Source organism: Aureimonas sp. D3, assembly GCF_001463805.1.
GTDB classification, from domain to species: Bacteria; Pseudomonadota; Alphaproteobacteria; order Rhizobiales; family Rhizobiaceae; genus Aureimonas; species Aureimonas ureilytica_A.
Genome location: NZ_BBWM01000067.1, coordinates 1 through 56179, shown reverse-complemented (window position 1 = coordinate 56179; position 56179 = coordinate 1). Strand labels below are relative to the sequence as shown.

The window sequence follows — 56179 nt, the reverse complement described above, 5'->3', positions numbered from 1 at the left end:
CCGACGCTCGGTGCGGTGAAGCAGGCCGACCTGCGCGCGCAAGCCGCCGCCGTGGCCGCGGCCGGGGCCAAGGCCTCGCTCCTGCGCTTCATCACCTGCGGCTCGGTGGACGACGGAAAGTCCACGCTGATCGGCCGACTTCTGTTCGACACCAATTCCGTCTTCGACGACCAGATGGAAGCGCTGCAGCGCGACTCCAAGAAGTTCGGCACCACGGGCAGCGATCTCGACTTCGCGCTTCTGGTGGACGGTCTCTCGGCCGAGCGCGAGCAGGGCATCACGATCGACGTCGCCTATCGTTACTTCAATACCAAGAACCGCGCCTTCATCATCGCCGACACGCCGGGGCACGAGCAGTACACGCGCAACATGGCGACCGGCGCGAGCCAGGCCGAACTCGCCATCATCCTCGTGGACGCGCGCAAGGGCATCCTGCCCCAGACGCGGCGGCACTCCTTCATCACCTCCATGGTCGGCATCAAGTCCGTCATCGTGGCGGTGAACAAGATGGATCTGGTGGAGTTCGACGAGAGCGTCTTCAACGAGATCGTGAAGGGCTATCAGGCGCTCCTGCCCCATCTCGGTTTCACGGATGTCCGCTACATCCCGCTCTCGGCCAAGAACGGCGACAATCTCGCCGAGCGCTCCGCCCATACGCCCTGGTACAAGGGGCCGACGCTGCTCGAAACGCTGGAAGTCGTGGAGCCGCAGACCTTCGCGGCCGGCTCGCCGCATTTCCGCCTGCCGGTACAATGGGTGAACCGCCCCAATCTCGACTTCCGCGGCTTTTGCGGGACGGTGGCGGGCGGGCGCATCTCGCAGGGTGACGCCGTCCTGTCGCTGCCAAGCCGCAAGCGCTCCACCGTCAAGGCCGTCTATGGGCCGAACGGGCAGGTCGAAAGCGCCGAGGACGGCGAGGCGATCACGCTGACGCTGGCCGACGAGATCGACGCCTCGCGCGGCGACGTACTGGTCAAGGTCGGCGACCCGATCGCCGCGCACCGCATTCTCCATGCCGAAATCCTCTGGATGGTGGATCGGCCGCTGATCGCGGGCGGGCGCTTCGTCGCCAAGCTTTCGACCGCGCAGACGCCGGTCAACGTGCGCTCGCTGGACGAGGCGGTCGATATCCATTCCTACCAGCCGCGCCATGCCAACGCCCTTCTCATGAACGAGATCGGCCGCGTCACGCTGCAGTTCGACAAGCCGCCGGTGGCGACGCTCTATTCGGAAAGCCGCGAGCTGGGCGCCTTCATCCTGATCGACCCGCTGACCAACGAGACGGTGGCGCTCGGCATCGTGACCGGCCTGCCGCGCGAAGGGGAGGCCCCGGCCGCGAGTGCGTCGCGTTCCGGCGCGGCCTCCGCACCGGCCGCAGCCGCACCGGCCGCGCCGCGCACGCGCTTCGAGCAGGTGAAGGCGGAATGGCTCGGCCCCGCGCTCAGCGCCGACCCGGAGCGGGCGCGCGGCGTCACGATCTTCCGCGCCATGGCGGCCATCCTGATCGGTCTCATCGCGCTGCTCTTGGGCTTGGCGCTGTGGAAGGCGATCATTCTCGGCGCGCTCGACTTCGCGCTGCGCCCGCTTCTGCGCCGGCTCATGGTGCCGGCCGAAACCGAAGTGGTGGTGGTGGACCCCAGCACCGTGCGCGACGGCGAGGGCATCTGATGCGCGCGGCCTGCCCGACCTGCGCGGACGCGCCCTGCGAGACGCCGGCCCTTCGCGCCCGCGCCGAGCGCGTCGCCGCCTGGCGCCGCCCGCGCCCGATCCTGGAGGCGGCGATGCTCGCCGCCTCGTTTATCCTCTGCGCCGCCGTCGTGCTCGGCGGCGTGATCTGACATCGGGAGCGGCATGGAGTTCGGTGCTGCCTCCGCCTTAAGGTGACGTTGAGGCCCGAAAACTCCTGGAAAGGCTTGGGTCTGCCTAAAGACCCAGCGCGCTGAGCCCGGGATGATCGTCCGGTCGTCGCCCGAGCGGCCAATGGAACTTGCGCTCCCCGGCTGCGATCCGCACATCATTGATCGAGGCATGGCGATGGGACATCAGCCCCGCCGCGTCGAACTGCCAGTTTTCGTTGCCATGCGAGCGGTACCACTGATCGCTGTCGTCGCGCCATTCATAGACGAAGCGCACGGCGATACGCGCATCCGCCTGAGCCCACACCTCTTTGATCAGCCGATAATCCAGTTCGCGATGCCATTTGCGGGTCAGGAAAGCGACGATCGCCTCGCGTCCGGTGATGAATTCGGCGCGGTTCCGCCAATGGCTGTCGATCGTATAGGCGAGGGACACCCGCTCGGGATCGCGGCTGTTCCAGGCATCCTCCGCCAGGCGAGCCTTCTGGACGGCGTCGTCGAAGCTGAACGGCGGCAGGGGCGGACGGGACATGCACGGACCTTTCCAAAACGATCGGCCTGTGGTCGGCCGATGGGAGCGCAGGAACGTCTCCTGAAACCTCCGGGAAAGGCTTGGCGGATCGCTCCGACCGCCCCACCCGATTGTGTCCGGCTCAATCGAGTTCGCGCGCTTCCGATGGCAGCATGATCGGAATGCCGTTGCGGATGGGATAGGCGAGGCGCGCGGCGCGCGAGACCAGCTCGTTGCGGTCCGCGTCGTAGCTCAGGACCGTCTTGGTCAGAGGGCAGACCAGGAGTTCTAGGAGCTTAGGATCGGGGCGGCCCTTGCGCTCGGTATCGTCGACCATGCGGATCTCTTTTCGGTTTGGCTGCGCGCCGCGTGTAAGTCAGGGCAGCCATAAGCCGGCCCGTCTCCCGCTGAATAGACCTCTGCGCACGCCCTGCCAAGAAAGGCCCCACCCTCCCGCCGTGTCCGGCGCGCGCTATTGGAGGATGGGCGTCCCGTTGCCGTCGTCGCTGTTCTCACGAGCCAGCGAGATTTCGGTGATGGCGACCAGCGTTTCGGCGCGGGTCTTGAGATCGGGCGCTTCCAGAAGCGCCTGCTTTTCCGCCGCACCATAGGGCGACATCATCGACAGCGCGTTCACTAGTGTCTCATTGGAGGCCTTGGAGACACTCTCCCAATCGGCTTCCAGCTGGTTGGCTTCGAGATAGGAGCGGAACGCCTTCAGAAGCGCGTCGCGGTCCACCACCTCCTCGCCCTCGCCCGGCGAGAGATCGGCGGTGAAGGCGCAGACGCGGCAAAGGCGATAGGGCTCGTCGCTTTCCAGTTCGTCCAGAACGCGGAAGCGCGCAATGCCCTGAAGGTTGAGGAGATAGCGCCCGTCGCCCGTTTCGGTCAGCGAGGTGATGCGCCCGAAGCAGCCCACGGCGCAAAGCTCGGGCTCGCCGGACTCTTGAACCGCGCCGTCGAGGCGCGGCTGAATCATGCCGATGACGCGCGCGCCGGACATGGCATCGTCGATCAGCGCGAGATAGCGCGGCTCGAAAATGTTGAGCGGCATCTGCCCGCCCGGCAGCAGAAGCGCGCCGGACAAGGGAAACACCGCCACCGTTTCCGGCAGATCGGCATCCGAGCTATAGGTCACGTTGCCGGCTTGCACCAAGGTTCTTCTCCGGTTCATCCCGCGCAATTGGCGCAGTGGGGCGCAAACTCAAGGTCCATGCGACGGCCTCACCCGTCGGACGGCCGCCTCGCCGTCCGCCTCAGCGGAAGAGAAGCGAGGACAAGCGCCGACGGCCTTCCTTCGTCGCCGGGTCCATCGGGCCCCAGGCGTCGAAGAATTCGAGGAGCTTGCGCCGCGCGCCATCGTCCGCGAAGGTCCGGTCGCGCTTGATGATCTCCAGAAGATGGCCGGCCGCGACATCCCGCTGGCCTTTGGCCTGTGCGATCAGCGCCAGATCGAAGCGCGCCTGATGGTCGTCCGGATTGCCTTCGAGCCGCGCCTGAAGCTCGGCCTGATCGCCGAGCCCCGCGAGTTCCTCGGCGAGCTTCAGCTTGGTCTTGACGGAAGCGAAGGCGGGGTCGTTCAGGATCTCCGGCGGCAGCTGATCGACCACGGCCTGCGCTCGGTCGGGATGGCCCGCCGCGATATAGCATTCGGCAAGGCCGGCCGCCGCCTTGGCGTTTTCGGGATCGTGCTGAAGCACGGCCGAGAAGATCTGAGCGGCATTGCCCGCATCGCCCGCCGCCAGAAGCTCGGTGCCCTGCGTGATCGCCTCTTCCAGCGGATCGCCCTCCGCGCCCGGCCCGCCCATCTTCACCAGCCGATCCACGAAGGCCTTCACCTCGCTCTCGGGCAGCGCGCCCATGAAGCCGTCCACCGGCTGGCCGTTGACGAAGGCAAAGACCGCCGGGATGGACTGCACGCCGAGCTGGCCCGCGATCGAAGGATGCTCGTCGATATTCATCTTCACGAGCTTCACCCGGCCCTTGGCCGCCTGAACCACCCGCTCGATGACGGGCGTCAGCTGCTTGCAGGGGCCGCACCAGGGCGCCCAGAAATCCACGAGAACCGGCTGGTTGCGCGACTCGCGAATGACGTCGGCGGAAAAATTCGCCGTGGTCGTGTCCTTCACGAGGTCGCCACCGGCCGAAGCGCCGCTAGGCGCCGGTGCGGCGCCGGCGGCGGAGCGCGGCGAAACGCTTTGACGGCCGAAGCCCATAAGTCCCGAAGCGTAGGGATTGTCGCTCATGAGGTCTGTCCGCTCGCAAGGTCGGCCGCGTCCGCTTCAAGGCGCACGATCAGAGGATCGTGCCGCACCGCCGCGAACAGGGCGAAGAGATGTTCCCGCGAGATAGAGGTCGTCCCGCGGTTCGTCAGGGGGTGGCAGTTCAGAATATCGTGCGCCATCAGGCGCTCATCAAGGACGAGCGTGACCACGCCTTCCCCGTCATTGGCAATGCCGAAGGCCGTCACCGAGCCGGGCTCGACGCCGAGCCGCTCGCGCATCTGCTCGGGCGAACCGAAGGACAGCCGCCCCTGCGCGCCGATGCGCGTGTGCAGCGTCTTGAGGTCCACATTCGTGTCCTCCTGCGCGACCACCAGAAACAGGCGGCTCTTCTTGTCTTTCAGGAACAGGTTCTTGGTGTGAGCGCCGGGGATCGTGCCGCGCAGCGCCTGCGATTCGTCCACCGTATAGACCGGCTCGTGCGCCACCGTGCGCGAGCGCAGGCCCAGCACCTCGAAACGCTCCGCCAGCTCGGGCGCAAGCTCCTGCAGGATATCGTCCCGCTCGGGAAAATCCGCGCTCGCCGCGCCCTGCCCCTCACCCGCCTGCCCGACCATGGATGCTCTCCGTGCCGTCTCGTCCTCTCCTTCGCTGGTGCCACCGCCGGTCGTGCCCCGTCAAGCCGGCGGGCCTCGCGAAGACGAGACATGTCCGACGCAAACCGGGCAGGCGATTCGACCCTTCCCAGCGCGGTCGAACAGCGAGCCGCGCCGAGCAGGGGGACCACCTCCCGTCGCAAGTCCCTGTCCACGAACGCGTTTTCAAGCATTGCGACGCTTCTGCAATTTTCTCCTTGCCAAACCGAGGGCCATCCTTCATAAGCCGCTCATCCGCAGCGGCCCACCGGGCAGCGACGGAACGACAGAGCGGGCGGGCGTAGCTCAGGGGTAGAGCACAACCTTGCCAAGGTTGGGGTCGTGGGTTCGAATCCCATCGCCCGCTCCAGTCTCTCTAAAATCAAATCAAATCCTTCAGACAAGACGCAAGCTCTATGGTTTGTATTGCGCGTGATGATGGCGCAGTCCGCCATGCCATTACGCCCGGCTCCACGCGTCTCTCGCGGGGCGTAGAGTTTTCGCGGATGGTAGTCGTGAATGGCGCGACGCCCGATCAGGGTGTTGACCTTTTAGGGCGCGGCTCGTCGCGAAGGCCGGCGTGCAGGTAGCCTTCCATTCCGCAGACGAGACCTCACGAACCACAGGCGGCTCAAGGCCGGGTCCCAAACGCCCGCCGCAGAACGCGCGCCCTCACCAAAAATCATTGCAATTGCCCGGCAATCCGGGGCTGATGGCCTCGCCTTTGAATCGCAAGCCGGAACATTGCCGATGGACGCCGCCGCCCTCGCCCCTCATGCCCATCAGGTTCTCTCCGAAGCCGAGATCGCCGGCCTGCCGAATCGCTACCGGGGCAAGGTACGCGACAATTACGACCTGCCGGGCAACAGGCGCATTCTCATCACCACCGACCGGATCAGCGCCTTCGACCGGCCGCTGGCCAGCATTCCCTTCAAGGGGCAGGTGCTGACGCAGATCGCCCGCTACTGGTTCGAGCAGACGGCGTCGATCTGCCCCAACCACGTTCTCGCCTATCCCGACCCCAATGTCGTGGTTGGCCGTCGCCTCGACATTCTGCCGGTGGAGATCGTGGTGCGCGGCTATCTGGCCGGGACGACATCGACCTCCATCCTGACGCGCTACCGCGCCGGCGAGCGCGAGATGTACGGGCACCGCCTGCCCGAGGGCCTGCGCCCCAACGAAAAGCTGCCCCAGCCCATCATCACCCCGACCACCAAAGCGATGGATGGCGGCCATGACGAGCCCTTGAGCGAGGCGGAGATCATCGAGGGCGGCATCCTGTCCGCCGAGGATTGGCGCACGGTTTCGCAAGCCGCGCTGGCGCTCTTCGCGAGGGGGCAGGCTGTGGCGGCCGAACGGGGCCTGATCCTGGCGGATACGAAATACGAGTTCGGCCGCGATGCGGACGGGCGCATCGTTCTGGCCGACGAGGTTCATACGCCCGATTCCAGCCGCTACTGGTTTGCCCAAAGCTATGCCGAGCGCTTTGCGGCAGGGGCAGCGCCCGAAAGCTTCGACAAGGACTTCATCCGCAATTGGGTGGTGGCGCGCTGCGACCCCTATCGCGATCCGATCCCGGAAATTCCGGCCGATGTCGTTCTGGAAGCGGCGGCCGTCTATATCCGGGCCTACGAGATCATCACCGGCCAGACGTTCGTTTTGCCCGATGCGACAGAAGTTCCGCTGGAGCGCATCCAGCGCAACCTCGCGGCCTATCTGGAGACGGGCACCAACTGAGGCTTTAGGATAAGACCTCCGGCGCGGCTCCGCGATCAGCGCGCCGACCCGGCTCGGGCGCATCGCCGCAAAGGCTTACGGGCGATGTCGCCTCGGGGAGTTCGGCGGCCAGCGCGTCGAGCGCCAAGCGAACGCGCAGCGGCAGATGTGCCGTCTGCGGCCAAAGGGCGTGCGTGTCGAAGACATGCGAGGGCAGGTCTTCCAGCACGGTGACGAGCCGACCCGCCAGAAGCTCCGGCCGGATCAGCCAGCAGGGCAGCCAGGCCAGCCCATGCCCGGCCACCGCCGCATCCCGGATCACGCCGAGATCGTCGAAGCGCAGGCGGCTCGGCGGGGTGGTCTCGGTCGCCGGCCTAGCTTCGCCTGGAAAACGCCAGCCGAGAACACGGCCCGCGCGCCCATAGAGAATGGCATGATGCCGCTCCAGATCGGCCAGAACCCTCGGCGCACCCATCGCTTCGAGATAGGAGGGCGCGGCGCAGACCCGCATATGCTGATGCGCCACCCGGCGCACCATGAGGCCGGGCCAGGGCTGAAGCGGCCCGTTGCGCAGCACGAGATCGAAACCGTCCTCCAGAAGATCGACCAGCCGGTCGCTGAAGTTCAGATCGAGCTCCAGCCGGGGATGCGCGCTGGCGAGGCGTATCAGCACCGGCGCCACGCATTGGCGCCCGAAAAGCACCGGCATCGACACGCGCAGGCGACCGGACACCTCCTGTCGCCCGGCATCCAGCATGGCGCGGCCGGCCTGCAACTCGCCCAGCCCTCGCCGGCAATGATCGAAAAAGACCTGGCCATCCTCGGTCAGAGCGATCGTGCGCGTCGTGCGATGCAGGAGCTTCGCCCCCAGCCGTGCTTCGAGGCGCGCCACCGCCTTACCGACCGCCGAGCGCGACAGGTTGAGCCGGGCCGCCGCCGGCGCGAAGCCACCGGCTTCCACGGCTGCGACAAAGAGCGGAATGTCCGCCAGCATCTCGCCTTGCTCGATCATTGTCGCCTCTCAAGCACCGATCCTGCGCCGATCTATCGCCACCGAAGACACGAGATCAACGCTAGCTTCGCGCGATCTCGAACCCTTTGGAGACGACGTCATGACGATGAAGCGCTGGGAGATGACGGGCTATGGCCGCGAGGCCCTTCGCCTAGTGGAGGTGGAGCGCCCGCAGCCGGGGCCGGGCGAGGTTCTGGTGAAGGTCGAGGCCGCGTCGCTGAACTATCGCGACACGCTGATCATCGAGAACGGCATGGGGATGCCGCTCGCCTTTCCGCTGGTGCCGGGCTCCGATCTCGCGGGCACGGTGGTGGGTCTGGGCGCGGGCGTCACGCGCTTTGGCGAGGGCGACCGCGTTCTGTCCACCTTCTTTCCGGGCTGGATCGACGGGCGCGCGCCGGGCAATGCGAAAGTGCTGGACGGGCGCGCGCTCGGCGGCTCCTATCCCGGCGTGCTGACGGAATATGTCGCCCTGCCGGCCGACTGGCTGGTGGCCGCGCCGGGCAGTCTCGATCTCGCGGAGGCCAGCACGCTCCCCTGCGCCGGCCTCACCGCCTGGTTCGCGCTGACGGAAGCCGGATCGCTGGAGGCCGGCGACACGGTTCTGGTGCAGGGCACGGGCGGCGTCGCCCTGTTCGCGCTCCAGATCGCCAAGGCGCGCGGCGCGCGCGTTGTCGTGACCTCCGGCAGCCCCGACAAGCTGGAACGAGCATTGGCGCTCGGCGCGGATGATGGCATCGACCGCACGCAGGAGGACTGGGTGGAGGCGGTTCACCGCCTCACAAACGATCGGGGGATCGACCATATTCTGGAACTCGTGGGCGGGCCACATCTCGGCCGCTCGCTGGAGGCCGTCGCGGTGGGCGGACGGATTTCCGTCATCGGCGTGTTCGAGGGGTTCGATCTCTCGGGAAGCGCAGGTCTGCTGCTGACGAAGAACGCCACGATCCAAGGCATCCGCGTCGGCCATCGCCGCGCCTTGGAGGATCTGGTGCGGTCGGTGGACGAGACCGGGCTGAAGCCCGTCATCGACAGACGCTACGGTTTGGCCGATCTTCCGGCGGCGCTCGACCATCTCCAGCGCGGCCCCTTCGGCAAGATCGTGGTGGAGATGAACTAGACCGGATCGCTCAAGCAGAGGGCGGTGGCCTTGGCCCTGCCCTCATTCTCGCCAGAGCCGGAGAGAGTCATCGTTGCACCGTTGTCTTCGACGCCGCGGCAGCTCCCGCCAGCCTTATGTCCAAAGGCGACAGGCCCCGCGTTCCACGTTCAAGCACTGTGCGATTGGCTGCGTCCACATAGACACCGCCGAAGTCCAAACGGCCGAAGGCAAATTCTACCTCTATTCGGCGGGGAAACTTTCTTGAAAGCCTCCATCTCGAACTTGTTCTGCGCATAAGGACGCGGGCGCGCCGACAACGAAATGGGGAACTCCTGGAAGATCCACCGCATGAGATCCGTGCGCCCGCCAGCGCCAGACGTTGGCGCGTCGGGTTGGCGTCCTCGGTCTCCCGCGCCAGACGGCGCAGGCCTGGGCCGTCAAAGGCGGCGCCACGCGGACTAGAAGTCGCCATGGCAAACCTCCGCTTGCCATCGGGATCCAGCTCGGAGCGATCTTGGGAAGCCCATACGAGTCACACTCGCCGCTCGTCCGTATCAGGTGAGACGCGCCTTCGCACCATCCGCCAAGCTGCCGAGAATCATGGCGCAGGAGGTGGCCCCGGCGTCGAGCACACCGCGCGAGCGCTCACCGAGCCGGCTGGCGCGGCCGATCTTTGCGACGAGGTCGATCGTCGAGTCGCGCCCCTTGTCCGCAGCCGTCGACAATGCGTTCAGCGCATCGGCAAACGATTGGCCTTTCGCGGTCGCCCCGTCGAAGGCTTGCACCGCAGGAACGAAACTGTCGAGGAGCGTTTTGTCGCCGACCTTCGCCGAACCGATCGACTGAACCCCCTCCAATCCTTTGTGCAGCATGATCGAAAAGAGTTTGGCGTCGATGCGCTCCTGACCCTCGATCGCCTCCGCGAACACCGTGAAGGTCATGCCATAGAGCGGCCCCATCGAGCCGCCGATTTCGCCCATCAGAACTCCGCCCAACAGCGCGAAGGCTTCGGAGAGCGAAACGTCCCGTCTCTTCAGGCGCTCGGCGGCCATGCCGAAGCCCTTTGCCATGTTCACACCGTGATCGCCGTCGCCGATCTTGCCGTCGATTTCGGAGAGATAGGCGCGGTTCTCGATGATCCTGGCCGCCATCGCCTCGACGATCACCCCACCGCGCGCGTTGGGAAAGCTCTGCATCGCATTGGTCTCCGTCATGCCTGGAAGCCGGGCGCGCGCGCCTTCGCGTCGAGAAGGCGTTTCAGTTCGTCGTCGAGCGCGAGGACGGTCAAGGTCGCGCCGACCATTTCCAGCGACGTGAAGTAATTGCCGATATAGGTGCGATAAACGGAGAGCCCGCGCGCGGCGATCTCCGTCTCGATCGTGTCGTTCAGAATATAGAGTTCGTTCAGCGGCGTCGCGCCGAGGCCCGAAACGAGAACCGCAACATCCGTGCCCGAGGGGAGCGCATGGTCGTCCAGCACGATCGCAGCCATGTCGCGGGCCACCTCGGCGGCGGTCTTCAGCGGCTCCACCCGAATGCCGGGCTCGCCGTGATGGCCGATGCCGACTTCCATCGTGCCGGCCTCGATCTGGAAATTCGGATGCCCGACAGCCGGCAGGGTGCAGGGGCCGAGGCCGACGCCGATCGAACGACAGTTGTCGATCGCCTTTTGTGCGGTGGCGCGCACCTCTTCGAGGCTTGCGCCTTCGGCCGCCTTCGCCCCGCCGATCTTCCACATGAAGATTTCGCCCGCCACGCCCCGACGCTTCTCGCGCTCGGTGGCCGAAGCCGAGCAGACGTCGTCGTTGGCCACAACGACGGCAACCTCGATACCATCCTTCGACGCCAGTTTCTGCGCCATCTTCACGTTCATGTTGTCGCCGGCATAGTTGCCGTAGAGGCAGACGACGCCAGCGCCGCCATTGGCTTCCTTGATCGCGTCATGGAAGCTCTTGGCGGTCGGCGAGGAGAAAAGCTCGCCCACCGCTACCGCATCGACCAGCCCGATGCCGGTATACCCCACGAAGGCCGGCTCGTGGCCCGAACCACCACCGGTGACGACGCCGACCCGCCCCGTCTGCGGTGCGTGCGTCGAGACCACGACGCGCGGGTTTGCCTCCGACAGACGCACGAGGTCGCAATGGGCCTTCACGAAGCCACGAACGGTGTCGTTCACGACGTTGTCGGGATCGTTGATGAATCTCTGCATGGGGTCTCTCTGGGCAACCGGAAGCGGCGGTCCCGAAGGATCGATGGAACCGTCGCGAAATCGGGGCGGCATATCCGCCGGGTTCTTTAATAGAGGGTGAGCGCCGGGATGTAGCTGACGGCAAAGAGCAGCAGCATGGCCATGGCGAAGAACGGCCAAAGCTCCCTTGTCGTCGCGCCCAGCGGTGCCTTGGCTATCGAAGACGAGATGAAGAGCGTCGTTCCGATCGGCGGGGTGTAGAGGCCGATGCCGAGATTGATCACCATCATCAGGCCGAGTTGTACCGGATCCAGCCCGATGGTCATGGCCAGTGGTACGAAGATCGGTCCTAGAAGCAGGATCGACGGAGGCAGATCGAGCGGCATGCCGACGATCAGCATCAGGACGTTCATCATCAAGATGATCAGAATCGGGTTGGAAACGTTGGCCGACACCCAGGCCGCGAAGGTCTGCGGCACCTGATCGAAGGTCAAGATCCAGCCGACGGCGGCCGAGCCCATGATGACCAGCATCACAACGCCGGTCGCCACCCCCGCTTCCACCATGTTGTCGCAGAAGCGCTTCAGGGTAAGGTCGCGGTAGAACAGGAGGCTGAGGACCAGCGAATAGACCACCGAAAGCACCGCGACTTCCGTCGGCGTCGCGAAGCCGAAGCGCAGGCCGAGAATGATGAGGATCGGCAGCAGAATGGCGGGAAAGCTCTTGAGGCCGAGCCGCGCCAGCTCGCGCTTTCGAATGCTGCTCTTCTCGACCGCGTAGTCGCGCCTCCAGGAGACATACCAGCAAACGCCGATGAAACCGGCCGCCATCAGGATGCCTGGAAGGATGCCGGCGACGAAGAGGTCGGCGACCGACACGCCGCTGACCAGGGCGTAGAGGATCATCGGGATCGAGGGCGGGATCAGGACGTCGATCACCGCGGAGGTCGCGTTGTTGGCGGCGCAAAGCGGCGCCGGGTAGCCCTGCCGCTTCTGCCAGGGAATCAGAACGGAGCCAAGCGCCGAGGCGTTGGCGACAGCCGAGCCCGATACACCGCCGAAGACGACGGAGGAGACGACCGTGGTCGAAAGCGCCCCGCCCCGCCAGCGCTGCATGACGTGACTGGCAAGTTCGAGAAGCTGGTTCCCGAGTTTGCCGCCGAGCATCAGCGTGCCTGCCAGCATGAAGAAAGGCAGGGCCAACATCGGGAAGGATTGGGTCTGATCGTAGACCTGTTGCGCGACGAGCGACAGCGGCAGATAGCCGTGCGAGAGAATGGCCGCGCCCGCCGCAATGATGAGGCCGTAACCGACCGGAATGGCGAGCAGCATGGTGACGAGGAACACTCCGATCATGACGAGTGTCATAGCGGCAGTTCCTCCGCGCTGGTCTGTGGACGGGCGTCCCAGCCGAGGCGGGCCACTCGAAACGTGGCGGTGGCCGTCACCACGGCGACGAGCAGTGCGCCGACCGAGACGACATAATAGCCGATGCTGTTGGGCAGGCCGAGGATGGGGCTATGCTCGACGCCCGCGATCGCAGCGACGACGCGCGCCTGCCAGGCGAGCGTCAGGAAGCTCGCGATGACGCAGACATGGCTGAAGACGAACAGCATCGCCTTACCGCGCGCTGCGAAGCGGTCGTAAAGCCACTCCACGGCCATGTGGAGCCCGCCTTGCGCGGCAAGTATGATCCCCGCGACGATGAAGAAGGGAAAGATGAGGGTGGGCAGTTCTTGCGCCCAGCGGAATCCGCCGGACGAGAGGACGTAGCGCGCCACGACATTCGCCGTCATGACGGCCGTCAGCAGCACACCCGACCCGATCACGACGGCTTTGGAGAACTGACCGACGAGCGCGTCGATTCCGTTGGCGAGCACAAAAGAGACCCCGAGCGGGCGCAAAGGCCCGCTCGGGTGGGCGGCCGGATCCGGGGGGGAGGTCATCCGCGCGCCGCTTCCTCTACCTGACTGACGAAAGCGCCGAAGTCTTTCTTCTTCCAGATGTCGACGACCGATTTCGTCGCCTCGACGAAGGCAGCTCGATCGACTTCGGTCACGACAAGCGCCTTGTCGGCCTTGAATTTGACAAGTGCTTCGCTCGCGGCCTTCTCCGACAGTTCGATCTGCATTTTCCCCGCTTCCGCAGCGGCGGCCTGCACCGCGTCGAGGTCGCCGCCGATGCGGGCCATCGCGATCTGCGACATCAGGAATGGTGTCGATTCCCACTTGTGCGCCGTCAGCGCGATGAACTTGTTGACCTCGTAGAGCTTGGAGCTGGCGATGTTGACGAGCGGGTTCTCCTGCCCGTCCACAACGCCCTGCTGGAGCGCGACATAGAGTTCTCCGAAGGCGATCTGCTCGGTCGAGGCGCCGAGAGCTTGGAAGATGTCGATCGTCATCGGATCGGCGGGCGTGCGGATTTTCAGGCCCGAGACGTCGCCAGGCTTCGTGACCTCGCGCTTGGAATTCGTCAGGTGCCGGATGCCGTTGTTCCAATAGCCGAGCGGCACGATGCCGACCGCCTTGAACTTGGCCGCGAGAGTCTCTCCGACGGGACCGTTCAGGATTGCGATCGCCTTGTCGGTGGTCTCGAACAGGAACGGCAGGCCGAGGACGGCGATCTCGGGAACGATCGCCGAGACGGGGCCCTGGCTGTTGGCCGTCATGTCGAGCGCCCCGGTGCGAAGGCTGGTGAGCATGGCAGCGTCGGACCCCAACGTCTCGGAGCCGGCGACATTGATGGTGATCCGCCCGTTCGTCTTTTCCTTCACAAGTTCGGCGAATCTTGCGGCGGCCAGCGTTCGCGGATTGCCGGGCGCAGCCCCGTGGCCGAGCGTCAGAACCGTCGCGGCACTGGCGCGCGTCGGAAGACTCAGAAGAGCTGGTGCGGAAAGCGTCGCGCCCAGTCCCGCCATGAGCGTACGGCGCGTGATGTGAATGGTCATGGAAATCCTCCCGTTAGCCTAAGTCGCAGTCTGGGCCGGACGGCTCCCATTCTGTCCGGGCCCTGCGATCTGATGGGTTGGGCCCCTGCGGGGCTCCGTTCTGATTAGTGGATTAGCATGCCGCCGTTGACGTCGATCGTCGCGCCCGTGACGTAGGACGAGAGATCGGAGGCGAGGAAGAGATAGATCTTTGCCACATCCGCCGCATCGCCGAGGCGGTTGAGCGGAATTCCCTTCAGGATGTCGGCGCGCATCTCGTCGGTGAGCTTGCCGCCGGTGATGTCGGTCTGGATGAGGCCGGGGGTGACGGAGTTGACACGAATGCCTGCCGGGCCGAACTCGCGCGCCATCGCCTTGGCGAGGCCGAGCACACCCGCCTTGGCTGCCGAATAGTGCGGACCGCCGAAGATGCCGCCGCCTCGCTGCGCCGAGACCGACGACATGCAGGCGATCGAGCCGCCGCCCTTCTCCTTCATGTGCGGCACGAAGGCCTGGCTGAGCAGCAGCACGCCCGTCAGATTGACGTCGATCACCTTGCCCCAGTTCTCGAGTGAGATGTCGAGCGTCTTCAGCGGCTGGGTGATGCCGGCATTGTTGACGAGGACATCGACCCGGCCGAACGCGTCGATCGCGGCCTTCGCCGCCGCATCGCAGGAAGACTTGTCCGTCACGTCGCAGGCGATGCCGACATGGCCGTCGCCTGGCAAAGCCTTTGCGGCATCGGCGCTCGCCCCGGCGTCGAGATCGAGGATCGCCACACGCGCGCCGTGCTCGGCGAAAAGCTGAGCCGTGGCCCGGCCGATGCCACGCTGGCTGGCCGCGCCCGAGATGACGGCGGTTTTACCGTTCAACAACATACGTCTTCCATCCTCACCGTAAGGCCCGGCCGGAAGGGCTCCATCCCCCTCCGCTATCAACCGTGCACTTCGTCTCCCCGCCCCTGGTTCCGGTTCTGCGGTTCGGGGCCTCCGGGGAGGAGTAGAAGATGCCTGCATTCGCGCCGCAAACGCGAAGTTTACACGCCTGAATGAATCTGGTTCAACATTGGCATGTTGAACGGTATCTCGCTTTCCGCCATCCGAACCTTCGAAGCCGCTGCGCGTCACGGCACGTTCCGGGCCGCCGCCAGCGAACTGAACCTGTCACCCAGCGCCGTCAGTCACGCGATCGTGAAACTCGAGCGAGAGCTCGGTAAGCCCCTGTTCGATCGCTCGGCGCGCACGATCCGCTTGACGAGCGACGGCGAGGTCTTGATGCGGCACGTATCGGCGGCCTTCGAGGAACTGCGAATTGGCGTCGAAAGCGTGTCGGCGCGGCGTTCCCGCCTTCTGAGGCTGCACAGCGCGCCAAGCTTCGCCGCCCAGTTCCTGTCGCCGCGCCTGCCGACCTTCCTTGCCGCCCATCCGAATCTGGAAGTGCGCATCGCCGCCTCCACCGAATATGTCCGCTTCGTCGATGGCGAGTTCGACGCCGACGTCGTCTACGGCAAGCCGCAGGGAGACCACCTCGTGATCGAGCCGCTCGGCGAGGAGATCGTCACGCCGCTCTGCACGCCCAAGGTCGCCGAAGGGATCAGGGTGCCGGCCGATCTCCTGACGCGTATCCTGATCCGCAGCGACAACAAGCGTGTGCGGTGGCCGGACTGGTTCGCCGCCAATGGGCTGACCGCGCCCGCCACCCAGGCCATGAGCTTCGACCGCTCGTTCCTCGCCATCGCGGCGGCGGCCGACGGGCTCGGCGTCGCGCTGGAATCGACCCGCCTTGCCCAGCGTGAAATCCTGTCGGGAAAGCTCGTCGCGCCCCTTGCCGGGCGCACGCGCGATCTCCGCTACATCGGCCATTATCTCTGCTACCCGAAGTCCGGCTCGCAACGTCGCCTCGTCGGTGTCTTCGCCGAATGGTTGCAGGCAGAACTCGGCACGCCCGCACCGCTGGCCGACGCGATCCATGAATGCCATTCAACGAACGTTTAGAACTTCGCGTTTGCTGAAGCGTGCTCCACCGTCCCATCCTGCGCGCTAGGGAGAGCGGGGCCGGACGCCGTCAAGGCGTCACCCCCGTTTGCGGCGATGGACGCCGCAATGCGTGCGGAGTTCGGGGATGGAGACCAAGGAGCCGGGGCAGAACAATACGGACGCGCGTGGACGAATCGTCTCCGTGTCCGCCGCGCCCTATGACGGCTACAGTCCGGCCGAGGCCTTCGAGAGCCTGGCGAGGATCGGCGCGACCCATGTCGAGCCCGCGTTCATCGTGGGCTACACGGAGCCGTTCGACGAAAGCGCCTTCGCGCCGGATCGGGCGAGCGTCTATCGCCGGCTGATCGAGGAACAGGGCCTGGGTTGCGTCGCAATGTCTTCGCATATCGACCTAGGCCTCTCCACGGCCGTCGAGGTCTTCACCGGGCGGATGCGCTTTGCCGCCGCGATCGGCGCACGCATCATCGCCACCAATGCTGCAGCCCGTGTTCGGCAAGACGCCTTCTTCGCCCATATGGATCTCTTGCTGCGTCGGGCAGAGGATTTGGGCGTGGTGATCGCGCTGGAGAATCCCGGCGACGGCAGCGACAATCTCTTGAACACCGCCGAAGACGGATTGGCGCTTGTGCGCCGGATCGGCTCCGATCACCTCGGCCTCAATTACGACGCGGCCAACACAGCCTCGCACCGCCCGGAGCTGCAGGACTTCGCCGACGACGCGATCGCCGCCATGCCGGCATGCGTCCACATCCACGTCAAGGATCTCGTGCGCCGCGAAACCGGCTGGCACTTCACCGCCATCGGCGAGGGCACGATCGGCTGCGAGCGCATCCTCAAGGCTGCCCGTGCCGCGATGCCGGTCAGTATCGAGTTGCCCTTGCGCCTTAACCGCGGCCCGGATGCACAGCCGGTGCGGCGCGCGGAACGCGTCCCCCTGCCCGAGATAGAGAAGGTGGTGGCCCGATCCCTCGCCACCGTGCGGACGGCTCTCGCCGTCTGACGATGAAGGTCGATTGAACTGCGGCGGTCGTTTCGACCAATGACACCGCTGCGCTGAGGCTGTGTCCGGCGCGGCCTTCATCCTGACAGGAGACCACATGCAGCATGACAACCGCCCCCCTTCCGCCCTTTCCAACGTCTCGCTGGCGCGTCGCGCCTGGAACATCCGGCGCAAGGCGCTTCTGATGGGAGAGGTGCAGGGCCAGGGCTATATCGGGCAGGCGCTCGGAATCGCCGATGTCCTCGCCGCCTCCTATTTCCACGCCCTGCGCTATGATCCGACGGACCCCGAATGGGAGGGGCGCGACCGCTTCCTCCTGTCGATCGGCCATTATGCGATAGCGCTCTATGCCGTTCTGATGGAAGCTGGCATCCTACCCGAGGATGAGCTCGAGACCTACGGCATGGACGACAGTCGCATGCCGATGTCCGGCATGGCCTCCTATACGCCCGGCATGGAGATCACCGGCGGCTCGCTCGGCCACGGACTCGGCATCGCCGTCGGCATGGCCATGGGGCTGAAGCGCAAGGCAAGCGACCGCTTCGTCTTCAATCTGATGTCGGATGGGGAACTCGGCGAGGGCTCGACCTGGGAAGCGGCGATGGCCGGCGCTCACCACAAGCTCGACAACCTCGTCTGCCTGATCGACTTTAACGACCAGCAGGCGGACGGCAAGTCGACGCAGATGCTCTCGGCCGAACCGCTCCTCGACAAGTGGACGGCCTTCGGGTGGCACGCCCAGCGTGTCGACGGCAACGACCTTGAGGCCGTCGTCGCCGCACTCAATGCCGCGCGGACGCATCAAGGCGATCAGCCTCGCGTGATCATCTTCGACACGTTGATGTGCAAGGGCGTGCCGTTTCTGGAAACGCGCGAGATCACGCATTTCGTCCGGGTCGAAAAGGAGGAATGGGCGAAGGCCCTGGCCGTTCTGGAAGAAGGAAAGCCCGCATGACCCATGCATCCATGGCCCGCAAGTACCAGCCGCGCCGTGCGGCTCCCGAAGGCGAGCGAGTGGCGACCTCCGCCATGATCGCCTCCCTCGCGGCCGAGGGCTACGAGACGGAGAACGCGCCCTTCGGCCACGCGCTGGTGGAACTGGCGAAGGCGGACGAACGGATCGTCGGCCTGTCGGCGGATCTTGCTAAATACACCGACCTTCACATCCTCGCCCAAGCGATGCCGGACCGCTTCTACCAGATGGGCATGGCCGAGCAGGTCATGGTCTCGGCGGCGGCAGGTCTGGCGCGCGAGGGCTTCCTGCCCTTCGCCACCACCTATGCCGTTTTCGCCTCCCGCCGCGCCTATGACTTCATCGCCATGGCGATCGCGGAGGAGAATCTTCCCGTCAAGATCGTCTGCGCCCTGCCGGGCCTAACCACCGGCTACGGCCCGAGCCATCAGGCGACCGAGGATCTGGCGATCTTTCGGGGCCTGCCGAACATGACGATCATCGACCCCTGCGACGCGGTGGACATCCGCCAGTCCGTGCCAGCCATGGCGGCCCATCCCGGACCGATCTATTCTCGCCTGCTGCGCGGCAAGGTGCCGGCCGTGCTGACCCGCTGGAAGCCGGACTATCAGTTCGCCATCGGCAAGGCGCAGGTGATCCGTGAAGGCAAGCAGGTTCTCGTAATCTCGTCGGGCTTCATGACGATGCGCGCTCTGGACGCCGCCGAGCAGCTTGCCAAGGATGGGATCGACGTCGCCGTCCTCCACTCACCCACCATCAAACCGCTCGACACGGAGACGATCTTGCGGGAGGCAGGCCGAGGCGGGCGGCTGGTTGTCACCGCCGAGAACCACTCGGTGGTCGGCGGACTCGGCGAGTCCGTCGCCGGCACGCTGCTACGCGCCGGCGTCACGCCGACCTTCCGCATGATCGGCCTACCGGACGAATTCCTGGAGGCTGGTGCCCTGCCGACGCTTCATGACCTATACGGAATCTCCGTCGGGAAGATCGCCGAGCAGATCAGGGGCTGGGTATAAGAGCACCCAACAATAACTCGCGGGGCCGGCTGGTCGGGTCTTCTCGCCATCCAAGAGCGGGCCACATGTCTCGCCTGTCCTTCGGACCGTCGCGAACGTTCGCTCAACGACCCGACGCCTCCGCGAAACCCAAAAAAGCGGCGTCGGTTCGGCGAGCGGTCTTTGAGGTAGGGGCGAGATCAGCGCCCGTTCCCGGTCGCGAAGATCACCTGAAGTACCACCCTCGACGCGCCGGATCGCGCCGGGCGGCTTCAGTCCAAGGCATGATCGGCGCCACGAAGCCTCGCAACCAGATGCAATCACAGCCCGCTGAAACCGCTCAACTCGTTTCGGGTTCGGCCTTCCACGTTACTGGGCCAGACGCACCTGGTTGATGGCCTTCGCGATGCCGGAAAACGCACTCAGCAAGCGGTTCCGATCCGATGCGTCGAAATAATGCTTCGCATCCGTCGCGCATCGCCGCAGCATGTCCTTGGCGGTGGCGTTGTCCACCATGAAAGCGATGGTGTAGACTTCGATCTTCTTGTTCTTCGCGTAGCTGCAGATCGACAACGTATCGTTGTTTGTCTGGTTCACCTCGATCGCGGCCTTGTCTGCCTTCGAACTCAACGAAACGTGACGACCGTCATTCGGGTCGAACCGCAGCGTATTGTCACCATCGGTCATCAGAACCAAGATCTTCTTCGGATCGATATTGTCCTTATCATAGTCCGCCGCTTCACTGAGAGGCTCGGTAGCGGAAAGGACGTTCTGGCCCCAAATCATCCCTGCCGGGATATAAGTGTAGGGCTTGTATTTATCTCCTATATTGATGACGAGGTTGTGGATCGCAGCGAGCAAGGTGGGTTTGTCGTTGCTCAAGGGGACGATCGGGCTCAGGCAATGCTGGCTCGTTTCGAGATAGCCGGGATAGGGAATGCTGCTGGCGAGGTCGTTCAGGCGATAGGTTCCCGGCCTTCTCGAACCGATGCAGCCGAACCATTTATAGGTTTTACCTTTTCCGCCTCCCGAGCAGTCTTCGTAAGGCGCGACCGTCCTGATTTCCGACGCGGTACAGTCTCCACCGCAGGTGGATTGTTCCGGCACACCGTCGACAAATTTCTTGCAAGAATATTCCGCGGTCTTCTGAAGACAGATCTTTTTCTGGGTCTTGGTTTCGCAGACTTTGTCTTTCGCCGCTTCGGTGTAGTCTCGGCCGACGTCGATCCATGGTTCGTTGCGGTACTTCGTCCCGACATTGATGTAATCGGCATAGGGCACGATCCCGATTCGAATCGGACTGTCATCGCCAGTAATCAACTGATCGACGAGTTCGCGAGAAGCCTGTTTCAGCGTGTCGATCTTGGAGATGCCGCTGCGATCCTGTTCCGACATGGACCAGGTGTTGTCGAGCACGAGAGCGAGTTCCACCTTCCGCACGGGCGCGCGTATCGCCTTGGCGGCCGTCTGAAGACCCAGATCGTGAAAATTGGCGATCTGCATGAGCGTCAAAGGCAGGACGGCCGATGTTGTGAGTTCGATGTCCTTCGAAGTTGCTTCGAGGGCGTCGAGTTTCAGATCTATGACAGACGCGTCCGTCATGTTGGCCAGAAGATAGGATTTGGCTAGAGCCTCAAGTTTTTGCTGATCCTGTTCCATGGAGGCGGCAAGCGCGAGAGCGGCCATATCGGTCGCGTTTTGGAGCTGGCTTCGCGCGGAGTAGTATCGCGTACCATCGATTGCGAAGCCGACAATCAAGATCAACGGAATGACGATGATCGCCGTCAGAATTGCGAAGGTTCCAGACCGATCGCTCGAGAAATTCGAAAGCATCTCTCTGATCCTCAAAGCTCTATCAACAGTCCGTACAGGTTATGGTCCACATTCCTCTAGGGCGGGAATACGTGACTTTGGAGAGCTCGACCGACTTCTCGAAAATGTCGCTGGTCACAGGCTCGTAATCGTAAAGTGTTTCAGTCACGACGAGAGACTTCTGCTCGTCGGTCCAAAGATTGGGCGGAGTTTGATAAATGCTTCCCGGGCTTCTTCTATCCATATTCTGCCCTACGGACCACATTACCTTCGACTGTCCGTCCGGTTTGGGTGATAGAACGGAAACCCGGAGTTTCAGCGGATTAGGAGAATAGGGCTGGAGCACGGCGTTCGCGGCCGTGAAGATTTGCAGAACGTCGTCGGAGGTGAGAGTGGAGGATTGGCTGATCAAATCTCCAACGACCGACGTGGCATGCTTCAACTTTTGGTCGCATGTCAGGGCCAGCGTCAGCTCGATATTGCCGATATAGATCAGGAGCAGGATCGGCGCGATGATCGCGAACTCGATCGCGGCGACGCCAGACCTGTTCGCGACGTTACGACCTGTCAGGAGCGGGGCTTGGGAGAACTGCCAAGCAAACCTTCGAAACGGCTTCATTGAAACGGCTCGGTCTTGAACACATCGACCGCGACGAGCATGTGGTTGCCGCTTGGTGTGTTGGACAGGAAACGGCGAATGATGTCCGTGTGAATGGGCCATTCGTAGAACGCGCGTAACGCCATGATCCGACCTGGCTCGCCCTCGTCGTAAGCCAAGCCGTCGACGTCGATCACGTTATTCTTCACCGGGGCGGCCGACGAGATGTCCGAATAGCGCTCGTACTCGCGCAGATCGATCTGCAATTTCTCGCAGTCGATCGGGATGGCCATGGTGGCGCAGATCCTCTGTCGCAGGTCTGGAGCCGAGACCTGAGCATCCGCGACCTCGCCCGTGCGGACCTGACGGCCGACTTGAGCGGTCGCGTTCTCCAACGTCATTTCCCCAATGAAAACCGCTGCAGTTTCCAGGACGGCGAAGATGAGAAGGAAAAACGGCACTGCCAGAATGGCGAACTCGATCGCGGTTGCTCCCCGCCTGTCTCGCACAAAGCATCGACGCGCGGCACGATCTCGGTGTCTGTCGCGGAACTCCAACATACTTCGCTCTTGGAAACCGTTCGATAGATGGCCTGAATCGATAGGTGGCTACAGACTAAATTAGCGCGCTTTGCATTAAAGAACTCTTTATGCGTGTGGCTATATCGAGAAATTTACTTGAGATTAAATGCAAATACTAAGGGTTGAGGGTATATTGTTTGATATATTTATTACATTGCTCGATTGTGCGGTGCCCCGGATCCCTTATCGCAAGGACCGTGTTGGCGCCGTTCGACGGATGGGGCGTTCGTGGTTCTGAATTGGATCCGTGGGGGTAACGGAGGTCATCCTCTGGTCGAGATAGGATCCCTCATTCGCCCTGCGAATGCTCGGCCCTCGCCCCTCGCATCCATGGCTCTTCGCTTCGCGTGGACTGATGGGATTCCCTCGTCCACCCTCCACCTTCCACCCCAGGGGATTCAGATGCTCTCAGCGAGCGGAAGCAACGCCGGAGAATATCCGATAAACGCCGCGTCCCGCGTTTTTGGCTTGATACAGGGCAGCGTCCGCTTCTCGGTAGAGTTGGATGGCGTTGCCATCCCCGCGCGTGGCGATCCCGATGGAGGCGCCAACCTTGGCCAGCCTCCCCTCGACCCGCATGTCCCGCGAGATTTCGCTGATCGCGCGCATGGCCAGGATCTCGACCTTGGCGCTCGCGGCGTCGGTCAACAAGGCGAACTCGTCTCCTCCGATCCGCGCCGGAAATGCCAGACCGTCGGCGCAGTCAGCGAGCCTTTGTCCCACGATGCGCAAGACCTCGTCCCCCGCGCTATGGCCGAGCCGATCGTTGATGAGCTTGAACCCGTCGAGATCGAGCAGCAGAAGCGTGGCGCGTGAGGAACAGCGTACCGCCGTTTCGCACAGAGCCTGCAGGCGATGATTGAAGGAATGGCGGTTGGCAAGCTGGGTTATCTCGTCGTGTTCGGCGAGGTGGCGCATACGCTCCAGAAGGGCCAGTTCATCCGTGACATCGCGCTTCACCCCGAAAATGCGAGCGGGAACGCCATCGCGCATTTCGACCGTGGCGGTGATCCGGATCCAGCGTTGCGCCCCCGTGCCGGTTCGGATCCTTGCGTCGCACTCGAAGCCCGAGCCCGTTCGTATGGCTTGAGCGCGGAGCGCGATCAGCTGCTCGCGCGCTTCGGGTTCGTATTGCTGGAGGATCAAGCGTCGGTCGGGGCGAATGCCTCGGGGGAGATCGAACAGATCATAGACCCCATCACTCCAGATCAATGTCTGGTCGGGCAGACTGCATTCCCAAACGCCCATCTTCACGGTGGCGAACGCAGCGTTGAGAACCGTGAGATCATGAGGGCTTCGCTCACAGAGCGACACGGGGCGCGCGATCTCGCGCATTGACGCGGTCGCGCCGTTCGGGTCCGGTTCCGGAGACTTCGCGATCGGCTTCGACGACATCGGCTGAACGCCCGCTTGAATCCCTGTCACGTCATGGCTGGCTTGACGACGTTCACACAGGCACGCTCAACCCACTTCGGAAGAGTGCCGCCAAGCCGATCACGGTCCATTATGGCACGATTCCCTTAAAGTTTGGTGAGATGGCCAATCGCCGGCGTTGCGCCTCCAGATGCCGCTCCCAGCCCAGCGAGCGGTGAGGGCTGCCGAAGCCTCGATCGCGCCTTCGGCGGCCGGACGGCGCGACGGCGAGGGAGCCCCGGAAAGAAGGGTCGGCAGAGCCGATGCCGGTGAGAAGAAACGCAGCGGGCCGATCCGGCCATTCCGGCTTTCAACGACAGGTGGGGAACGGCGCGATTCGCCGTTGAACTGTCGGAGCGAAATTCCATCGTCAGCGCCCTCGATTGGGAAGCCAGGCGAGGCCGACCGCAGGACGACGAGATGATGGAGACGATGGAGGTGATGAGCGGCACACCACGGTAGCTGAAGCGCGGGTGATAGCGGGCGGGACGCGCGAGAACGTGTCGATCACCGTCAGGATGCGCAGGGTCGCAACTGGTCGCGGATTGGTCGTGGACGATGTCGCCCACGTCCGGTTCGCATGGGTCGCTGCCCTCCCCCGGTGGTCCCGCAGCTTGGCGTGCCCGCGAGGCTTCGGCACCTTATTCCCGAGCTGAAGACTGATCTCCAGCCCAGGAGCGCTTGACCTCAACAGGCCGAACGGAGAAGAGCCGCCCGGACCTGTGTGGTCGGAGATGTCACGGCAGAAACCCCGTCGAGAACCATGGCACCGCCGCCAGCAGCAGAAGGCTCAGTACGAGAACGCCGAGATAAGGCCAGATTTTCCGCATGGCGACATCCGGATTCACTTTCCCGATCGTGCAGGCCGTGTAGTAGCCGAGACCGAAGGGCGGCGCGAAGAGACCGATGCCCATGGCGAGGATGATCACCACAGCATAATGCACCTCGTTGACACCCATCTCTCGCGCGATCGGGAACAGGAGGGGGCCGAACAACACCATGGCCGGGATGCCTTCGAGCACGCTCCCCAGCATGATGAAAGCCAGGATGGACACCGCGAGGAAGCCCCATTGCCCGCCGGGTACGCTGGCCATGACCTGCGCTAGAGCGTGCGAGAAGCCTGACTGCGTCAGCGCCCAAGCCATACCCGTCGCTGCTCCGATGATGAACAGAATGGCGCCGGACAACGTCGCGGTGTCGATCAGCATGGGATAGGCGCGCCGCCAATCGAACTGCCGATAGACGAGAACGCCCACGATAAGGCAGTAGGCAATGCCGATGGTCGAGACTTCGGTGGCGGTGGCGACGCCTTCGACCACGGCGGTGCGGACGAGCACCGGCAGGATCAGCGCCGGCAGGCCGATCAGGAAGGTCTTGCCGACGACCGCCAGCGGCGCCCGCGCGGTGGGTGCCTCTATGGTGCGATGACGGGCCAGGATCGCGAGAGCAACCGCGAGCACCACGCCCGGCAGGAGGCCGCCGATGAAGAGCGCTGAGATCGAGACTCCTGTCACCGAGGCGATGGCGATCAGCACCAGGGAGGGTGGGATCGTTTCCGCCATGGCGCCCGAGCTTGCCAGAAGCGACACCATCTCGCCCTCGTCGAGGCCGCGGCGCTTCATCTCCGGGAAGAGCACTGGGGCGACGGCAGCCATATCCGCCGCCTTCGAACCCGAAATGCCGGAGACAAGCAGCATACCGCCAAGCAACACATAGGACAGCCCGCCCCGCACGTGACCGATCAAAGCGGCCAGAAAGGCCACCATGGCGCGAGCCATGCCGGTCGCCTCCACGAGTTGCCCGAGCAGAACGAAGAGCGGGACCGCGAGCAGGATCAGCGAGCTCATCCCTTCGTCGAGCCGTCCCACTACGACGGAGAGAGGCGTCGAGGAGGTGGTCAACAGGTAGGCTATGGTGGCAAGGCCGAAGGCGAAGGCGATCGGGACCCCGAGAAGAACCGCTCCGCCCACAAGCAGGACGAAGAAAAAAAGGAGGTTCCAGTTGCCGATCGCCGTCAGGACTGGGGCCGCAGCATAGAGCCCGACGGCCAGAACGCCGAGCGCCAGAACCGACAGGGCCACATCGCGCCACCCCAGTTTGAGGAGCCGCAGCGCCGCAACGGCCAACATCAACCCGATGCCGACCAGCATGGCATAGGCGCGCACCGAACCCGGCCAACCGAGGGCCGGCGTCTCGATGAAGCTCTGGTCCTCGACATAGTCTTGCGCCGGCTGGAACAGGAATATCAGGACAATCAACGGCACGATGGTCGCAAGAGCCTCCAGTCGCCTCTGCCAGACCGGCGACATGATGGCGGTCACGGTTGAAAGGCGCATATGGGCACCGCGCGCGAGAGCGATCGCGGAACCCACCATGGCGAGCCACAGGAACAGGAGCGACGCAAGTTCGTCGCTCCAGATCAAGGGGTTGTCGAAGACGAATCGCGACACGACGCCCATCAGAAGGATGATCGTCTCGGCCACCACCAGAATCGCCGCCAGTGCCTCCATCGCACGCAAGAGCAGGCGTTCGGCTTCCGATGCGAACGAGCGCCCCTCAAGGGGCGCTGCCGCGACGGGTATCCCCGCCATCAGGTGAGGCTCCCCGCCGTGCTCTCCAGCACCTTCCAGGCCTCATCGCCGAACTTGGCCTTCCAGTCCTTGTAATAGCTCGTGGTCTTGAGCATATCCTGGAACTTGGCGCGATCGACGTCGTGGAATACCATACCTTTGGAAGTCAGATCCTGGCGCAGCGTTTCGCTGAGCTTGACGATGTCCTGGCGTTCCTGCTGCCCCGATTGAGCGAGCTCGCGCTGCACGATCTCTTTGAGATCAGCCGGCAGCCTTTCCCAGGCGCGGCGGTTGCCGAGAATCTGGTAGCCGTCCCAGACATGGCTCGTCATGCTGATGGATTTCTGGACCTCGTAGAGCTTGGTCGTGGCAATGATGGCCAGGGGATTTTCCTGCCCCTCGACGATCTTGGTCTGCAGGGAGGAATAAAGCTCGTTGAAGTTGATCGGCGTCGGCGACGCGCCGAGCGCCTGAAACAGCGAGGTCAGAATGGGCGCCGGCGGTACGCGGATTTTGAACCCCGCAAGGTCGGCGGGCGCAATGATATCCCGCGTCGACGAGGTGATCTGGCGGAAGCCGTTATTCCAGAGCGGTACGACCGAAACGAGGCCGACCTTTGCAATCTGCGCGGCTATGTACTGGCCAAGCGGACCATCCACCGCATTCCAGACATCGGCATAGTCCTTGAAGGCAAAGCCGATGTTGACGAGGCCAGCTGCCGGCACCAGCGTATTGAGGATGGATGTCGCGAGATTGAAGAATTCGACGCCGCCCGAACGCACCTGACTCAGAAGGTCTGTGTCGGAGCCCAGTTGGTTGGCAGGGAACATCTTGATATCGAGTCGCCCACCCGAGGCCTCCCGAATGCGATTCAAGGCTTCGCCGGCTCTGACATTGACGGGATGGCTCGGGTCCTGGCCTGTCGCGAACTTGTAGCTGAATTCCGCCGCAAAGCTCCGGCTCGTGATCACCGTGATCATGGGCAGGGCGGCCGCGCCTGCCAGAAACGCGCGGCGGTTCAGCCCCGCCTTCGGTGTTTTCGTCGTCAATGTATCATTCCTCCCGTTGTCGATTGAAGCCGGCCGTGGCGCTCTCAGGTGCCGTTCAAGCCGTCATAGGTTCTGATGATCTGGCTATCGTCGGCCTTCCCGTGCCCTTGACCGGAGGTCGCCAGGAATAGCTGATGGGCGAGTGCGGCCAGCGGCACGGCCGCCTTGGCGTCCCGCCCGGCCTCGATCACGATGCCCAGATCCTTGACGAAGATGTCGACCGCGCTGGTCGTAACAGGCTGCGCTTCCAGCATCCGCGGGCCGCGATCCTTCAGCATCCAGCTTGACGCGGCCGAGCCACACACGATGTCGAGCATCACGGCCTTATCGACGCCGACCTTGCCGGCCAGCGCCAAGGCCTCGGCAGCGGCCGCGATATGGACCCCGCACAAGAGCTGGTTCACGGCTTTGACAAGCGCGCCTTGGCCTGGCCGGGTTCCCACATGCACGACCTTGCCGCCAAGCGCATCGAGCATGGGTTGGAGCGCGGCGAGCGTGTCGGCGGGTGCCGCCGCCATGATGGTGAGCGTTGCCGCCGTCGCGCCTGCGACGCCGCCGGACACGGGCGCATCGATGAAACCGCGGCCTGTCGCCACGACGCGTTCCGCCATGGATTCGACGGCACCGGGCGGGCACGTCGCCATCAGAACCACGGTGCCGCCCGGTCGCAACGCATCCAGTGCGCCCGCCTCGAACAAAACAGCGCGGGCTTGATCCGCGTTGACCACCATCAGGACGAGCGCGTCGGCACCTGTCGCGGCCTCGGCGGCCGAAGAGACGGGCTTGCCACCTGCCGTTTCGAGCGCGTCGCGCGCCGCCTGGCTTATGTCGAAGCCCTGCACCACGAAGCCATTTTCGATAAGATGAGCCGCCATCGGACGCCCCATGGCGCCCAATCCGACGAAGCCGATCGTCGTCTCGGCCGGGCTCATGCTGCGACCCATCGCGTAAGCGAGGCCGCGTTGGAAGGCGCCAGACGCCCCGGCACCGGCGCAAGCCCGGCTAGACCTCGAAAGGCATCGCCCATCTCTTGGCAGCAGCCGTCGATGACGAGCCGGATATCGGCGTCGCCCTTGTACCTTGCGGGAGACTCGCCGGTTTTTTGGGGGTCGAGGTCGGCGACCCCCGCGCGCGCGGCTTGGTCGGCGACCAGAGGGACTACGCGAAAACCAGCGTTTGGCAGGCTTGCAACGCCCGCCACGAGGGCAATCTGGCGCGGAAAAGACACATCAATCCTCCGTGATGTGCGGTCAGTCTCCAATGAGCCGATGCATCTGACAAACGCGAATTTTTCGACCATCGATGCATTTGATTCATTCGTTTCTACAAGTTACGGACGGGTCCCATGGGATGGCCAAACCAAGCTGGCGCTGCGCGAATGACAGCTATGTAAAAATACAGCGGCCTCGCCTCTCGATGCTCGGAGGCGAGAGGTCTATGCTGCATCGCAGCAGAAATAGAATGTACAAAGAGACCGAGATGCGTGAGAGCTTTGAAGCGTCGAGTTTTCGCCGGGAGGCCGACATCATGGCCGAGGCGCGTGGCATGCAGGCTCAGCATATGGGGCGTTTGGCCGGCGTTCTGGCGCGCCGCTTCGGCGCGCTCGCCGCGCGATTTGCGGGCGGTATGCATTCGCTCGACGGCGACGGACCAGCGCGCCGCTAACGGGCCACGGCCATGATCGGTCGGTGACGGTCTCGGAGGAAACCTCCTGCCTTATTCGGTCTTCGCATCAGGACGCGTGGTGCAAGGCTCGGCGCGTCCGATCTCCTTCAATGGAAGCCGGCATCTCGCGCGGTGAATGGATCGACCGAGTGGGGTCGGCGACACAGGTACGAGACGCATCCAAGATATCGCCGAGACCGATTGATCCCGTCCGGAATTGAGTTTCCGGATAGGAGGCGATCATGCGTGATTTGTTTCGGCTATCGGACGAGGCATGGGCGGTGTTGGAGCCGCACCGTCCAAAGAACCAACCCGGCAAGCCGCTTTGAGCTGAACAAGAACGCCCCCCCACCCCGGGTGGCGGTGACTGGGCTTCAGCACCATCAACGGCAATCCGAAGCGGGACACCGGCAAGCGCCAGGGCGGATGAACCCGGAACCGGAATGGATCACGCAGGACGTTCCCGAACTGCGCATCCTCGATGGCGCCCTCTGGCCATGGCGCAGGAACGCCAGCGCGCGGCCAAACGGAATCGCGGCGACGACGGCGACGCCACGAACCATTCCAGGGAACGCCGGCGTCCCCAATACCTCTTCTCGGGCCTGACCAGGTTCGGCTGCTGCGGTAGCGGCCACTCGATGATCTCGGCCGATTTGGTCGCCTGCTCGATGGCACGCAACAATGGCATCTGAGACAACCGCAAGAACATCCGCCGCGACCAGCTCAAAGCACGGGTGCTGAACGCGCGGCGCCATCAGCTGATGGACCCTGCGCTGTGCAAGGAGTTTTGCGACGAGTTCACGCGCGAGATGAACCGGCTTCTCATGGAGGGTCGATCGATGCGGCCGAGGCGCGGAGATCAAGAAGATCGACCGAGAGCGGGACACACATCTCAATCTCGTTCTGGGAGGCGGCGCTGCCGAACGTCTCCATAAGACGATGGTTGGGCTGGAGCGGCGTCAGAAGACGCCGAAGGCAATCCTGCAAGAGGCCGAGGAGTCGCCTTCCCTCCCGCACCCGAACATGCTCCGCCACCACATCCAGATCGACGAACTCTACGCGGCGCTTCAGAAGGATTTGGAAGCCAAGTGGATGGTGGCGGCCGACGTGCTGCGCTCGCTGGGGCGCGAGATCATCCTGACACCGGAGAATGGCGAGCTTCAGATCGACGTGCGCGGCGATCTGACGGGTGTCCTTGCGGTATCGCTCGAAAGCAAAAGGCCTGCCAGAGGGGTGGGCCGATCGCAAGTCGAGATGGTTGCGGGGACGCATTGACCAAGACTTGCGGACGCAAGAAAGCCACCTGGTCTGGGCGGCTGATGCTCGTGATCTGGTCTCGTGTTCTCGGACTGGTTGCGGGGGCAAGATTTGAACTTGCGACCTTCAGGTTATGAGCCTGACGAGCTACCGGGCTGCTCCACCCCGCGCCAAGACCTTCGGCCAAAGCCTCCGGCTATCCGTTCTATACAATGGTTGCGGGGGCAAGATTTGAACTTGCGACCTTCAGGTTATGAGCCTGACGAGCTACCGGGCTGCTCCACCCCGCGCCATGTCCCGTCGGCGTGTCGCCGTCGGTGAGTGGTGATATAGACGGCCTTTTCGGCTTTGCAAAGAGGCTCATGTCGCTTTTATGAAAAAATCGAAGACGCCTCGCCAAACAGGTGTTTTGCGAGCTGGGCATGTCCTGACAGACAAAATCATATCGCAGACCGAGCAAAAGGCGAGTCCCCTTGCGATCCCAAGCCGTTAGGCGCTCCGCTGCCGGAGAAAGGTCGCAGCCAGAAGTGCGCCGGCCAGGGCGAAACCCGCCGTCATCGCGCCGATGGCGGGCCAGCCGCCATGCTGCCAGACCCAGCCGCCGGCCCAGCCGGTGACGCTGGCGCCCAGATAATAGATGAGGAGATAGAGCGAGGTCGCATGGCCCTTGTCGCCCCGCGCCAGCGCGCCGACCGATCCGCTGGCGACGGAATGGCCGATGAAGAAGCCGGTCGTGACCAGCGCGATACCGAGCCCGATCGCTATGAGTGAGGCGAGCAGCGTCAGCGCGACGCCGGCCAGCATCAGGAGGAAGCCTGCCAGAAGCAGCGGCCCGCGCCCGAAGCGATCCGACAGCCGGCCCGCCAGCGAGGACGAGACGATGCCGAAGCCGTAGGCGAGGAAGATCAGGCTGACCTCGGTCTGCCCCAGCCCATAGGGCGCGCCCATCAGGCGGAAGGTCGAGTAGTTGAAGAGCGTGACGAAGATGCTCGTAAGGAGAAAACCGATCGCATAGATGCGCAGCAAGCCGGGATTGGCGAGATGCCGGCCCCAGGCCGCCAGATGAAAGCGCGCATTGACGCCGCGCCGGGCCTCGAAATGGCGCGAGGGCGGCAGAAGCGCCAGAAAGCCGAGCGCCGCCATAAGACACAGCGCGCCCAGAACGCCCATGGCGAGGCGCCAGGACACGAACTCGGTCGCCACACCCAGCCCCACCCGGCCGATCATCGCGCCGAAGGCCGTGCCGGCGACATAGAGACCCATGGTGCGGCCGAGATGGCGCGGGTCGATCTCTTCCGCGAGCCAGGCCATGGCGACGGCCGGAACGCCGCCGAGCACGAAGCCTTCCGCCGCGCGGGCCAACAGCAGCCCGTGCCAGTTGGGACTGAGCGCAGCGGCAAGGTTGAGGACGGCGGCCAAAGCCATGGATACGAACATGAGCCCGCGTCGGCCGAGCGCCTGCGAGAAGGCTCCCGCCAGAAGAATCGAGATCGCGAGAAAGCCCGTCGTCAGCGACAGGGCGAGCGCACTCTCGGCCGGTGTCAGGCCGAAGCTCTCGGCAAAGGCCGGCAGCAGCGGCTGGACGCAATAGATCAGCGAGAAGCTGGCGAACCCCAAAAGAAAGAGCGCCGCGCCCGCCTTTCGATATTCCGGCGTGCCATGGCTGACGAAACCGGAGGGCGCGGTCAGGTCGGCAAAGCCTGAGGCGGCGAGTGATGAAGCCATGAAGGGCGAACCTCGTCTGGGAATGCCCGGCATATACGGCTCCCCCTCCCCATCGGTCCAATATATGGAAATGGCGAATGCGATAGCTTATGCAAATGGCATGGAGCTTCGCCATATCCGATATTTCCTGGCCGTCGCCGAAGAAGGGAACTTCACCCGCGCCGCCGCGCGGCTCGGCATCGGCCAGCCGCCGCTCAGCCTTCAGATCCGGGACCTGGAGACGGAGATCGGCGCGCGCCTGTTTCACCGGGTGCCGCATGGAGCCGAGTTGACGGAGGCGGGCCGAGCCTTCCTTGAGCGGGTGCGCTCGATCCCTCAGCGCGCGCTGGAGGCGGCGGAGGCCGCGCGAAGGGCCGAGCGGGGCGAAACCGGCGTCTTGCGGCTCGGCTTCACCGGCACCTCGGTTCTTCATCCCGTGCTCGGCGCCAGCATCCGCGCCTTTCGCCGGCGCTTTCCCGATGTCGAACTGACCCTGGAGGAGGCCAATTCTGCCGTGCTTTTGGGTGGGCTGGAGGAGGACCGATTGGATGCCGCGATCCTGCGGCCCTCCCTGTCGGAGGCGAGCACCATCCAAGCCTTCGCGTTGGTGCGCGAGCATTTGGTGGCCGCCGTGCCGGCGGGCCATCCGGCCGCGAGCGGCAGCACCCCGCTGGATTTGCGCCTCCTGCAAGAGGAGCCGCTTCTTCTCACCCCGCGCCGCGTCGGCACCAGCCTGCACGATGCGGCGATCGAGGCCTGCCGCGCGGCGGGCTTCGAGCCTGGTATCGGCCAGTCCGCGCCGCAGATCGCCTCCGTCCTTTCGCTGGTCTCAGCCGAACTCGGCTTCTCGCTGGTGCCGGATGCGCTGCGCCAGCTCAGCATCGCGGGCGTCGCCTATCGCGACCTGAAAGCCCCCGTGCCGCATGTGGAACTCGCCGTCGCCTATCCCCGGCAACGCCCCTCGCGCCTCGCCATGAACTTCGCGGAGATGGCTCGCGCGGCCGCGCACGAGTTCGAGGCATAAGACGACGGTCGCCCGGCCACGCGGCACACGCCACGGCCGGGCATTGACCCACGCGTTTGATGAGGTGGGCCGGAGCGCGCGCCTTTTACGGCTTGGGCGCGGTCGGCATTTTCACGATCTTGCCGTCGGGCATGATGATGTCGCCCGGGCTCTGGCCGGCGATGCAGGGGCCGACATAGGTGGCGTCGATCTCCATCTGGCGCCGAACCGGCTCCTCCATATCGGGCACGCCGGTCAGCGTCGTGTCCACCTTCATGTGAATCTTGCTGTCGAAATCCCCGGAGATGAGGGCTTTGCCCGTGGCTGAGATCGTGCCGATCTTGCACTCGCTCTCGGACTCGTAGCCCGTATCCGTCTTCACCAGCGAGCGCTTGGAGCAGTTCTGCGACGCGCCGAACGCGCCCTGCGCCAGTTGGTCGGTCTTCTCGTCGATGCACTGGCGAACGGTGACGTTGCCATCCGGCGACTGGGTCTTGGTTTCCCACAGGCCGGCCTTGCGCATGGGCAGCGTTTCGGCGGCAAAAGCCGTGCCCATGGTTCCGATCGTGGCGGCGAGGCAGACGGTAAGGACGCGAACTCGCATGACGACTCCCTGAAAAGCGTGGCCGCAGCCACGGGGAAACACAGAGCTAGGCGACAGCCCGGAGCCGGCAACCGATTTCGTCGGCAAAATGCAGGTCGGCCTTACGAAGCCACCGGCCGCTACCCTTCAGACGGGAGGCTTCGCAGCCGACGACGTGGCTCTCTTCGAGCGGCGAGACCCGACGCGCGAGGGGCGCGCCTGTCCCTGCGTTCGCGCCTCAAGCGCATTCGCCTGGGGAACAGGCGCGAGAAGGGCGACGACAACCCTCCCGATCGGAGCGCGGCGAGCGAGATAAGCCGTTGCCCTCCGCAGGCGGCTCCTGCGAGAGGCCCCGCTCAAGCGGGCGCGCCGAGCGCCTCCCCCTTGGCCGCCTCCCGCTCCACCGCGTCCCGCGCGCGGCTTTCCGCCACCAGTCCTTTCAGCGCCTGATCGAGCCGAACGGTCGCGCCCATCGGGTCGAACCACCAGTCGGTGGACCAGACGCGCAGGATATTCCAACCCAAGCCCCGCAGCACCTGCTCGCGCACCTTGTCGCGGTCGCGGGCCGTGGCCGAGCGGTGATAGGTCGCCCCGTCGCATTCGACGCCGGCCAGAAACGCGCCGGCATGGTCGGGATGACGGATGGCGAGATCGACGCGGAAGCCGGACACGCCGACCTGCGTCACCACCTGCCAGCCGCGCCGCGAGAGCGCCTCGGCCACCGCCGCCTCGAAGGGCGATTCCACGCCGCCGAGCGAACCCTGATCCGTGGCGGGCAGCGCCACCGCGCCCCGGTCGGCATAGTCGAGGAAGGTTTTCAGATGGCGCACGCCCGCCGCCTTGGAGCGCGACAGGTCGATCGACTCGGCCTTGAGGGAGGAGACGATCTGCAACTCCTGCCGGGCGCGCGTCACCGCCACGTTCAAGCGCCGCTCGCCGCCCTCGCGGTTCAGCGCGCCGAAATCCATGGCGAGCTTGCCGGCCACGTCCTTGCCGAAGGTCATGGAGAAGAGGATCACGTCGCGCTCGTCGCCCTGCACGTTTTCCAGATTCTTGACGAAGACCGGTTCCAGCCGCTCGTCCTCGAAGAACCATTCGAGCGCGGGATCGTCGCGCCGCTCCTGATCGAGGAGATCCTGAATCAGGCCCTGCTGCTGGCTGTTGAAGGTGATCACGCCGAGCGTCGGCCGCTGGGCCTCCGGCAGGTCGAGCGCCGCGCGCAGACGGTTCGCCACATCCTTCGCGATGGCCCGCGCCTCGGCCGGGTTGGTGCGGCTCTTGCCCCGGTCGTAGACGGCGTCGGGCAGATAGCGCAGCGACACGGCGCGGTCCTGCGTCACCGGCGAGGGGAAGGTGATCAGCCGGTTGTCGTAATAATGATGGTTGGAGAAGGCGATCAGCGATTCATGGCGCGAGCGATAGTGCCAGCGCAGATCGTGCACCGGCAGGCCGGAGGCCTTGGCCTCGTCCAGAATGCTTTCCAGATCGCGCTCGAACTCGGGCGCTTCGTCCTCCGCCTCGGTGCGGCCGAAGAAATTGGTCGGCGGCAGCTGCTTGGGATCGCCCACGATGATGGTCTGCCGGCCGCGCGCCACTGCGCCGACCGCGTCCCATGTCGTGATCTGCGAGGCTTCGTCGAAGATCACGACATCGAACAAGGCCTGATCGGGCGGCAGATATTGCGCGATCGAGAGCGGCGACATGAGAACGCAAGGCGCAAGCCGCGCGAAGCTTTCAGGCATGGCGCCGATCATCTCGCGGATCGAGCGGCTGGGGCGCTTCAGCTCCATCTGATGGCGCAGGAGGCCGAGTTCGGACTTGCGCGGCACCGATTGCGGATCGGGCAGACCGTGGGTCAGCGCCTCGCGAATGCGCTGCGAGGCCGCCTTGCGCACGAGATCGTCCAGCTTGCGGAAATCGTCGATCGCGTGCTCGTGGCTGAAGCGGCGGAAATCGCGCAGGCGCGCGTCGGCGTCGATGGCGAGGGGCAGCCACCAGCGGGCATAGGCGAGCGCGAAGGCGGCGCGCGCTTCGCCCGGCCGCACCGCGCCGGTTTCCAAATCGGCCACGAATGGAGCCAGACCTTCAGCCAGCGCGCGGCGGCGAATGGCGCACCAGGACGTCCAGTCGCGCAGGAGGCCTGCGCTGGCTCCCAGATCCGCGAGCGCGGCCGAGACGCTCTCCAAGGTCTCGCCTTGTGCCGCCCCGAGCGGCACGCCGCCGCTGACCTCGCGCCATTGGCGCTCGGCCTCCAGCCAGCCGGCCTGGGCCTCTTCCACCGCGCGGGCGGCCTCGCTGAGCGGGCTCGTCTCGGTCAGCTCCGGCAGCGCGCGCAGGAGCGCGGCGACGATCGCGCCGGTTTCCCCCGTCGGCTCGCCCAGCCGCATCACGGCGGCGCGTAGCTGCTCGGCCGAGACGAGGCTGGCGGACAGGCGCGGAAGATCGCTGTCGATCCCGGCAAAGCCCTTGAGCCGCCCGGCGAGCGGGCTTGCCTGCACTTGGGCCGCGACGGCCTGCATCCGGCGCAGGATCGGCAGGTCACTCGCCGGAACGGCCGTGCCCGAGCGGGCATAGGTTTGCAGGAGCTTGGCGACGCCGCGCCGTTTGAACCAGGAGAAGGGCCAAAAGCTCGCCTCGGCCTCGCGCAGACGGCGGTCGAGATCCTCCACCGGAATGCGCGCCATCTCCTCGCGCTCATAGGTGGCCGAGAGGCGCGATTCTTCCGTGCGGAAGGCCGAGACGGCGGCTTCCAGCGCGCCGAAGTTCTCGCGCAGCTCCGCAAAGCCGGGGTCGAAGGCGAGCGCGCCCTCGCCCGGCTTCAAAGCAGCCGCCAGCGCGGCGAGGCGGCGCGTCTCGGGAAGGCTGAGAGACCCGGCCGGGGCCATGCCGATATGGGCGCGAAACGCCGTGGCGGCCTGCGCCAGCGCCTCGGCCGCCTCGCGCGCGGTGCGCGCCTGCGCCAGGAGGCGCTCGGCCCAGGCGGAGGTCCATTCGTCCACATCCACCAGCGCGAGGCTCGGGCGCGCCTCGACGGCGGCGACCGTGCGGCCCAGCCCCTCGGCGAGGTCTTCCAGCGCGGCGTAATGGGCGGCCTCGTGCTGGTCCATGGCGGGCCAGGAAAGTGCGGGCGCGTGCTGCTCGGCCCCGCGCAGCGTCACCCCCATGGCGCGATAGGGCGTCCAGCCGCAGCGCGCCTCGCGGTGCAGCGCCTCGGCATAGCTGTTCAACGCGTCGCGCTGCACCTTGAGCCGGCCGTTCAGCTCCACCCAGTCCCCGCTTCGCGCCGCGCCGCTTTCCCAGGCGCTGCGCAATTGGCTGAGGAAGTGCCGCCGGTCGGCCTTGGAGGAATGAAGCTCCAGACAATGCTCGCCGAGCCCATGCTCGCGCAGGCGGCGATAGACGACATCGAGCGCGGCGGTCTTTTCCGCGACGAAGAGGACCGTGCGCCGATGCGCGAGGCAATGGGCGATCATATTGGCGATGGTCTGGCTCTTGCCCGTGCCCGGCGGGCCGATCACCACGAAATCCTTGCCCTCGGCCGCCGCCAGCGTCGCGACGATCTGCGAGGAATCGGCGGGCAGCGGCGTCACGATGTCGGCCGGGGCATAGGCCCTGTCGATCTCGCGCGCCTCGCGGAAGGGCACGGGGTCGGCGAAGGCCTCTTCGGGCGTGTCGATGAGATGGCGCACGACGCGGTTCTGGCGCAGCGCGTCGGTGCGCTCCGTCAGGTCCTTCCACATCAGATATTTGGCGAAGGAGAAGGTGCCGAGCGCCGTCTCGTCCACCACCTCGAAGCCCGGCACGTCGCGCACCGCCTGACGCATCCGCGACAGGACGTCCGCCACGTCGATGCCGGTCTCATCAGTGGGCAACTCGCCTTGGAGGGAGGGCACTTTCAGGCCGAAATCGCGCTCCAGAAACTGGAGCAGCGTGGCGTTGAAGCGGATATCGTCCTCGTGGTGCACGAGGCGGAAGGGCGAGGAGGCGCTGCGGCGCTCCAGCTTGGCCGGCAGCAGCAGAAGCGGCGCGCGGTAGACGCGCTCGTCCTCGGGCTTCTTCTTCCAGCGCAGGAAGCCGACTGCGATATAGAGCGTGTTGGTGCCGCCCTCGGCCATGTCGCTACGCGACTGGCGAAACAGCGCGGTGAGGCGCGCTTCCAGTGTCTTCGCGTCGAGGGTGGAGGCGAGTTCGCCGCGCGCCAAGGCGTCGGCTGCAAAGCGCGCCTGCAAGTCCTCGCCGCGCGTTTCGCGAAACAGCATCTCGTCGCGCTCGCCCACTGGATTCTGCTCGGGGATGGAGACGAGGCGCATGGCCCCGCCCGCCGCCAGCCGATCCTCCAGCGCGGCGGCGTCCGGGCAAAGGAAGGGCACGGTGGAGCCGGTCTGGCTGAAATTCAGGAGCTTGTTGCGCAAGGAGAGATCGAGCAGCTTGCGCTGCCAGCGATCGATGCGCCCGCCCGGCGTCGTCGGCTTGTCCTCGACGCTTTCCGCCGGCATCGCACCGAAATCGGGCATGGCGGGCAGGGCCGGCGCGGCGGGCTCGGCGCTTGGTTCCGCCTCGCCCGGTGCGGCGGGGTCGTGCGAGGCGAGCGGCTGGATGCCGCCGCTGCGCGAACGCGCCACATCCACCGCGCAGACAAAGGCGCGGCGCGCGCCCTCCGCCAGAAGCGCCGCGCCGTCGCGGCAGGCCTGCTCGAAGCCCATGGCCGGCCGGAAGGTCACCCCCGTCGTCTCGAACACCAGAAGCTCGCGCGCGGCCAGCGCCTTGCGCAGTTCCATGGCGTCCGTCTCCACCGCGCGCGGCAGGGTGCGCTTGGAGAGCCAGACGCCGGCGGCCGCATGGCCCGAAACGAAGACCACCACGGCGTTCAGCCCCGCCGCCTCCAGCGCGGCGGCCAGAAGCAGACTCGTGTCGAGGCAGGTGGCGAGCCCGTCGCTCAAGGCGCTCGCCGGGCGGCGGATCTTCTGCCCGCGCTGCTCGAAGCTCGCGGGCGGTTCGGCATAATGCAGCCCAAGCCCGGCGACGCTCGTATAAAGCGCGGCGGCCAGCATATAGGCGCGCCTGACATCGCCGCTTTGATAGCCGTCCATCGCGCCGGAATGGCCGTGCGCCACCAGCATGTCGGCCGCTGCGCGCAGGATCTTCGCGGTGGCCGGATCGTTCGGCATGACGAAGGCGGGCAGAAGCTGGGCCATGTCGCCCGCCCCGCCCCATTCGTCGCGCGCCAGAAGCCGGACGGGCCGGATCGTCTCGGCCAGCATCTCATCGCCGCGCGTTAAGCGAAAGCGAAGCTCGCCGCGCTCGGCCTCGTTCAGCCCCGCGAGATAGGCGGCGTCCAGTTCGACGCGCCGGTCGACGAGCGTCAGCGTCTCGCCAGCGCCGAGGCGATCGATCGCCCAGCTCTTGGGCCGGAGAAAGGGCGGCACGGAGGACAGCTCCAGCCGGAGGCCATCCAGCGCGTCCGGGCCGGGATGGTGGAGCGCGAGGCTTGAGAGAAGAGGCACGGCATTCTGGAACGAGGCGTAGGTGAGGCTTTCACGCGCCTCCACCGCGATCTCCGGCCGCAAGGCATCCTCACCCTCGACGCCTTCGGTCCCGTCCATCATGCCCATGCTCCCTCGCTTTCGTGCGCGCATCCTATGCAGCGTGCGCCGTTTGAGAAGGGCTCGCGTCGCCGCGCTCCGCTCGCCAAGGCGAAACATGTGATGATGCAGTGCACAAGAAGCCTGAAATATAGACAGCCAAGCGTCGACCGTCCGGCTCCAACCTCGGAGTCACAAGGTGCGGCGGTTTGGCATGACGCTTGCACTTCAGTCTTGTATGCAAGATCGCCCTTCTCTCCCGTCCCCCTCCGCCGCCATCGACGCCGTGATTCTGCGCTCGATCCTGGCGCGCCGTCTGCGCCCCGGCGCGCGGCTGGGCGAAGGGGAACTGGCGAGTCTGTTCAACGTGTCGCGCACCCTCGTGCGCGAGGCGCTGATGCGGCTGGCCTCGCGCCATATCGTGGAGGTGCGCTCGCGCCGGGGCTGGTTCGTGGTGGAGCCCTCGTCGACCGAGGCCAAGCGCGTCTTTGAGGCGCGCCGCGCCGTGGAAGCCGGCATGATGCGCATCATGCCGGCGCTGGAGCCCGAGCATCTGGCGCTGCTCCAGACGCATCTGAGCGACGAGCGCGCCGCCCTGGCGGCGGGCGATCATCCCCGCCTCGTCTGCCTGATGGGCGACTTCCACATCCGGCTCGGCGATATCGTGGCCAATCCGGCCTTAAGCGAAATCCTGCGCGACCTCACGGCCCGCACGATCCTGATCTCCATGCTCTACCAGTCCACGACCCATGCCGAGGAATCGCATCTCGGCCATTGCCGCATCGTCGAGGCGCTGGCGCGCGGCGACCGGCTGGCCGCGTCCGATCTTGCCATCCGGCATCTCGACGAGGTGGAAGCCGGCCTCGATCTCGACATGGCAGCCGACCCTCTCGCCGATCTCCGGCGCTCGCTCGACCCCACGGGCGCCCTTGTCTCACCCGCTTTTTCTACACTCTGAAGGACCCTGCCTCATGATCCATCGTCGCTCGCTTCTCGCCGCCGGCCTCGCGCTCGCCGGGCTCGTCTCGCTCGCCCTGCCGGCCTCGGCCGATGCCCTGTCCGATATCGAAAGCCGCGGCACGCTGCGGGTCGCCGTGCCGCAGGACTTCCCGCCCTTCGGCTCGGTCGGCACCGACATGACCCCGCAGGGCTACGACATCGACATGGCCAAGCTGATCGCGCAGAAGATGGGCGTGAAGCTCGAGCTGACGCCCGTCACCTCGGCCAATCGCGTGCCCTTCCTCCAGACGGGCAAGGTCGATGTCGTGATCTCCTCGCTCGGCAAGAACCCGGACCGCGAGAAGGTGATCGACTTCTCCACCGCCTACGCTCCCTTCTACAACGGCGTGTTCGGCCCGGCCGACACCAATGTGAAGGACGCGGCGGAACTCGCCGGCAAGACCATCGGCGTCACGCGCGGCTCGGTCGAGGATCTGGAGCTGACCAAGGTCGCGCCCTCCGACGCCACCATCAAGCGCTACGAGGACAATAACGGCACGATCTCGGCCTTCCTGTCGGGACAGGTGCCGCTGGTCGCCACGGGCAACGTGGTCGCCGCCGCGATCATCGAGCGCAACCCGCCCAAGCGCCCGGAGCTGAAGTTCCTGATCAAGGATTCGCCCTGCTATATCGGCCTGCCCAAGGGCGCGGACGCGCTGAAAGCCAAGGTGGACGCCATCATCGCCGAGGCCAAGAAGGACGGCGCGCTGAACGCCATCGCCCAGAAGTGGCTGAAGACCGACCTGCCGGCCGGTCTGTAATCCGACGCCGACCCGAAAGGCGATCCGCTCTTCGTGGCGGGTCGCCTTTGCCGTTCTCGTTCAGCTTCCCGTCTCGTTCAGCTTCCAGAGGCCCGGCCTCATGCCCTATCAGTTCGATTTCTCCTGGCTGGCGCCTTACGCGCCGGCGCTTCTCAACGGCGTGCGGGTCACGCTTCAGCTCATCCTGGTGGGCGGCACGCTGGGCATTCTGGTCGGCATCGCCTGCGCCTGGGTCCGCGCGCTCGGGCCCAAGGCGCTGCGCTGGCCGGTCTCGGCCTATGTCGAGATGATCCGCAACACGCCCTTCCTGATCCAGCTCTTCTTCATCTTCTTCGGCCTGCCGGGCCTCGGCATCCAGATGGACGAGATGAGCGCGGCCTATCTCGCCATGACGATCAATCTCGGCGCCTATGCCTGCGAGATCATCCGGGCCGGCATCGAGGCGACGCCCAAGGGCCAGTACGAGGCGGGCGCGAGCCTCGCCATGACGCGCTGGGAAACGTTCCGCCATGTCGTGCTCGTGCCCTCGCTCCAGCGAATCTGGCCGGCGCTCTCCTCCCAGGTGGTGATCGTGATGCTCGGCTCGGCCGTGGTCTCGCAGATCGCGGTCGAGGATCTGACCTTCGTCGCCAATTTCATCCAGTCGCGTAATTTCCGGGCCTTCGAGACCTATCTCGTCTCGACCCTCATCTATCTCGCGCTGGCCATTCTCGTGCGCCGCGCCATGGGTCTTCTCGGCTCGGCCCTCTTCCCCCAGCGGAGGCCCGCATGATCGAGTTCTCGACCTGGGACATCCTGCGCAACCTGCTACTGGCGGCGCGCTGGACGGTGGTTCTCTCGCTCGTGTCCTTCGCGGGCGGCGGTCTTGTCGGCCTTCTCGTCCTGTTCGGGCGCATCTCGCCGCGCAAGGCCATCCAGCGCGCGGCCAAGGCCTATATCGAGCTTCTCCAAGGCACGCCGCTCCTGATGCAGCTCTTTCTGATCTTCTTCGGGCTCGGAATGTTCGGCGTGGACGTGCCGGCCTGGCTCGCCGCCGGCACGGCGCTGACGCTGTGGAGCGCGGCGTTCCTGGCCGAAATCTGGCGCGGCTGCGTGGAAGCGGTCTCCAAGGGCCAATGGGAGGCCTCCGCCAGCCTCGGCATGGGCCGGCTCCAGCAGATGCGCCACGTCATCCTGCCCCAGGCGCTGCGGGTCGCCGTGCCGCCGACCGTCGGCTTCTCGGTGCAGGTGGTGAAGGGCACGGCGCTGACCTCCATCATCGGCTTCACCGAACTCTCCAAGGCCGGCACGGTCGTCACCAACGCCACGTTCCAGCCCTTCACCGTCTATGGCCTCGTCGCGCTCATCTATTTCGCGCTGTGCTGGCCGCTCTCCAAGTCCTCGCAGATCCTCGAAAGGAAGCTCAATGTCGCTCATCGCGGTCACTGAGGTCAAAAAGCGCTTCGGATCGAACGAGGTCCTGAAAGGCATCAATCTCGACGTCGCGCCCGGCGAGGTCATCGCCATCATCGGCAAGAGCGGCTCGGGCAAGTCCACGCTTCTTCGCTGCATCAACGGGCTGGAATCGATCGACGGCGGATCGATCCTCGTCGCCGGCGCGCAGCTTCTGCCCGACGAGACGCATCTGAAAGCGCTGCGGCTGAAGGTCGGCATGATCTTCCAGCAGTTCAACCTCTTCCCCCATCTCACGGCCGGGCGCAACGTGATGCTAAGCCAGACCGTGGTGAAGAAGGTGCCGAAGGCCGAGGCAGAGGCCATGGCGCGCCGGCAGCTCGAGCGCGTCGGATTGGGGCACAAGTTCGACGCCTATCCCGACGAGCTCTCGGGCGGCCAGCAGCAGCGCGTCGCCATCGCCCGCGCGCTCGCCATGCAGCCGATCGCGCTCCTATGCGACGAGATCACCTCGGCGCTCGACCCCGAACTCGTGGCCGAGGTTCTGGCCGTGGTGCGCGAACTCGGCGCCGAGGGCATGACGCTGATGATGGTCACGCATGAGATGAAGTTCGCCCGCGAAGTCGCCTCGCGCGTCGTCTTCATGCATGAGGGCCGCGTCCACGAGATCGGCCCGCCGGAAGAGCTGTTCGGCACCCCCAAGACGCCGGAGCTTCAGCGCTTCCTCGGCCACGGGCAGGCGTGAGGCCGCGCGGGCGGAAGCGATAGGGCAAGCTTGCTATTTCGAAGGCCTTCGGGCCAAGAGCGGGGCGCGCGGGATCGACCCGCCCGCACGCCCCCGCCCGATGCCCGAAAGAGCCCGATATGACTGATACCCAGCCTCGCCTTGCCGTCAGCCTTTTGATGCTGCTGTCGCTGGCGACGCTCTGGGGCGCGTCCTATTCCTTCATCAAGCTCGGCGTCGCCACCATTCCCCCGGTGACGCTGATCGCGGTGCGCACGCTGATCGCCGGCAGCCTGCTTCTGGCCATCCTGCACCTTCGCGGCCTTCGCCTGCCGACCGACCGGCGCAACACCAAGCGCTTTCTGATCCAGGCGGGGCTGAACACGGTCGTGCCCTTCACGCTCGTCGCCTGGGGCTCGCAATATGTGGATGCCGGGCTCGTCACGATCCTGAACTCGCTGACGCCCGTCTTCGCCTTTCTGATCAACGCGCTCGTCACGCGGCACGAGGCGGTGACGGGCCGGAAGCTCGTCGGCGTCCTGTTGGGGCTTCTCGGCATCTGTTTGGTGATCGGCCCGTCGGCGCTCGGCGGGCTGAACGAGGCGCTGCTGGCGCAAGGCGCCATCGTGTTCGCCGCCGTCGCCTATGGCGCGGCCGTCACCTTCGGACGCACCTTTCGGGATCTCGATCCGATGATGCCGGCGGCGGGCTCTCTCCTCTGGGGCGGGATCGTGCTCCTGCCTTTCAGCCTCGTGCTTGACCACCCTTGGACGCTCGCGCCCTCGCAAAGCTCCATCCTGGCACTCTTGGCACTCTCGGTCTTCTCCACCGCGCTCGCCTTCGTTCTCTATTTCAATCTCCTGTCGCGCATCGGCTCGATCGGCACCACGGCGCAGGCCTATCTGCGCGTTCCCATCGGCGTCGGCATTGCCATGGTGTTTCTCGGCGAGGTGCCGCAGCCGAGCGCCTGGGTCGGGCTCGTCTTCGTCATCGCCAGCGTCGTGATGATGACCCTGCCCGCCCGGCGTCCCGCCCGCACCGCCTGATCGATCCGCTCGAACCCTGTTTCACGTGAAACAGAAAATTAGAGTTTGCTGACCGATCACAGATTGACATGATGCTGACATGTCAGTTAGCAGTTAGGAAACGCGGGAGGATTTCGTGGGCGATCAGGGTTTTGGTTTGTCGGCAGCGCTGGTGACGGTGTTCGACGAGAGCGGTTCGATTGACAGCGGCGCCATGGCGCGTCACGCGCGCTGGTGTCTCGATCAGGGCTGCTCCAGCGTCACGCTGTTCGGCACCACGGGCGAGGGTTCGTCGGTCTCGCGCACGGAGCGCACCAGCCTCATCCGCGCCTTCCAAGAGGCCGGCATCGCGCCCGCACAGACGATCGGCTGCGTCATGGCCAATGCGGCCGGCGACGCCACCGAACAGGCGGCCGAGCTTCTGGAGGCCGGCGCGCGCGGCGTGCTTCTCGCCCCGCCCTCCTATTTCAAGAACGTTTCGGAAGACGGCGTCTTCGCCTGGTTCTCCGAGGTCTTGGGCGCGCTGGGAGCCAAGGCGCGCGGCATCATCCTCTACAACATCCCCTCGGTCACGGCGGTGGAACTCTCCGTCCCACTGATCGGACGCATTCGCGCGGCCTTCCCGAAGGCCATCGCAGGCGTCAAGGATTTCCTCGGGCAACTGGCCCTATACCGAGCGGCTTCTGGCCGAGCACAAGGACATCGCCATCCTGATCGGCGACGAGCGGAGCTTGGCGGCGGGCGTGCGGCTGGGCGCACAAGGCGCGATCTCCGGCATGGCCAATCTCCTGCCCGAGCGCCTTCTGCCGATGATCCGCGAAGGGCGCGACGACAAGGGCGTGCACGAACTGGTGGACGCGGTGCTCACCTTCCCGGTGACGCCGGCGGTCAAGGCGCTGGTCGCCCATCGCACGGGCGACAAGGCGTTCGCGCGCGTCCGCGCGCCGCTCGTCTCGACGCCAGCGGAGGGCGCGGCGCGTCTGGGCTCGATCTACGACGCGCTCAACGCGTCCCAAGCGGCCTGACGGAGCGCCGACGCGTGGACGCCGATGTCGGAAAGGGTCGAGGCGGGGATGCTCTCAAGCTGCGCGAGCGGGCTTACGAGAGCATCATCGAAAAGCTGATGGCGCGGGATTTCTTGCCCGGCGAGTTCGTCTCGCAGCGCCAGCTCGTCGCCCGCACCGGCCTGCCGCTCGGCGCCATCCGCGAGATCATTCCGCGCCTCGAATCCGAAGGCCTTCTCGTCACCGTGCCCCAGCGCGGCATCCAGATTGCCCATGTGGACTTGAACCTCATCCGCGAGGCCTTTCAGTTCCGCCTGTTTCTGGAAAAGGAGGCAATCGGCGTCTTCACGGCACAGGCCAGCGACGCCACGATCGCCGCCCTGCGCGCCGAACACGAGGCGATGCTGGCGCTGGCCCTGTCGCGCAAGCTGACGGAAGAGGAAGAGGCCAAGGCGCAGGCGATCGACTGGCGGCTGCACGACACGTTCATCGACGCGCTCGGCAATTCGATCATCGCCATGGCCTACCGCGTCAACTCGGTGAAACTGCGCCTCATCCATCAGGAGCGCTATCGCATCGACGGGCGCGTCGTGCCCGTCATGCGCGAGCATCTCCAGGTGATCGCGGCCATCGAAAGCCGCGACCCGGCGCGCGCCACGGAAGCGATCGCCGCCCATATCGACAATGCCAGACGATTGGCGCTCACCGTCTGAAACGGACGAGCGCACCGGGACAGGTCGTTGGAGGACGCCGCCCGGAGCCATCAAAGGGGAGGAAGACCACATGACCCATCGCACGATCGCCCTGTCCCGCCGCCAGTTCCTGGCCGGCACCGCTGCCGCCGGCGCCTTCGCGCTCGCCGGCATCCGCCCGAGCTTCGCCGCCGGCGTGGACTGGAAGAAGCACGCCGGCACCACGCTGGAAGTGAACCTCACCAAGAACCCGCGCGGCGAACTCCTGCGCAAATATCAGGCCGAATTCGAGGCGCTGACCGGCATCAAGGTCAACGCGGAAGCCACGCCCGAGCAGCAGCAGCGCCAGAAGGCGGTGATCGAGCTGACCTCCGGCAAGCCGAGCTTCGACGTCATCCATATCAGCTTCCACGCCCAGAAGCGGCAATATGAGAAGGCCGGCTGGCTGGCCGATCTCTCGCCCTTCATGGCCGATCCCACGCTCACCGAAGCCTCGCTGAAGGAAAGCGACTTCGCCCCCGCCGGCCTGTCCTATGCCAAGGATGCCAACGGGCAGATTCGCGCCCTACCCTTCTCCGTGGACTACTGGATCGTCTACTGGAACAAGGAACTCTTCGGCGCCAAGAACATCGCCTTCCCCGAGACGTTCGAAGCCATGCTGGAAGCGGCGAAAGCCCTCACCGACAAGTCGGCCGGCACATCGGGCTTCGTCGCGCGCGGCATGAAGAACGCCAACACGCCGGTCTGGACCTCGCTCATGCTCGGCTTCGGCCAGCAGGCGATCGGGCCGGACGGCAAGATCCTGGCCGACGACGAAAAGGGCGTCGAGGCCGCCAAGCTCTATCAGAACCTCATGACGCAATGCGCGCCGCGCGGCGTCACCGGCTTCAACTGGGCCGAATGCCAGTCCGCCTTCCTGCAGGGCAAGGTCGGCATGTGGTTCGACGGCTGCGGCTTCGCCGCGCCGCTGGAGAACCCGGAACTCTCCCGCGTCGTCGGCAAGGTCGGCTATCATGTCGTGCCCGCCGGCCCGGCCGGTCCCGCCGCGCCGACGCTGGGTGATGGCATCGCGGTGACGGAGGCCTCCACCAAGAAGGAAGCCGCCTATCTCTATTGCCAATGGGCCGTCTCGAAGGAAATGGGCGCGCGCCTGTTCCAAGCGGGCGCGGGCGTGCCCTTCCGCACCTCGATCGTGGAAGACCCGGAAGTGCGCAAGGGCGTGACCATGCCGGCCGAATGGGCCGATGCGATCGCCGCATCCGCCAAGGTCAGCCAGATCGCGCTGCCGGTGATCATCCCGATCACCGAGTTCCGCGACATCTACGGCGTCGCCCTCACCAATCTTCTGGGCGGCGGCGATCCGGCGGCCGAGTTGAAGAAAGCCACCGAGCAGTTCAAGCCCATTCTGGAGCGAAGCGAGGCCTGATGAGCGCCGTGATCTCCCGAGCCGATGAGACGGAGGCGGCTGCGGCCGCCCCGCGAAAGCGCAAGCGCCTTCGCCCCTTCTACTGGCCCTTCGTCATTCCGGCGCTCGCGGTCACCTGCGCGGTGATCGTCTTCCCGTGGGTCTTCACGGCCTGGATGAGCGCCCATTCCTGGCGGCTCGGCGGCGACACCGCCTTCGTGGGCCTGGAGAACTATAGCCGCCTTCTCACCGACACCCGCTTCTGGGAGTCGATGGGGCACACCTTGTTTTACACGATCCTCTCGGTGGTCGCGCCGCTGGTGCTCGGCACCTTCGCGGCCGTCCTGTTCGATTCCAAGATGCCGCTGCGCGGGGTGCTGCGCGCCATCTTCGTCATGCCGATGATGGCAACCCCGGTCGCCATCGCGCTGGTCTGGACCATGATGTTCAACCCTTCGCTCGGCGTTCTCAACTATCTCCTGTCGGTGGTCGGCCTGCCCGAGCAGTCCTGGATCTACGACCAGTCCACCGTCATTCCCTCGCTGGTTCTGGTGGAAACCTGGCAATGGACGCCGCTCGTCATGCTGATCGTGCTCGGCGGCCTCGCTTCCTTGCCGCGCGAGCCCTATGAGGGCGCCGAGATCGACGGGGCCAATGGCTGGCAGAAATTCCGCTATATCACCCTGCCGCTGATCGCGCCCTTCATGATGGTCGCCGTCATCATCCGCTCGATCGACGCGCTGAAGAGCTTCGACATCATCTATGCGATGACCCAGGGCGGGCCGGGCACGGCGTCGGAGACGATCAACATCTATCTCTACAACGTCGCCTTTTCCTATTACGACATCGGCTACGGCTCGGCCATCGCCGTCGTCTTCTTCGCCGTCATCATCGCACTGTCGCTCGTCATGCTTCACCTGAAGCAGCGCGCGAAGTGGAACGATTAAGAGCGCCTATCAACACCTCGCGGGGTCGGCTGCTCGGGTCTTTCCGCCAGCCAGGGCGAGCCTGATATCTCGCCCGTCCTTCGGACTGTCCCGAATGCTTGGCCCTGCCCCCGGCATCCACTGCGCTTCGCGCAGCAACGACTGACGAAAACCCCTCGCCCCCCTCCGCCCGGAGGTAGTGATAGACGCTCGGAGGACCCTCATGACGCTTCGCCGCCAGTTCGACCGGATCGGCCTCTTCTTTCTCGGCCTCGTCCTCGTCTCGCCCGCCGTCTTCTTCTTCGTCTGGATGCTGTCGCTTTCGCTCAAATTCGAGATCGACAACGGCGCCTATCCGCCGGTCCTGATTCCCGAGCGCATCGCCTGGGGCAATTACGCCAAGATCTTCCAGGAGAACGACTTCCTCCTCTATTTCTGGAACTCGGTTCTCGTCACCGGCACGGCGACGCTGCTCGCCCTTCTCGTTGGCGTGCCCGCCGGCTACGGCATCGCCCGGCTGAAGGCCGACAAGGCCGCCATCGTCATCATGATCGCGCGCATGACGCCGGGCCTCTCCTTCCTGATCCCGCTCTTTCTCCTGTTCCAGAATATCGGCCTGCTCGGCACGCTCTGGCCGCAGATCATCATCCACCTCGTGGTCACCGTGCCCATCGTGATCTGGGTCATGATCGGCTATTTCGAGACGACGCCGCTGGAGCTGGAAGAGGCCGCGCGCATCGACGGCGCTTCCGCCTGGCAGGTCTTCGCCAAGGTCGCGCTGCCCATCGCCCGGCCCGGCATCGTGGTCTCGCTGATCCTCGCCGTCATCTTCTCCTGGAACAATTTCGTCTTCGGCATCGTGCTCGCCAACCGCGAAACGCGCACCCTGCCCGTCGCCGTCTACAACATGCTCTCCTTCGAGCAGGTGAGCTGGGGGCCGCTCGCCGCCGCCGCTCTCGTCGTCACCCTGCCCGTCCTCATCCTCACCCTTCTGGCCCAGCGCCAGATCGTCGCCGGCCTCACGGCGGGCGCGGTGAAGTAAGCTCGAAACGCGGGGAGAAGACGCGGGCCGGATCGGCCGGTCTTTCCCCCCTCGCCCTTGTCACGAATGCATGGCCCGCCGCAGGCCGCGCTTGAGCTTCGCGCCCGTTTGAAACCGCGAACGTCTCTCGCCCCTCCCTTGCCTGCGGGTCTCGTCCCCAGTTCGAAAAGGAACCGCTCATGGCCTCCGTCACCATTCGGAACGTGAAAAAGAGCTTCGGCAGCGTCACCACGATCCATGGCGTGTCGATCGACATCGCGGACGGCGAGTTCGTCGTCCTCGTCGGACCGTCCGGCTGCGGCAAGTCCACGCTGCTGCGCATGCTCGCGGGGCTGGAGGAGATTTCGGGCGGCGACATTCTGATCGGTGGGCGCGTCGTCAACGACCTGCCGGCCAAGGAACGCGATATCGCCATGGTGTTCCAGAACTACGCGCTCTATCCGCACATGTCGGTAGCCGACAACATGGCCTTCGCGCTGAAGCTCAAGAGCGTGCCGAAAGCCGAGATCGAGAAGCGCGTGAAGCCGGCGGCCGACATTCTCGGCCTCTCCAGCCTTCTCGACCGCTTCCCGCGCCAGCTGTCGGGCGGCCAGCGCCAGCGCGTCGCGATGGGTCGCGCCATCGTGCGCGATCCGCAGGTCTTCCTGTTCGACGAGCCGCTCTCCAATCTCGACGCCAAGCTGCGCGTCTCCATGCGCGCCGAGATCAAGAACCTCCATGGCCGGCTCGGCACCACCACGGTCTATGTCACGCATGACCAGATCGAGGCCATGACCATGGCCGACAAGATCGTCGTCATGCGCGACGGGCGCGTGGAGCAGGTCGGCGCCCCGCTCGACCTCTACGACCGCCCGGCCAACACGTTCGTCGCCGGCTTCATCGGCTCGCCGTCGATGAATTTCGTCCAAGGGCGCGTCGAGGGCGACGGATTCGTGACCGGCGATGGCCTGCGCCTTCCCCTTCCCGCCGGGCTCGGCGCGGTGCCCCCCGGCGAGGCGACCTATGGCGTACGCCCCGAGCATGTGCGCATCGGCGAAGGCGGCGTGCCGATCCGCGTCGAGGTGGTGGAGCCCACGGGCTCGGAGGTCATGGTGGCCGGCAAACTCGGCGACCAGCCCATCTCCTGCCTCTTCCGCGAGCGCTTGGCCTTGCGACCGGGCGAGATCGTGCCGGTTCATGTCGAGCCCAAGACCAGTCATCTCTTCGACCGCGCCAACGGCATGCGCCTCGGCACCGGCGAAGCGCGCGCCTGACCGAGCACGCGCCTGAGGGAGCGGACCGCTGGGCGATCCGCGACCCGCAAGGTTTTTGGTGGACGACTTCCGGCGAATGCCTTCCATGCGCCGGAAAGCCCCTTTCCGTCTCCTTCGAGGATCGCCCGCGTCCACCAAGGCGCGCCCGCCAACCGAAAAGATTTCAGCGCGGCGCGCCCATCATCCAGCCTCGCGTCCGGCAGTTCCATGGCGCAGCTTGCGCCAAGCTGACCACCCATGACAGATTTCCGACACGAGCGCCGTTTGGCCCTTGCCATCCCCCCGCGATTTCATTAATCAGCCTCCAACGCCACATGGCGTCGACCACACAAGGCGCTCGTCGCCTGCGGCTCTTCGGAGCCAACCTCAAACGGAGAGGTGGCAGAGTGGTTGAATGCACCGCACTCGAAATGCGGCATACGGGCAACCGTATCGGGGGTTCAAATCCCTCCCTCTCCGCCATTTAGTTCAGGCAAGTCTCTGATTTGGCGACTGAAATGGGCTTTAGCTTAATATCTTCCCCACTTCCCTCCCCACTTTGCCAGTTCGCTGCAAGCGGGTAGCCTCTGCGGCGTTTGCTGACCATACAGGTAATGCGTTTAGGAATGCAGAGACCCGGAAGGGTCTTGAATTGTGTAGCGCGCAAAATCGGATGGCCTCGCGCGCAAGATCGGATGGCAAGAGTTTCCAACCGATCTTGATGCCTTCAAAGGCCGTTTAATCAGCCTTCAGCGTGGGCAGCTTTGAGAGTTCGCCACGCATGCGCCGCAGCCAGGCTGACCACCCCGTTACCGGCTGCATCGGATCGGTCCAGCCGATGGGCCAACCCATCACCCAATCCGAAAAGTTCGGGTTGAAGGTCAGGTCGCCAGCCGAGTACCTCTGCCCAGGCCGCAAGCTCAGATGGAGCGGGCGGGTATGGAGGAAGCTGGAACTCTTCGTCGGTTTCGCTCCGCAACTCTCCATGAACATCCAGAGAAGCGTCTACTGACGAGCAATCATGCCGATGCCCATCTGCTTCCCCTTTGTCGTCGGGTCTTCTCGAAAGCGGAGCCCCTTCTCCGACAACTCCCAATCCGGTCGGCAGCAGTAGAGACTCTTGGTCGGCGTGGGCCACAATGAAGAGCCGACGCCGTAAGTGGGAAGCACCGACTTCAGCCGCCGAAAAGATGCCTGCTTTGACCGAGTAGCCCAAGCCGCGAAGGTCTTCGAACACTTCGGCGGCTCCCAAGGTGAGATGTCCTTCGACGTTCTCGAAGAAGCACCATTCTGGCTGGACCTCTCCGATGATCCGCACGATGTCTGGCCAAAGGTGCCGTGGGTCAGCCGCGCCGAGACGTTTGCCAGCGAACGAGAACGGCTGACATGGGTATCCTCCAGCGAGGAGATGAACTCTGCCACGCCAAGGGCGGCCGTCGAAGGATCGGACATCGTTCCAGATAGGAGCGTGATCCAAGGTTTTGTCCGCCATCCGAGCCACGAGGGTGGCCGCAGGGAATGCTTCCCGCTCGACGAAACAGACAGTGCGGTATCCGGGTTCTGCGATGTGGAGACCGAGCTCCAGTCCGCCAACGCCGGCACAGAGAGCGATCCCTCGGAGGGGCTCGCAGGTTTCAGGTTTGGCACGTAGAGCCACACGGGTCGTTCCTGGAATGAAGCTCTCGGCTTTCCGGGGCGGGCTCTTGCGGCCTCAAATGATTGAGAGTGCCGCATCGACGGCACTTGATCTCGATAGCTGCCGCGACGGCGCCTGGTCCAGCTTTGAACAGGAGAGCGCGGCAGTGTCCGCAACGGATGTTTTCCACCTTAAAGGGTTCTTTGCGAGTCGCTGTCACAAGCGCCTGGCTGTCCAGCAGCAGCGGCGAGGTGACGTTAACTCTGCTGTCGTCATGCGGGGGCCGACTGCCAAGAAAGACCCCGTAGCCGGTTCGAAGCCGGCCCTCGCCACACTGAACGTCCGGCAAGATCGAAAGCCCGGCTGCTTGGCCGGGCTGAGTTCTGAGAGCCGCTTAGAAGCCGCTCGCCGCAGAGGCTTTGCGCCAGTCCGCCTGCCGCACCTGCATCACGATGTCAGTCGCGGCTGCGGCGTCGATCGTCAGCTTGATGGTGAGCTGGCAGAACGGCGAGGTCGCGGGCCAGGATGCACCGATGACCTCTTCCGGCGTACGGAAATACAGACCCTTGCCGCCATTGAACTGCGACCAGTCGAGATCCGTCGGGAATGGATCGTTGGCGATCACGTTGCCAGCCTGACCGTTGTAGTTGGCGGATGGCGATGAGTGCGAGCACGCGGCCTGCAAGAGGACGCCGCGCAGATTGACATAGCCGGTGGCCGTATCGCTCTTCTTGATGAGGATGTAGGCCTCGCCCAAATGTGTGTCGCCGGGCTCAAAATTCCCGGTGCCAGACGTGCGGGTGAACTGGAAGTCGCCAACCGCCGTAGCGGTGCCCGAAATGGCCACCTGCTGGACCGGCGTGCCATCGGGGTCCACCAGCTTGGACATGACCGCCGTGAGACCGCTCGCGGGACCGCCAGAGCCCCAATTGGTCGACCGTCCAGAGCCGTTGTCGCCGTCCATCATGCCATTGCCGATGAGCGATCCGCGCTTGTTCAAGGTCGCGTTGTAGCCGCTCGCATTGTCGATGTTCGCCAATTCCGGGCGCGCTGGGAACAGGGCGTTCAGTACGTTGTAGATCGGCAAGGCATAGCGCGCATGACCCTTGACGTTGGGGTGCATCAGGTCCGCGCCGTCAAACATCGAGTTATCGACCGGGACGCCGGTCGTACCGGCGCGGTTCACGAAGCGATGGTAGATCGGGATCGGCAGAACCAGCGGATTGAGGTTCGGCAGCTCGAACATGGCCCATCGCTGATAGCGGTTGAGCCCCGCCAGCTTGGAGGCATCGCGGGTGTAGCTTGTCGTGCTACCCGGCCCAGCCGGAAGGTCATCCGTGATCAGGAAAAGGATGACGGCGTCCGTAATGGCCTTGCTGATCTTGGTGATGTTGGCGATGAGCCGGTCGGTGTCCGACAGCGTCGAAATGCTGTCGTTGACGACCCCGAAAAACAGGACGGTGTTGATCCTGTTGGCCTTGCACTCCGCCACGAAGGGCAGAAGCTGTGCGTCATCGGCCATGAACGTCGTAGACTTGCCGCCGTGCTTTCCCGTCGTCATGCGAGGGGCCACGAAGCGCGGACCCATGAACGCTTGCAGCCAAAAATGCGAGCCGCGCGGCTCGGCGATGCTGACGAAGCCCGCGCCCGAGGCGATGCGGTTCTGCCCGAACGCCTCGAAACTATGCGAGTAGGTCGCGAAACGGCACTGGCGAATGGCGTTGCGCGCCACCTTCAACGCAAGGTCGCCGGCAAGACTGCGATCGGCGAGAAGGAGATCGAGATCGGGCATGGTCAGGATACCTTTACGTAGACAGGCTCGCCGCCGGACGTGACGAGATCGGAGCCTTTGGTGGTGACGAAGGCGGTGCCGGTGGGGGGTGCTGTGAGATCAGTCCGCGTCGTCGGCATGAAGGCCCGAGCTGCCGCCCGGATGGCGGCCTTGAACGGGATGATCCGCTCTTTCGCGAGTTGCTGATACTTGTGGGCCGGGTGGACGACGTTTGCGCCGGGCGAGTCACCGAATGCGACACGGTTGACGATCGCGCCGACATCGTGGGCCTTGGCGAGCCTGCCGTTGACATTCGGGGCCGTCGCATCGGCCTGCGAGTTTCGTGCGCCACCGGCACCCGTCACCGTCCATCCTCCGCCCTGCCTCGGCACGACGGATGCGACGGTGAACATGCGAGTGCCCGTTTCGAAATTCGACGTCCCCGACTCGAAGGCCAAGGTGTCGCCAATGTCCGGCTTGTCAGAGAGTTGGACGACGTTCGTGCTGTTGGCTGTCACAGCCTCAAGCAGAGTGGCCTGCCAAGAATCCACGACCCATTTCCCGAAGTCGGATGGATCTCGGCTGTCCGACCAGGGATCGATGCCAATGAAGGTCGGCGCGGCCCGGCTTGTGTTCTCGATCGTTCCCCCACCGTTGCCGACGATCCAGTCCCGCCAGCGCTGGATGGTCCCCCCTGCCGAGTTCCCTGCGCCGGCGGGGGTCTGCGTGACGCCTGGCGTGATGTAGCTATTGGCCGGAACCGAGACCGCTGGCGGTGTCGCAAGCTGCACAAGAGGTATGCCGGGAAAGCGCGATTGCAGTTTGGCGGAAAATTCTTCCACCAAGGTCTGCATGGCGGCGAAGGTCTGGTTGGTGGAAAGGTTGTTCCGGCCGTGGGCGGAGATCGCGACGTCGAACATGGGCTCAGGCTGCACCAGCGCGCAGGCGTCGGCCATGAAGTCGATCACGCTCTTGGCGTCGGTGGGCGTTGAGTCAGTGCTGACGCCATTTCGCATCGTGGCGAAGAAGTTGGACGAATAGCGGGCAGTGGTCATCCAGTTCATGGGACCGCTGGCGACGTCCCCGAGAGCCTGCTGAAGATACCCGGCATCGCCGCGCCCTGCGGCGAGCTTGGCGGAAACCGACGTCTGATCCGTAATGCTGTCGGCGAACAGGATCGGGCAGGCCTGCCCCGCCCAGCCCTTACCGATGAACATGGCGGGACCAAACGACCCGCCGATCGCGGACGCCGTCCCCGATCCGGTGGGGCGACCAGCGACGGAATAGTCCGTCGTCATCTCTCCGCACCGTTCTCGCCGGCCTGATACATCGGCGGCAAGGCCGGGTAAGCGCCGTGCTCGGCCGCGATCCAATAGACGTCGAGCATGTAGAAGCCATACGCCGCGAGCGTCGGCATCGGATCGTTCCACACGACCTCGGCCGGGGCCAGCACCTTATACCAACGGGCACTGATCAGAACCGATGTGCCCAGTCTCGCATGCCGATGGAGATGATTTTCCAGGGCTGATTGACGAGCTTGTTCCAGGCCTCGCAGCAATGGGCGACGATATCGTCGTAGTCGATGAAGACGCGGTTGGAGAGCCAGTTGTCACGCATGAACTGCCAGACGTTCTCGACCGGGTTCAGTTCGGGCGCACGCGGCGGCAGGAAGAGCAGCGTGATGTTGGCAGGCACGACGAGCTTTTGCGTCATGTGCCAGCCGGCGCGGTCCAGGATCAGCACGGCATGGGCGCCGGGATCGACGGCGAGCGAGATCTCCGCCAGATGCTGGTTCATCGAGCCGGTGTCGCAGTAGGGCAGGACGAGGCCTGCACCCTTGCCCTTCTTGGGACAGACCGCGCCGAAGATGTAGGCCCACATGGTGCGCTGGTCGTGCGGGGCAGACGGTCTCGTGCCGCGCCGGGCCCAACGGCGGGTCATCTTGTTCTTCTGGCCTATACGGGCTTCATCAGCCCACCAGAGTTCGATCTCGGTGCACGGCGGGAGCTTGGCCTGGATGGCCGCCAACTCGGCCGGGAAGCTTTTTTGAAAGCCTCCACTTCGAACTCGTTCTGCGCATAGTGGCGCGGACGGGCCGACAGCTTGGCAAAGCCGAGCGCCTTCAACTCGCGCCCGACCGTGGTCTCGTCCAGCGAGATGGCGAACTCCTCGAAGATCCACTGCACGAGATCCTTGCGCCTCCAGCGCACCACGCCGTGGACCGCCGGGATGGGGCCGCTCTCGACGATCTTCGCCAACGCAAGGCGCTGCGCCTCGTTGAGTTTGGAGGGACTGCCCGGCGCTTTGACGTTGACGAGCCCGGCTGGACCGCGATGGTTGAACCGCAGCACCCAGTCGCGCACGATCTGAAGCGTCACGCTGCCGATCCGGGCCGCATCGATGCGCGAGCCACCATCGTAGATCGCTGCAAGCGCCAGAAGTCGGCGGGTTTGGTTGGCGTCCTTGGTCTCCCGCGCCAGCCGGCGCAGGCCTGGACCATCAAAGTCGGTGCGAAGCGGAATGGGCGTCGCCATGGCAAACCTCCGTTTGCCATCATGATGCAGATCAAGAGGACGTTGGGAATCCCATACGAGTCAGAACCAACACCCGTTGGTATGAGA

51 protein-coding genes, 4 tRNA genes and 2 pseudogenes (1 of these 57 cut by a window edge) are annotated in these 56179 nt (G+C 65.1%); 27 read left to right on the top strand and 30 right to left on the bottom strand.

What is annotated here, in order from left to right; all coding sequences use genetic code 11:
- Window positions 1-1668 carry the 3' portion of a sulfate adenylyltransferase subunit CysN gene (gene cysN / locus AUL36_RS20685; protein ID WP_062223843.1) on the top strand. Its footprint begins 123 nt before the window's first position, so the window shows 1668 of its 1791 coding nt (coding positions 124-1791); its start codon lies off the left edge, out of view; the stop codon is at window positions 1666-1668.
- Window positions 1668-1838, top strand: coding sequence for a hypothetical protein (locus AUL36_RS23995; RefSeq protein ID WP_156418508.1), 171 nt, complete (start codon window positions 1668-1670; stop codon window positions 1836-1838). Before cysN ends, AUL36_RS23995 begins: the two co-directional genes overlap by 1 nt.
- Before the next feature lie 85 nt (window positions 1839-1923).
- Here the strand turns inward: AUL36_RS23995 and AUL36_RS20680 are convergent, their stop codons facing one another.
- The 5 genes from AUL36_RS20680 to AUL36_RS20660 all read right to left on the bottom strand — a co-directional run bounded on the left by AUL36_RS20680 (window position 1924) and on the right by AUL36_RS20660 (window position 5206).
- Window positions 1924-2388: a nuclear transport factor 2 family protein gene (locus AUL36_RS20680; RefSeq protein ID WP_062223841.1), complete on the bottom strand. Its 465-nt coding sequence runs from the start codon at window positions 2386-2388 to the stop codon at window positions 1924-1926.
- 121 nt (window positions 2389-2509) lie between these two features.
- A complete protein-coding gene (locus AUL36_RS20675; RefSeq protein WP_062223839.1) occupies window positions 2510-2704 on the bottom strand; it encodes a Trm112 family protein in 195 nt (64 codons plus the stop codon).
- Window positions 2705-2839: 135 nt separating this feature from the next.
- Entirely contained in the window at window positions 2840-3520 is a 681-nt protein-coding gene (locus AUL36_RS20670; RefSeq protein WP_062223869.1) for an LON peptidase substrate-binding domain-containing protein, read from the bottom strand.
- A gap of 103 nt (window positions 3521-3623) precedes the next feature.
- Window positions 3624-4613, bottom strand: a complete 990-nt coding sequence (gene trxA / locus AUL36_RS20665; RefSeq protein WP_062223837.1) for a thioredoxin — start codon at window positions 4611-4613, stop codon at window positions 3624-3626.
- A complete protein-coding gene (locus AUL36_RS20660) occupies window positions 4610-5206 on the bottom strand; it encodes a prolyl-tRNA synthetase associated domain-containing protein (RefSeq protein WP_082655980.1) in 597 nt (198 codons plus the stop codon). Before AUL36_RS20660 ends, trxA begins: the two co-directional genes overlap by 4 nt.
- 313 nt (window positions 5207-5519) lie before the next feature.
- On the opposite strand from AUL36_RS20660, the gene AUL36_RS20655 reads away from it, so the two are divergent.
- Window positions 5520-5594, top strand: a tRNA-Gly gene (locus AUL36_RS20655).
- A gap of 380 nt (window positions 5595-5974) precedes the next feature.
- Window positions 5975-6961 (top strand): phosphoribosylaminoimidazolesuccinocarboxamide synthase, encoded by a 987-nt coding sequence (locus AUL36_RS20650; RefSeq protein ID WP_062223835.1) that lies wholly within the window; start codon window positions 5975-5977, stop codon window positions 6959-6961.
- Between the two features lie 4 nt (window positions 6962-6965).
- On the opposite strand, the gene AUL36_RS20645 is transcribed toward AUL36_RS20650, so the two are convergent.
- Complete coding sequence (locus tag AUL36_RS20645; protein WP_082655979.1) at window positions 6966-7952, bottom strand: LysR family transcriptional regulator; 987 nt, start codon at window positions 7950-7952, stop codon at window positions 6966-6968.
- Between the two features lie 106 nt (window positions 7953-8058).
- Between AUL36_RS20645 and AUL36_RS20640 the strand changes: the two genes are divergently transcribed.
- Both AUL36_RS20640 and AUL36_RS25070 read left to right on the top strand, forming a co-directional pair.
- Entirely contained in the window at window positions 8059-9072 is a 1014-nt protein-coding gene (locus AUL36_RS20640) for a zinc-dependent alcohol dehydrogenase family protein (RefSeq protein WP_082655982.1), read from the top strand.
- 67 nt (window positions 9073-9139) lie between these two features.
- Window positions 9140-9304 (top strand): annotated as a pseudogene (locus AUL36_RS25070) (IS481 family transposase); the annotation flags it as partial.
- A 304-nt stretch (window positions 9305-9608) separates the two neighbouring features.
- On the opposite strand, the gene dhaL reads toward AUL36_RS25070, so the two are convergent.
- The 6 genes from dhaL to AUL36_RS20610 all read right to left on the bottom strand — a co-directional run bounded on the left by dhaL (window position 9609) and on the right by AUL36_RS20610 (window position 15045).
- The gene (dhaL, locus tag AUL36_RS20635) at window positions 9609-10250 is read right to left on the bottom strand and encodes a dihydroxyacetone kinase subunit DhaL (protein ID WP_062223867.1); all 642 of its coding nucleotides are present in this window, start codon (window positions 10248-10250) and stop codon (window positions 9609-9611) included.
- Window positions 10251-10264: 14 nt separating this feature from the next.
- Window positions 10265-11263: a dihydroxyacetone kinase subunit DhaK gene (locus AUL36_RS20630; RefSeq protein ID WP_062223830.1), complete on the bottom strand. Its 999-nt coding sequence runs from the start codon at window positions 11261-11263 to the stop codon at window positions 10265-10267.
- 86 nt (window positions 11264-11349) lie between these two features.
- The gene (locus tag AUL36_RS20625; protein WP_062223829.1) at window positions 11350-12609 is read right to left on the bottom strand and encodes a TRAP transporter large permease subunit; all 1260 of its coding nucleotides are present in this window, start codon (window positions 12607-12609) and stop codon (window positions 11350-11352) included.
- Window positions 12606-13187, bottom strand: coding sequence for a TRAP transporter small permease (locus AUL36_RS20620; protein WP_082655978.1), 582 nt, complete (start codon window positions 13185-13187; stop codon window positions 12606-12608). The genes AUL36_RS20625 and AUL36_RS20620 overlap by 4 nt, the downstream gene beginning before the upstream one ends.
- On the bottom strand, window positions 13184-14188 hold the full coding sequence (locus AUL36_RS20615) for a TRAP transporter substrate-binding protein (protein ID WP_062223827.1): 1005 nt from the start codon (window positions 14186-14188) through the stop codon (window positions 13184-13186). The genes AUL36_RS20620 and AUL36_RS20615 overlap by 4 nt, the downstream gene beginning before the upstream one ends.
- 104 nt (window positions 14189-14292) lie before the next feature.
- Window positions 14293-15045, bottom strand: a complete 753-nt coding sequence (locus tag AUL36_RS20610; RefSeq protein ID WP_062223825.1) for an SDR family NAD(P)-dependent oxidoreductase — start codon at window positions 15043-15045, stop codon at window positions 14293-14295.
- Window positions 15046-15237: 192 nt separating this feature from the next.
- Between AUL36_RS20610 and AUL36_RS20605 the strand changes: the two genes are divergently transcribed.
- From AUL36_RS20605 to AUL36_RS20590, 4 genes are all read left to right on the top strand, one after another.
- On the top strand, window positions 15238-16161 hold the full coding sequence (locus tag AUL36_RS20605) for a LysR substrate-binding domain-containing protein (RefSeq protein WP_058634495.1): 924 nt from the start codon (window positions 15238-15240) through the stop codon (window positions 16159-16161).
- 127 nt (window positions 16162-16288) lie between these two features.
- Window positions 16289-17164, top strand: coding sequence for a sugar phosphate isomerase/epimerase family protein (locus AUL36_RS20600; RefSeq protein WP_062223823.1), 876 nt, complete (start codon window positions 16289-16291; stop codon window positions 17162-17164).
- 97 nt (window positions 17165-17261) lie between these two features.
- Entirely contained in the window at window positions 17262-18119 is an 858-nt protein-coding gene (locus AUL36_RS20595) for a transketolase (protein ID WP_062223822.1), read from the top strand.
- A gap of 11 nt (window positions 18120-18130) precedes the next feature.
- On the top strand, window positions 18131-19153 hold the full coding sequence (locus tag AUL36_RS20590; RefSeq protein ID WP_202814774.1) for a transketolase family protein: 1023 nt from the start codon (window positions 18131-18133) through the stop codon (window positions 19151-19153).
- A gap of 348 nt (window positions 19154-19501) precedes the next feature.
- Here the strand turns inward: AUL36_RS20590 and AUL36_RS20585 are convergent, their stop codons facing one another.
- From AUL36_RS20585 to AUL36_RS20555, 7 genes are all read right to left on the bottom strand, one after another.
- Window positions 19502-20965, bottom strand: a complete 1464-nt coding sequence (locus AUL36_RS20585; RefSeq protein WP_062223818.1) for a pilus assembly protein TadG-related protein — start codon at window positions 20963-20965, stop codon at window positions 19502-19504.
- A 22-nt stretch (window positions 20966-20987) separates the two neighbouring features.
- Window positions 20988-21563, bottom strand: coding sequence for a TadE/TadG family type IV pilus assembly protein (locus AUL36_RS20580; protein WP_062223816.1), 576 nt, complete (start codon window positions 21561-21563; stop codon window positions 20988-20990).
- Window positions 21560-22102 (bottom strand): TadE/TadG family type IV pilus assembly protein, encoded by a 543-nt coding sequence (locus tag AUL36_RS20575; RefSeq protein ID WP_062223814.1) that lies wholly within the window; start codon window positions 22100-22102, stop codon window positions 21560-21562. Before AUL36_RS20575 ends, AUL36_RS20580 begins: the two co-directional genes overlap by 4 nt.
- 429 nt (window positions 22103-22531) lie before the next feature.
- On the bottom strand, window positions 22532-23458 hold the full coding sequence (locus AUL36_RS20570) for a sensor domain-containing diguanylate cyclase (protein WP_192843880.1): 927 nt from the start codon (window positions 23456-23458) through the stop codon (window positions 22532-22534).
- Window positions 23459-24273: 815 nt separating this feature from the next.
- Window positions 24274-26127, bottom strand: coding sequence for a TRAP transporter large permease (locus AUL36_RS20565; RefSeq protein WP_062223810.1), 1854 nt, complete (start codon window positions 26125-26127; stop codon window positions 24274-24276).
- Window positions 26127-27086, bottom strand: coding sequence for a TRAP transporter substrate-binding protein (locus AUL36_RS20560; protein WP_062223865.1), 960 nt, complete (start codon window positions 27084-27086; stop codon window positions 26127-26129). The genes AUL36_RS20565 and AUL36_RS20560 overlap by 1 nt, the downstream gene beginning before the upstream one ends.
- Window positions 27087-27199: 113 nt before the next feature.
- Window positions 27200-28087 (bottom strand): NAD(P)-dependent oxidoreductase, encoded by an 888-nt coding sequence (locus tag AUL36_RS20555; RefSeq protein WP_062223808.1) that lies wholly within the window; start codon window positions 28085-28087, stop codon window positions 27200-27202.
- A 547-nt stretch (window positions 28088-28634) separates the two neighbouring features.
- Between AUL36_RS20555 and AUL36_RS20545 the strand changes: the two genes are divergently transcribed.
- The 3 genes from AUL36_RS20545 (at window position 28635) to AUL36_RS20535 (ending at window position 30095) form a co-directional block, all read left to right on the top strand.
- Window positions 28635-28820, top strand: a complete 186-nt coding sequence (locus AUL36_RS20545; RefSeq protein ID WP_153005347.1) for a hypothetical protein — start codon at window positions 28635-28637, stop codon at window positions 28818-28820.
- A 497-nt stretch (window positions 28821-29317) separates the two neighbouring features.
- Complete coding sequence (locus AUL36_RS20540; protein ID WP_062223804.1) at window positions 29318-29512, top strand: hypothetical protein; 195 nt, start codon at window positions 29318-29320, stop codon at window positions 29510-29512.
- A gap of 331 nt (window positions 29513-29843) precedes the next feature.
- Window positions 29844-30095 carry a hypothetical protein gene (locus AUL36_RS20535; protein WP_062223802.1) on the top strand — a complete coding sequence of 84 codons (252 nt, stop codon included), beginning with the start codon at window positions 29844-29846 and terminating at the stop codon, window positions 30093-30095.
- Between the two features lie 75 nt (window positions 30096-30170).
- On the opposite strand, the gene AUL36_RS20530 is transcribed toward AUL36_RS20535, so the two are convergent.
- From AUL36_RS20530 to AUL36_RS20520, 3 genes are all read right to left on the bottom strand, one after another.
- Window positions 30171-30247: transfer RNA gene (locus tag AUL36_RS20530), tRNA-Met, on the bottom strand.
- 43 nt (window positions 30248-30290) lie between these two features.
- Window positions 30291-30367 (bottom strand) — tRNA-Met (locus AUL36_RS20525).
- A 199-nt stretch (window positions 30368-30566) separates the two neighbouring features.
- On the bottom strand, window positions 30567-31802 hold the full coding sequence (locus tag AUL36_RS20520) for an MFS transporter (protein ID WP_062223801.1): 1236 nt from the start codon (window positions 31800-31802) through the stop codon (window positions 30567-30569).
- A gap of 100 nt (window positions 31803-31902) precedes the next feature.
- On the opposite strand from AUL36_RS20520, the gene AUL36_RS20515 reads away from it, so the two are divergent.
- The gene (locus tag AUL36_RS20515; RefSeq protein WP_062223799.1) at window positions 31903-32805 is read left to right on the top strand and encodes a LysR family transcriptional regulator; all 903 of its coding nucleotides are present in this window, start codon (window positions 31903-31905) and stop codon (window positions 32803-32805) included.
- An 85-nt stretch (window positions 32806-32890) separates the two neighbouring features.
- Here the strand turns inward: AUL36_RS20515 and AUL36_RS20510 are convergent, their stop codons facing one another.
- Entirely contained in the window at window positions 32891-33388 is a 498-nt protein-coding gene (locus AUL36_RS20510; RefSeq protein WP_062223797.1) for a DUF3617 domain-containing protein, read from the bottom strand.
- A 335-nt stretch (window positions 33389-33723) separates the two neighbouring features.
- Complete coding sequence (locus AUL36_RS20505) at window positions 33724-38973, bottom strand: DUF4011 domain-containing protein (RefSeq protein WP_062223864.1); 5250 nt, start codon at window positions 38971-38973, stop codon at window positions 33724-33726.
- Between the two features lie 214 nt (window positions 38974-39187).
- Here AUL36_RS20505 and AUL36_RS20500 point away from each other — a divergent pair, with 214 nt between their 5' ends.
- From AUL36_RS20500 to AUL36_RS20440, 13 genes and pseudogenes are all read left to right on the top strand, one after another.
- Window positions 39188-39907, top strand: coding sequence for a GntR family transcriptional regulator (locus AUL36_RS20500; RefSeq protein ID WP_062223795.1), 720 nt, complete (start codon window positions 39188-39190; stop codon window positions 39905-39907).
- A gap of 13 nt (window positions 39908-39920) precedes the next feature.
- The gene (locus AUL36_RS20495) at window positions 39921-40709 is read left to right on the top strand and encodes a transporter substrate-binding domain-containing protein (protein WP_062223793.1); all 789 of its coding nucleotides are present in this window, start codon (window positions 39921-39923) and stop codon (window positions 40707-40709) included.
- A gap of 100 nt (window positions 40710-40809) precedes the next feature.
- A complete protein-coding gene (locus AUL36_RS20490) occupies window positions 40810-41481 on the top strand; it encodes an amino acid ABC transporter permease (RefSeq protein WP_062223791.1) in 672 nt (223 codons plus the stop codon).
- On the top strand, window positions 41478-42137 hold the full coding sequence (locus tag AUL36_RS20485) for an amino acid ABC transporter permease (protein WP_062223789.1): 660 nt from the start codon (window positions 41478-41480) through the stop codon (window positions 42135-42137). Before AUL36_RS20490 ends, AUL36_RS20485 begins: the two co-directional genes overlap by 4 nt.
- Window positions 42115-42846, top strand: a complete 732-nt coding sequence (locus tag AUL36_RS20480; protein WP_062223787.1) for an amino acid ABC transporter ATP-binding protein — start codon at window positions 42115-42117, stop codon at window positions 42844-42846. The genes AUL36_RS20485 and AUL36_RS20480 overlap by 23 nt, the downstream gene beginning before the upstream one ends.
- Window positions 42847-42965: 119 nt before the next feature.
- Window positions 42966-43871 (top strand): DMT family transporter, encoded by a 906-nt coding sequence (locus AUL36_RS20475; protein ID WP_062223785.1) that lies wholly within the window; start codon window positions 42966-42968, stop codon window positions 43869-43871.
- Between the two features lie 136 nt (window positions 43872-44007).
- Window positions 44008-44875: pseudogene (locus AUL36_RS20470) on the top strand (dihydrodipicolinate synthase family protein).
- Between the two features lie 14 nt (window positions 44876-44889).
- Entirely contained in the window at window positions 44890-45567 is a 678-nt protein-coding gene (locus AUL36_RS20465) for a GntR family transcriptional regulator (protein ID WP_062223783.1), read from the top strand.
- Between the two features lie 70 nt (window positions 45568-45637).
- The gene (locus tag AUL36_RS20460; protein WP_062223781.1) at window positions 45638-46972 is read left to right on the top strand and encodes an ABC transporter substrate-binding protein; all 1335 of its coding nucleotides are present in this window, start codon (window positions 45638-45640) and stop codon (window positions 46970-46972) included.
- Complete coding sequence (locus tag AUL36_RS20455) at window positions 46972-47898, top strand: carbohydrate ABC transporter permease (RefSeq protein WP_062223779.1); 927 nt, start codon at window positions 46972-46974, stop codon at window positions 47896-47898. Before AUL36_RS20460 ends, AUL36_RS20455 begins: the two co-directional genes overlap by 1 nt.
- A gap of 202 nt (window positions 47899-48100) precedes the next feature.
- Window positions 48101-48919: a carbohydrate ABC transporter permease gene (locus AUL36_RS20450; protein ID WP_062223776.1), complete on the top strand. Its 819-nt coding sequence runs from the start codon at window positions 48101-48103 to the stop codon at window positions 48917-48919.
- A gap of 179 nt (window positions 48920-49098) precedes the next feature.
- Complete coding sequence (locus AUL36_RS20445; RefSeq protein ID WP_062223775.1) at window positions 49099-50172, top strand: ABC transporter ATP-binding protein; 1074 nt, start codon at window positions 49099-49101, stop codon at window positions 50170-50172.
- Window positions 50173-50544: 372 nt separating this feature from the next.
- A tRNA-Ser gene (locus tag AUL36_RS20440) sits at window positions 50545-50634 on the top strand.
- A gap of 259 nt (window positions 50635-50893) precedes the next feature.
- Here the strand turns inward: AUL36_RS20440 and AUL36_RS25025 are convergent.
- The 6 genes from AUL36_RS25025 to AUL36_RS23465 form a co-directional block, all read right to left on the bottom strand.
- A complete protein-coding gene (locus AUL36_RS25025) occupies window positions 50894-51808 on the bottom strand; it encodes a DNA cytosine methyltransferase (RefSeq protein ID WP_202814773.1) in 915 nt (304 codons plus the stop codon).
- Window positions 51786-51977, bottom strand: a complete 192-nt coding sequence (locus tag AUL36_RS25020; protein ID WP_082640634.1) for a Com family DNA-binding transcriptional regulator — start codon at window positions 51975-51977, stop codon at window positions 51786-51788. Before AUL36_RS25020 ends, AUL36_RS25025 begins: the two co-directional genes overlap by 23 nt.
- Window positions 51978-52181: 204 nt before the next feature.
- Window positions 52182-53579, bottom strand: a complete 1398-nt coding sequence (locus AUL36_RS20425; protein ID WP_062223769.1) for an SGNH/GDSL hydrolase family protein — start codon at window positions 53577-53579, stop codon at window positions 52182-52184.
- Between the two features lie 2 nt (window positions 53580-53581).
- Window positions 53582-54856: a hypothetical protein gene (locus AUL36_RS20420; protein ID WP_062223766.1), complete on the bottom strand. Its 1275-nt coding sequence runs from the start codon at window positions 54854-54856 to the stop codon at window positions 53582-53584.
- A complete protein-coding gene (locus AUL36_RS24900) occupies window positions 54853-54975 on the bottom strand; it encodes a hypothetical protein (protein ID WP_280138001.1) in 123 nt (40 codons plus the stop codon). The genes AUL36_RS20420 and AUL36_RS24900 overlap by 4 nt, the downstream gene beginning before the upstream one ends.
- 56 nt (window positions 54976-55031) lie before the next feature.
- Window positions 55032-56092 (bottom strand): IS630 family transposase gene (locus AUL36_RS23465; RefSeq protein WP_156418506.1). Its coding sequence is split into 2 segments (ribosomal slippage): window positions 55032-55612 and window positions 55612-56092, totalling 1062 coding nucleotides; the frame shifts between segments, so codons are not numbered across the junction.
- Window positions 56093-56179: the final 87 nt, after the last annotated feature.

What these genes read in the sequence shown, in the direction of transcription:
- AUL36_RS23995 (WP_156418508.1), top strand. Translation starts at nt 1,668, where the DNA reads ATGCGCGCGGCCTGCCCGACCTGCGCGGACGCGCCCTGCGAGACGCCG.
- AUL36_RS20680 (WP_062223841.1), bottom strand. Translation starts at nt 2,388, where the DNA reads ATGTCCCGTCCGCCCCTGCCGCCGTTCAGCTTCGACGACGCCGTCCAG.
- AUL36_RS20675 (WP_062223839.1), bottom strand. Translation starts at nt 2,704, where the DNA reads ATGGTCGACGATACCGAGCGCAAGGGCCGCCCCGATCCTAAGCTCCTA.
- trxA (WP_062223837.1), bottom strand. Translation starts at nt 4,613, where the DNA reads ATGAGCGACAATCCCTACGCTTCGGGACTTATGGGCTTCGGCCGTCAA.
- AUL36_RS20660 (WP_082655980.1), bottom strand. Translation starts at nt 5,206, where the DNA reads ATGGTCGGGCAGGCGGGTGAGGGGCAGGGCGCGGCGAGCGCGGATTTT.
- AUL36_RS20650 (WP_062223835.1), top strand. Translation starts at nt 5,975, where the DNA reads ATGGACGCCGCCGCCCTCGCCCCTCATGCCCATCAGGTTCTCTCCGAA.
- AUL36_RS20645 (WP_082655979.1), bottom strand. Translation starts at nt 7,952, where the DNA reads ATGATCGAGCAAGGCGAGATGCTGGCGGACATTCCGCTCTTTGTCGCA.
- AUL36_RS20640 (WP_082655982.1), top strand. Translation starts at nt 8,059, where the DNA reads ATGAAGCGCTGGGAGATGACGGGCTATGGCCGCGAGGCCCTTCGCCTA.
- dhaL (WP_062223867.1), bottom strand. Translation starts at nt 10,250, where the DNA reads ATGCAGAGCTTTCCCAACGCGCGCGGTGGGGTGATCGTCGAGGCGATG.
- AUL36_RS20630 (WP_062223830.1), bottom strand. Translation starts at nt 11,263, where the DNA reads ATGCAGAGATTCATCAACGATCCCGACAACGTCGTGAACGACACCGTT.
- AUL36_RS20625 (WP_062223829.1), bottom strand. Translation starts at nt 12,609, where the DNA reads ATGACACTCGTCATGATCGGAGTGTTCCTCGTCACCATGCTGCTCGCC.
- AUL36_RS20620 (WP_082655978.1), bottom strand. Translation starts at nt 13,187, where the DNA reads ATGACCTCCCCCCCGGATCCGGCCGCCCACCCGAGCGGGCCTTTGCGC.
- AUL36_RS20615 (WP_062223827.1), bottom strand. Translation starts at nt 14,188, where the DNA reads ATGACCATTCACATCACGCGCCGTACGCTCATGGCGGGACTGGGCGCG.
- AUL36_RS20610 (WP_062223825.1), bottom strand. Translation starts at nt 15,045, where the DNA reads ATGTTGTTGAACGGTAAAACCGCCGTCATCTCGGGCGCGGCCAGCCAG.
- AUL36_RS20605 (WP_058634495.1), top strand. Translation starts at nt 15,238, where the DNA reads ATGTTGAACGGTATCTCGCTTTCCGCCATCCGAACCTTCGAAGCCGCT.
- AUL36_RS20600 (WP_062223823.1), top strand. Translation starts at nt 16,289, where the DNA reads ATGGAGACCAAGGAGCCGGGGCAGAACAATACGGACGCGCGTGGACGA.
- AUL36_RS20595 (WP_062223822.1), top strand. Translation starts at nt 17,262, where the DNA reads ATGCAGCATGACAACCGCCCCCCTTCCGCCCTTTCCAACGTCTCGCTG.
- AUL36_RS20590 (WP_202814774.1), top strand. Translation starts at nt 18,131, where the DNA reads ATGGCCCGCAAGTACCAGCCGCGCCGTGCGGCTCCCGAAGGCGAGCGA.
- AUL36_RS20585 (WP_062223818.1), bottom strand. Translation starts at nt 20,965, where the DNA reads ATGCTTTCGAATTTCTCGAGCGATCGGTCTGGAACCTTCGCAATTCTG.
- AUL36_RS20580 (WP_062223816.1), bottom strand. Translation starts at nt 21,563, where the DNA reads ATGAAGCCGTTTCGAAGGTTTGCTTGGCAGTTCTCCCAAGCCCCGCTC.
- AUL36_RS20575 (WP_062223814.1), bottom strand. Translation starts at nt 22,102, where the DNA reads ATGTTGGAGTTCCGCGACAGACACCGAGATCGTGCCGCGCGTCGATGC.
- AUL36_RS20570 (WP_192843880.1), bottom strand. Translation starts at nt 23,458, where the DNA reads ATGCGCGAGATCGCGCGCCCCGTGTCGCTCTGTGAGCGAAGCCCTCAT.
- AUL36_RS20565 (WP_062223810.1), bottom strand. Translation starts at nt 26,127, where the DNA reads ATGGCGGGGATACCCGTCGCGGCAGCGCCCCTTGAGGGGCGCTCGTTC.
- AUL36_RS20560 (WP_062223865.1), bottom strand. Translation starts at nt 27,086, where the DNA reads ATGATCACGGTGATCACGAGCCGGAGCTTTGCGGCGGAATTCAGCTAC.
- AUL36_RS20555 (WP_062223808.1), bottom strand. Translation starts at nt 28,087, where the DNA reads ATGAGCCCGGCCGAGACGACGATCGGCTTCGTCGGATTGGGCGCCATG.
- AUL36_RS20545 (WP_153005347.1), top strand. Translation starts at nt 28,635, where the DNA reads ATGCGTGAGAGCTTTGAAGCGTCGAGTTTTCGCCGGGAGGCCGACATC.
- AUL36_RS20540 (WP_062223804.1), top strand. Translation starts at nt 29,318, where the DNA reads ATGGCGCAGGAACGCCAGCGCGCGGCCAAACGGAATCGCGGCGACGAC.
- AUL36_RS20535 (WP_062223802.1), top strand. Translation starts at nt 29,844, where the DNA reads ATGCTCCGCCACCACATCCAGATCGACGAACTCTACGCGGCGCTTCAG.
- AUL36_RS20520 (WP_062223801.1), bottom strand. Translation starts at nt 31,802, where the DNA reads ATGGCTTCATCACTCGCCGCCTCAGGCTTTGCCGACCTGACCGCGCCC.
- AUL36_RS20515 (WP_062223799.1), top strand. Translation starts at nt 31,903, where the DNA reads ATGGAGCTTCGCCATATCCGATATTTCCTGGCCGTCGCCGAAGAAGGG.
- AUL36_RS20510 (WP_062223797.1), bottom strand. Translation starts at nt 33,388, where the DNA reads ATGCGAGTTCGCGTCCTTACCGTCTGCCTCGCCGCCACGATCGGAACC.
- AUL36_RS20505 (WP_062223864.1), bottom strand. Translation starts at nt 38,973, where the DNA reads ATGATGGACGGGACCGAAGGCGTCGAGGGTGAGGATGCCTTGCGGCCG.
- AUL36_RS20500 (WP_062223795.1), top strand. Translation starts at nt 39,188, where the DNA reads ATGCAAGATCGCCCTTCTCTCCCGTCCCCCTCCGCCGCCATCGACGCC.
- AUL36_RS20495 (WP_062223793.1), top strand. Translation starts at nt 39,921, where the DNA reads ATGATCCATCGTCGCTCGCTTCTCGCCGCCGGCCTCGCGCTCGCCGGG.
- AUL36_RS20490 (WP_062223791.1), top strand. Translation starts at nt 40,810, where the DNA reads ATGCCCTATCAGTTCGATTTCTCCTGGCTGGCGCCTTACGCGCCGGCG.
- AUL36_RS20485 (WP_062223789.1), top strand. Translation starts at nt 41,478, where the DNA reads ATGATCGAGTTCTCGACCTGGGACATCCTGCGCAACCTGCTACTGGCG.
- AUL36_RS20480 (WP_062223787.1), top strand. Translation starts at nt 42,115, where the DNA reads ATGTCGCTCATCGCGGTCACTGAGGTCAAAAAGCGCTTCGGATCGAAC.
- AUL36_RS20475 (WP_062223785.1), top strand. Translation starts at nt 42,966, where the DNA reads ATGACTGATACCCAGCCTCGCCTTGCCGTCAGCCTTTTGATGCTGCTG.
- AUL36_RS20460 (WP_062223781.1), top strand. Translation starts at nt 45,638, where the DNA reads ATGACCCATCGCACGATCGCCCTGTCCCGCCGCCAGTTCCTGGCCGGC.
- AUL36_RS20455 (WP_062223779.1), top strand. Translation starts at nt 46,972, where the DNA reads ATGAGCGCCGTGATCTCCCGAGCCGATGAGACGGAGGCGGCTGCGGCC.
- AUL36_RS20450 (WP_062223776.1), top strand. Translation starts at nt 48,101, where the DNA reads ATGACGCTTCGCCGCCAGTTCGACCGGATCGGCCTCTTCTTTCTCGGC.
- AUL36_RS20445 (WP_062223775.1), top strand. Translation starts at nt 49,099, where the DNA reads ATGGCCTCCGTCACCATTCGGAACGTGAAAAAGAGCTTCGGCAGCGTC.
- AUL36_RS20425 (WP_062223769.1), bottom strand. Translation starts at nt 53,579, where the DNA reads ATGCCCGATCTCGATCTCCTTCTCGCCGATCGCAGTCTTGCCGGCGAC.
- AUL36_RS20420 (WP_062223766.1), bottom strand. Translation starts at nt 54,856, where the DNA reads ATGACGACGGACTATTCCGTCGCTGGTCGCCCCACCGGATCGGGGACG.
- AUL36_RS24900 (WP_280138001.1), bottom strand. Translation starts at nt 54,975, where the DNA reads ATGCCGACGCTCGCGGCGTATGGCTTCTACATGCTCGACGTCTATTGG.